Origin of the sequence: Streptomyces ruber, from assembly GCF_014648075.1 — a bacterium.
In the GTDB taxonomy this organism is placed as follows: Bacteria; Actinomycetota; Actinomycetes; order Streptomycetales; family Streptomycetaceae; genus Streptomyces; species Streptomyces ruber.
The window spans coordinates 395,054-452,724 of record NZ_BMQK01000003.1; the positions used below are offsets into that span (position 1 = coordinate 395,054).

Sequence of the window (57,671 nt, forward strand, 5' to 3'; positions counted from 1 at the left end):
GATCTACGTGGCGCTGGGACAGAAGCTCAAGTTCAAGGCGGTCACGGACGGCAACGGCAACGCGGCCCTGCAGTACCCGGCGGGCTGGGTGACGTCCGACCCCAACTACGGGGTGCTCCACGACTGCGCCGAGTTCACCTACAACTCGGCCGGCATGTTCTGCAACACGACCATGGTCGACATGTTCAGCGTGCCGCTCGCCATCCGGCTGACCGGCTCCCGGGACCAGACGACGGGCACCCTGCGCGACGGCGGACGCGCGGCCGCCTTCGAGGCCGTACGGCGGGCCGAGGGCTTCGCGGACCTGGTGGTGGACGACACCCGCATCATCGCCCCCGGTCACGGACTCGACGCCGGCATCTTCGCCAAGGACTACCTCGCCCCGTACATCGACGAGGTGTGGAGCACCTACACGGGCAAGGACCTCACCGTCACCACCAACGCGGGCACCTTCACCGGCCGGGTGCGCGGGGACCGGTTCACCTTCGACGGGCCCGCCGCGGTCTCGTTCGCCAAGCCGTCCACCCGGGACGTCCTGTTCTGCGACGGCAATCTCGCCGCCCCCAACGACGGCACCACCGGCCCCGTGGCCGCGGTCCTCGGCGCCGGGTTCAACCGCTCGACCCTGATCAGCCACCCGGCCCAGCCCACGACCGACGCCTCGGCCTTCTACCGGACGGCCCTGACCAACCACTACTCGAAGGCGATCCACGAGGCCACCGAGGACGGCCGGGCGTACGGCTTCGCCTTCGACGACGTGGCCGACTTCGCCTCGTACATCCAGGACACGGCGCCCACCGGCGTCCGGCTGACGCTCACGGCGTTCTGACCGCGGGACATGACGGAGGGGCCCGGCCGGTGCACCGGCCGGGCCCCTCCGTCATGTGCCTACTTCAGCGCGTCGGCGAACAGCGGCACGACCTTGTCGAGCGCGTAGCCGATGGACAGCACCGAGTTGGTGGCGAACGCCTGGCTGATGTCGGAGTCGTCCAGGACGACGTCGCGCCCGTCCTTCACCGCCGGCAGCGCCTTGTACAGCGGGTCGTCCGAGATCTTCGAGGCGTCGATGCCGATCGGCGCCATCACCATCAGGTCCGCGTCGAGCTTCTGCAGGTTCTCCTCCGAGACCGTCACGGAGAAGCCCTCGCCGGCCTCGGCCTCGATCTCGGGGTTGTTCTCGAACCCGAGCTGCTCGACGAAGTCGACCCGGTCCGTGCCGTGGACGTAGGCGCCCCAGCCGGCCGAGGTGCGCGACCCCACGGTGATGGTCCTGCCCTTGAACTCCGGGTGCTCCTCGGCCGCGGCCGTGAACTTCTTCTCGGTGTCGGCGACGAGCTTCTCGCCCTCGTCGGCGACGCCGAGCGCCTGGGCGACCATGGTGGTCTGCTGCTTCCAGCCGGTCTTGTACTGGTCGCCGCCCTCGGGGACGCCGATGGTCGGCGCGATCTTGCTCAGTGTGTCGTACCGCGTCCGGTCGCCGCTGGACTTGGTGTCGAGGATCAGGTCGGGCTTGAGCGCCGCGATCTTCTCGTACTCGGGCTCCAGGGTGCCGATCGTCTCGGGGCTCTTGTCGTAGAGGTCCTTCGCCCACGGGCCGACACCGTCGCCGCCGAAGGCCAGCCAGTCGCTCTGGCCGACCGGCTGCACGCCGAGGGCCAGGGCGGTCTCGGCGTCGCCCCAGCCGAGCGCGACGACCCGCTTGGGCTCGGACTCGACGGTGACGGTGCCGAACTTCGTCTCGACCTTCGCGGGGAAGGCGCCGGAGGAGTCCGAGGAGCCGGCCGGGGCCGAGGAGCCGGCGGCGTCGGCCGAGTCGTCGGAGGAGCCGCAGGCCGCGAGCGCGCCGAGGAGGGCGACGGCCGTGGTGCCGGTGGCCAGGCGCCGCAGACCACGGCCGCCGGGGAGGGAGAGATGCGCGAACATGCTCGTTCTTTCTGTCCGTGTCACTGAGAGATCACTGAGAATCACTGAGAGATCGCTGTGAGCTCACTGGGAGAGCTCACCGGGAGAGCTCACCGGGAGAGCTCACCGGGGAGCGAAGGGCCGGCGTGGTGCCGGCCGAGGGGAACGACCATCGGTGTGCCGGACGCCGGGTCCGGGATCACCGTGGAGCGCAGTCCGAACACCTCGCGCACCAGCGACTCGGTGACGACGTCGGAGGGCGCGCCCTCGGCGACGACGCGTCCCGCCTTCATGGCGATCAGGTGGTCGGCGTAGCGGCAGGCCATGTTCAGGTCGTGCAGCACGACGGCGAGGGTGACGCCGCGGTCCCGGTTGAGGTCGGTCAGCAGGTCCAGCACGTCGAGCTGGTGGCTGATGTCCAGGTAGGTGGTGGGTTCGTCGAGGAGGAGGATGTCCGTCTCCTGGGCGAGGGCCATCGCGATCCACACGCGCTGGCGCTGGCCGCCGGACAGCTCGTCCACGGACCGGTCGGCGAGGTCCAGCACGTCGGTGGCGAGCATGGCCGCGGCGACGGCCTCGCTGTCGGCCGCCGTCCAGCGGCGGAACCAGCCCTGGTGCGGGTAACGGCCGCGGCCGACGAGGTCGGAGACGGTGATGGCGTCGGGCGCCAGCGGCGTCTGCGGCAGCACACCGAGGGCGGAGGCCACCTGTCTGGTGGGCGTCGCGTGGATGTCCCTGCCGTCCAGGAGGACCTGGCCCGCCGTCGGGGCCAGCAGCCGTGCCATGGCCCGCAGCAGCGTGGACTTGCCGCAGGCGTTCGGGCCGACGACGACGGTGAAGCGCCCGGGCGGCAGGTCCACGTCGAGACCGGAGATGATCTCGCGCTCTCCGTAGCCGAGACCGAGGTCGCGGGTCTGGAGGGTGTGCTGGGACGTCACCGTCGTCTCCTTGTCGGGCTCGGGCACGGGCCCGTCTCTTCTCGTGGCCGGGGAGGGCAGGGATGTGGTGGATGCGGTGGGTGTACCGGCTGCGGTGGATGCGCTCACGGTCAGCCGCCCCTGCCCACGCGGTTGGCCCGGGAGAGCAGCCACAGCAGGTACGGCGCCCCGATGATGCTCGTGACGACGCCCACGGGGAGCTGGGTGGACGGCAGCATGTGCTGGGCGGCGAAGTCGGCGAGGCAGACCAGCGCCGCGCCGGTCAGGGCGGAGGGCACCAGGGCCGCCCCGTGACCGGGCAGCAGCCGGCGCGCGATCGGCGGGCTGACGAAGGCCACGAAGCCGATGGGGCCCGCCGCCGCCGTCCCGACGCCGACGAGGGCGGTGGCGCACGCCAGCAGGGCGAGGCGGCTGCGCTCGACCCGGGCGCCGAGGCCGCCGGCCGCGTCGTCGCCGAGCTGGAGCGGCCCGAGGCCACGGGAGGCGATCAGGGTCAGCGGCACCAGGACGGCCGCGCAGCCGAGCAGGGGCCAGAGGTGGACCCAGGAGCGGCCGTTCAGACTGCCGGTCAGCCACAGGAACGCGTTCTGCGCCTCGGTGACCTCCGCCCGGGTCATCAGGTACGAGCGCAGGCTGATCAGTCCGGTGCCCACACCGATGCCGATGAGCACGAACCGGCCGCCGCTGACCCCGCCCCGCCAGGCCAGCACGTAGATGAGGGTGCCGGCCAGCAACGCGCCCGCCAGGGCCCCGCCGGACAGGGCCAGACCGCTGAGGCCGAACGCCATCGAGGACAGGACGGCGGCGGCGCTGGCCCCGGAGGTGACGCCGATGACGTCGGGGGAGGCCAGGGGATTGCGCAGCAGCGCCTGGAAGACGGCTCCGGACAGGCCGAAGCAGCAGCCGATGACGAGGGCGAGCAGGGCCCTGGGCAGCCGCAGCTCGTGGATGACGAACCGGCTTCCCGGGTCGCCGCCCCCGGTGAGGACGGCGAGCACGTCCGCCAGGGGGACGTCGATGTCGCCGATCGTGAGGGACAGCAGCAGGGCGGCCAGCGCGACGACGGCCAGGACCAGGCAGACGACGGTGAAGCGGACCCGGCGGCCGCGGTGCAGCCGGCCGACGCGAGCGACGGCGTCCGCGGCGGCGGTACGGGTGACGGCGGCCGCCGCCCGCTCGGCTGCGCCGGTGGTTCCGGTGGTTCCGGTGGTTCCGGTGGCCTCGGTGCTCTCGTCGGCCATGATGCTTCTGGAGCTCTCGGTGGTCTTGGTGCTCTCGGTGTTTTCGGTGTTCTCGGTGCTGTCGGTGCGGGTCACAGTCCCACCTGCCCACGCCGACGGACCAGCCAGATGAAGGGCACACAACCCACGGCGGCGGTGACGACACCCACCTGGACCTCGCCCGGCGGGGCGATGACCCGGCCGACGACGTCCGCGACCAGCAGCAGGACGGGGGCGAGCAGCGCGCTGTAGGGGAGCAGCCAGCGGTGGTCGGGCCCGGTGAACAGCCGGACCGCGTGCGGCACCGCGAGGCCGACGAAGCCGATGGGCCCGGCGACCGCGGTGGCCGCGCCGCACAGCAGGACCGTGCTCACGGCGCCCAGCAGCCGGGCCACGCCGACCCGCTGGCCGAGACCGCGGGCGACGTCGTCGCCGAGGGCGAGGCCGTTGAGCCGGGGTCCGAGGAACAGCGCCAGCACGCCGCCGGCCACGACGAAGGGCAGCGCCTGGAGGAGGACGTCGAGATCACGGCCGTCCAGGGCGCCGACCTGCCAGAACCGGAACTGGTCGTACGTGAGGCTGTCGGTCAGCAGGATGGTGTCGGTGAGGGAGACGAGCAGCCCGGTGGCGGCGGCCCCGGCGAGCGCGAGCTTGACCGGTGTGGCGCCCTCGCGGCCGAAGCTGGCCACTCCGTAGACGAGCCCGGCCGCCACACAGGCGCCGAGGAATCCGAACCAGATGTACTGCGCGGGCTCGGTCAGCGACAGCACGCTCATGGCGAAGACGACGGCGACGGCCGCGCCCGAGTTGATGCCGAGCAGGGTCGGGTCCGCGAGCGGGTTGCGCGTGACACCCTGCATCACGGCGCCCGCCAGGCCGAGCGCCACCCCGGCCAGCAGGCCGGCGAGGGTGCGCGGCACCCGGACCTCCTGGACGACGAGCTGACCCCGTACGGAGAGGTCGGGGTGGAGCACGCCGGCCCAGACGTCGTGCAGGGACACGTCGCCGGACCCGACGACGAGGCTGAGGACGGTCGCTCCCAGCAGGATCGCGGCGAGGACCACGAGCCCGGCCGTGAGCGCCGTGCCGTTGTGCCGCCGCCGGGGTGCGGTGTCCTTCTCGGCGGGCGCGGGCGGGGTGCCCGGGGCGGCCGTCGTCGCGGTCATGAGGCACCGGCCCCGCTCGGTGTGCCGAGCGGGGAGAGCGGGGGGCCAAAACGCATGTCTTCGTTCCTCATCGCTCCGAGAACGTGCAGGACAACGACCTGGAGCGACCACTTCCGAGCTATTAGGTAAGGCGAACCTAACACCAGATAATGTGTAAAGCGCAACAGCGGGGGCGGCCGGGGCCGTGACACCGCGATCGGAAGCGAGGTCGCACGGGACGCGTCCCGCGGCACGGACCCAGGGAGTTGGCTTGCCTAGCACGATGGATGCGACTGCGAACCGGAGCGGTGGTGCCCTCACGGAGGGCTTCGTGGAGCTGCGCTCGGCCGACGAGCTGCGCGAACTCCTCGGGGAGCCGCACCCCATCGTGATCGACAAGGTCCACCCCGAGCTCACCGACGACGACCGGGACATGCTGGCCCGCTCGCCGTTCTGCCTGCTGGCGACGTCGGACCGGTACGGCAACTGCGACGTGTCACCGCGCGGCGACGCCCCGGGTTTCACCCACGTCCTCGACGCCGGCACGCTCGCCCTGCCGGACCGTCCGGGCAACCGGCGCGGCGACAGCTTCCACAACATCCTCGACAACCCGCACGCCGGACTGCTCTACCTGATTCCCGGCGGCAAAGAGGTGCTGCGCATCAACGGCCGTGCCCGCATCCTGACCGACGCGCCGTTCTTCGACGACATGACGGTGGCGGGCCGCCGCCCACTGCTCGCGCTGCTCCTGGAGATCGACGAGATCTACCTCCACTGCCCGCAGTCCCTGCGGCGCTCGGGCGTGTGGAACCCGGAGACCTGGCTGAAGGACTGACGTCGGCCCCGGACCGGAACCGCGTGGTGGACGGGGAGCCCCACGGCCGCGGGGCCCCGCCGCCGGTGCGGCGGTTGTCCGCGGCCGTGGCCTCGATCGCGGCGGCGGGTGTGGCCCTGCCGCACGCTCAGAGTGCCGGTCGGCGGGGCCGGGACCGACGTCGGTCCCAGGTCGGGACCTAGCGATGAACCAGGGCCCCACGGCCGCGGGTGCCGCGCTGCCGCGCGCTCAGGCGTGCCGGTCGGCGGTGTCGTCCAGGGCGTCGCGCATGCGGTGCATGCGTCGGATCTGGACGCCGCCGTACCAGGACAGCCAGCCGATGAAGACCACGCTCAGCAGCGCGAGGCCGACCGTCTCGCGCGGGCCGAACGTGACCGCGGTCATCGCCGTCGTGGCACCGAAGAGCACGACGAGCGTCACCAGGGCGGGGACGCGGTGCCGCATCCGGTGCAGCCGCTGCCCGATCAGATCGCGCATGGCCTCCCGCTCCGCCGGTTCCGCGGGCACCTCGCCCTTGCGCAGCTTGGCGTCGAGGGAGACCAGCCGGTTCGTCGTCCCGCCGGCCGCCCGCTTCTCCTTGCGCCGGAAGAAGACCAGGACGCCCACCCCGCCCACGGAGGCGGAAGCGGTCCGGAAGAGGGCGGACGACGCCGACTCGCCCGGGAAAATGATCAGCACCAGGGCGCTCGCGGCCAGGACCGACAGGGCGACCTGCAGCCAGGGGCGCTCGGCCAGGAAGGTGTTGACTCTCTCCATCGTGCCGCCTACCGCCCCGGCGCCGTGCGTCGCGTGGCGGTGACGCGCAGGGCCGTGATCAGGACCAGCAGCACCCAGGCCACGGCCGCGTAGGCCCACGCGGTGGTGCCTCGCACCACCCCGACCGCGCTCCAGACCGACCAGATCGCCAGGACCATGAGCAGCGCGGTCCAGGCGATGTCCCCGATCCGGGCGCGCAGCTGTGCCCGCTGCCGGGTCCCGGGTTCGAGTTCCCCCAGCTCGGACGCCTGTGCAGTCTCCTGATGCACCACGGATCTCCTCCCCTTCCCTTGCGTGTGCGGAGACTCCTCGTGTATCCCGTGCGGCACCCGGCATGCGGGTCAAGTGCCGGGGCAGATGCGGAAGTTGGTGTTCCGGTGAGGGCGGGCCACCGCACGCGCCTCACCGTGCCGCCCCCGCCGAGATGCGGTGACCGCGCCCGCGTCCGACGCTGGAAGTCGGGGACCCACGGCGACCCACGGCGAAAGGGACCACGATGACCTCGGACAAGAAGCTCGGCAAGGGCGACAAGGTCTCCTGGAGCAGTCACGGAGAGGATGTCGGCGGCACGGTCGAGAGGAAGATCACTAAGCGCACGAAGGCGTCGGGGCGGACGGTGGACGCGTCGTCCGAGGACCCGCAGTACGAGGTGCGCAGCGACCGGTCCGGGAAGACCGCCGTCCACAAGCCCGGGGCCCTGAGGAAGAGGGGCAAGTCGTCGTGACCAAGGACAAGGACAAGGGCAAGGGCAACGACAAGGACGACGGCCGAGACAGGACGATCAGCCAGTTCAACGACGCCGTCAACATGTCGCCGAGCGAGCTGGAGAAGTGGCTGGAGACGGACCAGTCGAAGAGCGTGGGGTGGAGCAAGGACGGCGGGGAGAGCGTCGGTCACGCCGAGGGACGGTGCATCATCGAACTGAAGCACAAGAAGAAGGGCGACCTCGACGACGACGACGTCGCCCACATGCGCAAGGTCGTCGGCTATGTCCACCGCCACATGGCGCAGCGGCCCGGCGGGGACGTCAAGGAGACGCCATGGCGCTACAGCCTGATGAACTGGGGACACGACCCGGTCAAGGCGAAGTAGACCTCACCGCGCCGGGCCGCCGCCACCGCGCCGGGCCGCCGCCACCGTGACGCCCGTCCGCCCCGGCGCCCGTACGCCACGGCCGTGGCGAGTCAGCCGGTGCCCGTGCCCGTGCCCGCGCCGGTGCCCGTGGGGTCGCCCTCCGCCGTGGCCGTGGCGGTGAAGTGGTCCAGGGTCCCGGTGAGGTCGAGCATGCGGTCGAGGAAGCCGGGCCGGTTGTCCAGTTCCAGGGTGAGGCCGGCGGCGCTGGTGTGGCGGTGCACCATCAGCAGCGTCGACAGGCCCAGGGAGTCGATCCACGTCAGCCGCCGGAAGTCCAGCCGGAGACGCCGGAGGGCCGTGTCCGGGGCGAGGTGGTCCACGACGGTGTCGAGGAGCTCGTCGCTGGTCTCGTAGTCGAGGTCACCGACGACCTCGATGACCAGCACGTCCGATGCGTGGGTGATGTCGAGGCCGAACTCGGGCGAAGGCGTGGTCATGCGCTGGTCTCTGGGTCGGGAACGGGACGGTCGGAGCGGGTGGCGACGGCGGCGCCGCCCTCGCGGAGCAGCGCGCCGGCGCGCGGGAAGTCGTGCAGCTGCTCGCCGAGCACGTCGAGCCCGAGGAGCAGGGACCGGGCGGGTACCCGCCGTGCCTCCAGTATGTCGGCGGTCCAGGTGACGAAGTCGGTGAACAGGCGCGCGTCGTCGACGTAGAGGGCGGTGGCGAGGAAGTCGACGGTGTGGGCGAGGTCCTCGGCGGTGCGCTCGCGCTGCGCGTCGGTGTACCCGCGCAGGGGCGGGAAGCGCTCCTCCAGGTCCACCAGGGTCTGCTTGACCAACTGCGGACGGGACTGCACGACCATCGTGTACTCCTGGTCGGCCAGGTGCGGGAGGTCGTCCACGGCCTGCCGGGCGGCCGTCGGGTCCGGGGCGGGCAGACCGGCCTCCAGGGCGGCCGCGGCGGCCCGGGCGTCGGGCGCCCACCGCTCGGCGCCGAACGCGCGTCCGTACCGGCCGTCCGGACCGAAGGCCCGGCCGCCGACCATGACGGGCACGCCCACGGCCTGGCAGGCGGTGATGGCCGCGTGGGCGGCCGGCAGCCTGGTCGGGATCGAGGAGGACAGCAGGACCGCGTCCGGGTCGGTCCGGTGCAGGTGGGCGATCAGGTGCGGTCCGGGCGTCTGGGCGCCGAGGTAGTCCACCTGCCAGCCGCGCAGCTGGAGGACCTCCGAGACCAGACGGGCGGGCAGGGCGTGCCACTCGCCGTCCACGCAGGCCACGGTCACCCGGCCGCGCCGCACGTCCTTCCTGTCGGGTCTGCGCGGGGTCAGCGCGGCGATGACCCGCTCGTTGACCGCGGTGGCCGCGTGTTCCTGGGCGACCGTGATGCGGGCGGCCGCCCACTCGGCGCCGACCTTCGCCTGGACCCCGCCGATGACCTCCAGCAGGAGCGTCTCCCGGTCCAGGCCGGCGTCGAGGCCGTCGTGCAGGACGTCGGTGGCGGTGTACGCGTCGCCGCCGAGGACGGCCTTCCACAGCCGGTCGCGGAACTCGGTGGTGGCGTCGCCGGGCTCGGTCACGCGGTCCTCCCGTTCCTCTCGCGGGTACCGGCGGGACCGCCGGGCGGCTCCGGGTCCCCGGGCCCCTCGTCGTGCGCGTGCCCGTCGAGCCCGGTCGGCGGACCGGTCCTCGGCGCGCTGACGGCGACCACCGCCATGTCGTCGTGGCGGCCCTGGCCCAGCCACTGCGCGGCCAGCATCTGCACGTGCTCCACGACCGCCTCCGCCGGCATGCCGACGCACTCCGCCAGGGCCCGCTTCAGCCGCTCCACGCCGTACAGCTCGCCGCCCAGCGGTCCGCCGCGGGCCTCGGTGATGCCGTCGGTGTAGAGCAGGCAGGTCTCGCCCGGGGCGAGGTCGGTCTCCACGCTCTGCACCGACACGGCCGGCATCGCGCCCACCAGGGTGCCCCGTGTCCCGCACTCCTCCACCCGGCCGTCGGCCCGGACGATCAGCGGCGCGGGATGGCCGGCGCTGGTGAGACGCAGCCGCACCCGGCCGGCACGGCGCCGCGCGGAGGCCAGGACCAGTGTCGCGAACCGGGTGTGCCGCGACGTCAGCAACGCGGCGTTCAGCAGGTTCAGCACCTGCTGGTGATCGCCGGCGAGGGGCAGCAGGGCGTGCAGGGTGTTGCGGATCTTGCCGGTCAGCACGGCTGCGTCCAGGCCCTTGCCCGCCACGTCACCGAGCACGACGAGGGACTCCTGGGAAGGGTCGGCGCCGGCGTGCACGTCGTAGAAGTCGCCGCCGATCCGCTCGTGGTCCTGGGCGGGCCGGTAGCTGCCCGCGTACTCGACGCCGTGCAGGCTGCCGAGCTGCGGGGGCAGCAGTTCCTGCATCAGCGTCGCGGTGATGGTGGCCTGCTCGGTGTACAGGCGGGCCGCGGACAGGGCGGCCCCCGCGCGGGCGGCGAACATCCGGGCGAAGACGTCCTCGCTCTCGGTGAACGCCCGCTCGGTGCTGGACCGCAGCAGGATCAGCGCCCCGGCGGGGACGCCGTGGCCGGGCAGCGGCGTGACGATGACGGAGCCGACCGGGCCCTCGAAGCCCTCGGGGATCGCCCACGAGGGGATGTCGTCGGGGTTGATCCACCGTGTCGGCACGGGCGGGAAGCCCTGCAGCGCCTCGGCGAGACCGGGCAGCGTGTTCGGGTCGATCGCCCGCGTGACCTGGGTGACGGGGCCGCCGACGTGCGCGTAGGTGAGCGGGAAGCGGCGCCCCTGGCCGGGGGCGACCAGGAGGGCGGCGTCCGCCAGGTGCCGGGTCGCCATGCGGACGGTCGCCTCCATGTTGCGCGGCACATTGAGCGACGACAGCAGGGTGCTGGAGACCTCGGTGAGGATCGCGGCGCGCTCCTGCTCGCTGCGCAGGGTCTCCTCGGCCAGCCGGCGGTCGGTCGCGTCGATCAGCCACCACGCCACGTCCCCGTCCGCGCTCAGCCGGGCGTGGGCCTCGTAGTGACGGCCGCCGATGGCGCCGGACAGCGGCTCGGTCCGGCCCTCGCCGGGGCCGTCGGCCAGGTACCGGTGCGCCTCCGTCAGCCAGTCCGGCAGGCTCACGTGAGGGTCTTCGCCGTCCGGCACTTCGGGCAGCACGTTCCGGGCGGCGTCGTTGACCACCAGGACGCCGCCGTCCCGGTCCAGGACGAGGACCGGACAGGGAGCATCACTCCACGTCGAGCCGACGGCGGTACCGGCACCGCGTGGGGCTGCGGGTGAACCTTGGGGAGAAACCACAAGCGGGGGCACACGTGGCGCGTACCCCACCACCTCTCTCTACGTGGAAGGTTGTCTGTCGGCAACCGTCTCGCAGGTTGCCGACGGATGCAACCCGCCTCCGGACCTGCCCGGAAGGCGCCGGCCGCCGTACCGGACCGGTCCGGCAGCCGTCCCAACCGTCCCTTCCGTCCCCGTATTCCTGTTCTGCCTGCTCCCGCACCCGCTCCTGCCCCCGCTCCCGCCCCAGCGCCCGGGGTCAGCCGGGAAAGCGTCCCGTCGAGCGCAGCCGGCGGCGTCGCTCGGCGTAGGCGAGGTCGTCCCGCCACAGGCGGCCCGCGGCGGCGCGCACGAAGGGGCGGAGCACCGGAGCCATCCGGCGGGCCGCGCGGAAACCGGGCCGGTCGGAGGCGGCCACCACGGCTTCCACCACCGCGGTGCGGGGCCGGCCCCGGTCGTCCAGGCCGAGCGGCGTGGCGTGCGTCTCGACGACCGAGCCCACCCCCTCGCCCTCGGTGATGCGCATGACGACCGTACGGGGCTCCGGCGCGGTGAACACGGCCCGCACCGGTACGACCAGCCGCCCGGCGACCTTGAACGAGACGTCCACGGTGAAGCCGTCGTCCTCCTCCGCCCCGTCCGCCCCGGCACCGGCGGGGGAGTCGACCACGGTGAGGTCGACGAAGGAGTACGGGTGGAACCAGGCGCCGTGCCAGGGGTCGAGCCGGTTGGCCACCACGTCCTCGGGCTCGCAGACGCCGAAACCGGTGTAGACGGCCGTCAGCGCGTCCGCCGGATCGGGCCGGACCGGGACGACGGGCGCCGGCGTCGGCGGCTCGCCCCCGGCCTCGTCCAGCCGCACCCACACCAGCACGCCGTCGTCGTGGACGGGCAGCGGCTGCCAGCCGGCGAAGGGCCCGCCGTCCAGGGAGAGCCCGTGCCAGTGGCAGACCAGCGTGCCGCAGCGCACGGGGCTGTCCCGCAGCGGTGCGCCGAGGTGCGGGCAGGCGCCCGGCCCGGCGACCGGCCGCCCCTCGGCGTCGCGCCAGAGCACCAGCTCACGGCCGGCCACCGTGCGGCCCAGCGGCCGGTCGCCGCGCAGGTCACGGGAGGCGCCGACGACGTACCAGTTGCCCGACGGCCGGGCCTGCGCCCGCTTCAGCGTCTCCGCGATCAGCGAGGGCCGCGCGTCCCGCCAGGTCGGCCGCTGCCGCTCCCAGCGCACGGCCCCGCGGCGCAGGGTGAGCGGATAGCGGCGGCGCGGGGACCGGCCGACGGGCGGGCGGGGACGTCGCTCCGGACCGACGGGACTCACGCGACCTCCGTTCCGGCGGGACGGGCACCGGCGGGACGGGCCTCGGCCGGACGGGCACCGGCGCGACGGCCATCGGCGGGCCGGATGCCGGCGGGCCGGGGAGGAGCCGTGGAGTGGGCCGGCGCGAGGGGGAACCGGGCCCGGACGGCCGGGGCGCGGCGGCCGGTGCCGGCGCGGGCCGCCAGGCGCGCGGCCGTCAGCCGGCACAGTCCGTCCACGGCGACCGTCGCCCGGCGCCGGCGCGGCACGACGGCGCGGCGGTGCACCACGGAGTACCCGTCCTCGGCGATGGCGTCGAGGATGCCGGAGTACAGCACGAACGCGGTGCGGATGCACGGCCGGGCCACCGGGTCGAGCATGGCGAGACCGGGGACGGCCTCGCGGTAGACGCCGCGGGTGAGCTCCTCGGCGGCCCGCAGGGCCCGGGTGATCCGCGGGTCGCGGCGGCCGGTGTGCCTGCTCCACGTCAGCAGCTCACGGTCCGCGCCGTGCGCGGCCAGCAGGTCCGCGGGCAGGTACACCCGGCCGCGGTCCAGGTCCTCGCCGACGTCCCGCAGGAAGTTGGTGAGCTGGAAGGCCACCCCCAGCGCCGCCGCGTGCGGGGCCGCCTCCTCGCGCGGGACCACCGTGCCGAGCACCGGGAGCATCTGCAGCCCGATCACGGCGGCCGAACCGTGCATGTACGCGCGCAGGTGCTCGTACGTCGGGTAGTCGGTGACCTCCAGGTCGCTGTGCATGGACGTCATGAAGTCGCCGAAGTGCCGGTGGTCGATCCCGTACCGGCGGGCGGTGTCGGCGAGCGCGAGCACCACCGGCTCGGTGCTCCGCCCGGTGCGCAGCCCGGTCTCCAGATCGCCGCCGAGGCGTTCCAGCGCCGTGGCGCGCTGCCGGGCGGTCGCGCTGGTGAGGGAGTCGACGATGTCGTCGGCCCAGCGCGCGAACCCGTACAGGGCGTGCACGGCCGGGCGGCGCTCCACCGGCAGCAGCCGCGTCGCGAGGAAGTACGTCCTGCCGTGCCGGGCGTTGAGCGTGCGGCAGTGCGTGTAGGCCGCGCGGAGCGACGGCTCGGTGATGCCCGCCGCGTCGAGTTCGCGGACGGTCATGAGCGGCTTCCTTCCGCCGGTTCCGGCAGTTCCCCCATCGGTTCTCCTTCCCTCGTGGCGGACGGGACACGGTTGCGGGAGCGGGCGGCGGGCCCGCCGGTGACGCGGGCCGCGGCCAGCTTGCCGGACAGCAGCACCGTGGGGACGCCGACCCCGGGCGTGGTGCCGCAGCCGGCGAGGACGGCGTTCACGGTGCCGCGCACCAGGTTGCGCGGGCGGAACGGGCCGGTCTGGGCGAAGGTGTGGGCCGCCGAGAACGGGGTGCCCGCCGCATGCCCCTGCGCCCGCCAGTCGGCCGGGGTGACCAGGCACTGGGTCTCGATCGCCGCGGCCATGCCGGTGAGGCCGCGGCGCTCCAGCTCGGTCAGGAGCTCGTCGCGGTAGCGCGGCGCCAGGTCGCCCCACTCGGCGGCACCCGGGCCGATGTCGGTGTTGGGGCACGGCGCGAGGACGTAGTGCAGATGGCGGCCCGGCGGCGCGAGGTCCGGGTCGGTGGCGGTGGGGCGGGTGATGAGCAGGGACGGGTCGCTCATCAGGCTGCCGGTGCGGGTCAGCTCGTCGAAGGTACGGTGCCAGGACGCGCCGAACGACAGCGTGTGGTGGGCCAGCTCGGGCCAGGTCCGGTCGGTGCCGGCGTGCAGCACCACCGCCGAGGGCGAGAACCTCAGACGCGCGGCCCGGCGCGGCGCCCGGCCCAGCAGCCGGTAGACGACGGGCAGGTCGGGGGTGAGGACGACGGCGTCGCAGGGGATCCGCTCGTCCTCGGTGACCACCGCCGTGACCCGGTCGCCGGACCGCTCCAGCCGGCTGACCTCCTGTCCGAACCGCAGGTCGGCGCCCGCGTCGGCGGCGGCGTCCGCCATGGCCCGGGGCAGGGCGTGCATGCCGCCGCGCGGGAAGTACACGCCGGCGACGGTGTCCATGTAGGCGATGATCGCGTAGGCGGCCAGGGCACGCGCCGGGGGCACGCCCGCGTACAGCGCCTGGAAGGAGAAGATCCGCCGCAGCCGCTCGTCCCGCAGGAAGCGCCCGATCGCCGCGTCCAGCCGGCCGAAGCCGCCGAGCGCCGCGAGCCGCGCGAGGTCGGGGTGGGCCAGGTCCAGCGGGGAGTCGAAGTTGCTGTCGATGAAGCGGCGCATCTGGACCTTGTGCAACCGCTCCAGCCAGTGCCGCAGCCGCCGGTACCCGGCGGCCTCCCCGGGCCCCGCGAACCGCTCGATCTCCGCCTCCATCGCCGCGCCGTCCGTGTGCACGTCCAGCGCGCTGCCGTCGGCGAACCGCGCCCGGTAGGCGGGGTCGAGTGCGATCAGCTCGACCCGGTCGTACAGGCTGTCGCCCACCGCGGCGAAGGCCTCGTCCGCGAGGTGGGGCATGGTCAGCACGGTGGGTCCGGTGTCGATGCGGTACCCGTCGCGCTCCAGCAGCCCGGCCCGGCCGCCGGGCAGCGGGTCCCGCTCGACGACGGTGACCCGGCGGCCCGCGCCGAGCAGGTGCAGCGCGGCCGACAGGCCGGACAGGCCGGCGCCGACCACCACGACGTGGTCGGTGCGTCCGCGTACGGTGCGGGTCATCGGCTCCACCCCTCGGCCCCGGCGGCGGTCAGGAGGACGGAGCGGCCGGGCGGCCCGGTGCCGGCGGGCGGCGCCGGCAGGCCGCCGCGCCCGTCGGGCACGCCGGCCACGGAGCACAGCAGCCCGCGCAGCCGCCGGCGCGGGCCGGGATCCAGGTCCGCGGCGGCCAGGTGGCGCAGGGCTCGGGCGGCCAGACGGTCGATCCGCGCCTCCACGATGCGGCGGGCCCCCGTCGTCACCAGCACCTCCCGCACCCGCGCGAGCTGAGCCTCCGACAGGTCCGGGCGGCCGAGCGAGCGCCGCAGGACGACGAGGGAACGCCGGTCGCCCGCGGCCTCGGCCCGGGCCCGCGCCAGGGCCACGAGGTAGGTGGGCTTGCCGCTGCGGATGTCGCCGCCCGACGGTTTGCCCGTCCGGCGGGGCTCCGCGAACACGTCGAGGAGGTCGTCGCGGAGCTGGAAGGCCAGCCCGGCGCACCGCCCGGCCGACGCGAGGGCCCGCGTCGTGGCGGCGTCGGCCCCGGCGAGCGCCGCGCCGAGCCCGAGCGGCCGCTCCACGGAGTACAGGGCGCTCTTGAGACAGGCGGCCCGCAGCGCACGGGCCGTACGGTGCGCGGAGGTCGCCTCGCCCTGCACGTCCAGGTACTGCCCGGCCACCATCTCCGTGCGCATGGCGCGCCACACGCCGCGCACCCGGCGCGCGGTGCCCGGGGCGAGCACGGTGTCGGTGACCAGGTCGTCCGCCCAGGCGAGCGCGAGGTCCCCGGCGAGTATCGCGGCGGCCTCGCCGAGCCGTACGCCGCCCGCCCCCGGGACGCTCCCGGCGTACTGGGCGGTGATGTCGGTGTGCAGGGCGGGCCGGCCGCGGCGCAGCCGGGCGCCGTCCATCACGTCGTCGTGCACCAGGGCGCACGTCTGGATCAGTTCGAGCGCCGCGCCGATCCGCAGGGCGGCCTCGGCGGACGCGGCGTCCGTGCCCCCGCAGGCCCGCATCCCCCACCACACGAAACGGGACCGGACGCGCTTGCCGCCGTCCAGCGTGAACCGCGCGACCCGCTCGGCGATGTCCCGCGCGAACACCTCGTCCGTCGCCCGGGCCCGGCCCACCCGGTCACCGAGCACCTGCGCGAGGACCCGGCCCACGGCGCCCGGCACGTCGGCGTCCACGGCCGGCAGGTCGTGCACGTCCACGGGGAAGGGGAGGTCCGCGTCCGGGAAGGACGGCTCGCCCGCGCCGGGCCCCGGCAGGGCGCCCACCTCCGGGACGTCGTCCTCGACGGGGTACCGGTCCGCCTCCGCCTGGCCGCGTGCCGGTCCGGCCGTGCGATGTCCGGTGGCCTCGGTGGAGCGCATCCCGGTTCCTCTCGTCGTCCGTCGGGCGGCCGACCTCCTCCCGGTGCACGACGCGGACGCGGATCGCGTGCGCCCGGGCGCAGGGGGTGAGGTCCCGCCTCTGGGTAGCCTCGTGGCACCCGGAGTAAACGTGCGTGCTCGGACGGTACGTGTGACATGCGCCGCACGCGGGCGTGACCCGCGGGCAGGGCGACATGCACCCGTCCGGGTTTGCCCGCGGCCGACCGGGAGACCGGGAACGCGAAGGCCACCGACGGGCCGAACGGCCCCGCCCCGGAACCCCGCCGCGCGTGTCCGCGTCCCGGCGGGTGCGGCAGCCTGGATGCTTGCGACGGGGCACCCATCGTGGACGCGTGCTCGAGGAGGGACCCATCGTGCTGCAGGCGGACGTCGCCATCGTGGGCGCCGGAGCCGCGGGTCTGTCCCTCGCGCACCGGCTCGCCCGCCCCGCCACCGGGGCCCCGCGGCTGTCGGTGGTCCTGCTGGAGGCACCCCCGGGCCCGTTGCGGGCCCCCAGACGGACCTGGTGCTTCTGGGAGCCGGCGGCCGGCCCGTACGACGCCGCCGTCACCGCCTCCTGGCGCACGCTCCGCGTCCGCTGCCCGCGGGGGCGCGTCATCGAGGGCGACATCACGCCGCTGCGCTACAAGATGATCCGGTCGGACGACTTCGAGGAGCTCGTCGCGCGCGACCTCGCGTGCTCCGCCGTGGTCCGGCGGGTCGAGGCGGCCGTCGACACGGTCCAGGGGATCGCCGGGGGCGCGGAGGTCCAGGCGTACGAGGGGGACGGGCGCCCGCTCACGGTGCGCGCCCGCTGGGTCTTCGACTCCCGCCCCCTCGGCAGCCTCCCCGCCGCCCGCACCACGCTGCTGCAGCACTTCCGGGGCTGGTTCGTCCGGGCCGGCCGGCCGGTCTTCGACCCGGGCGCGGTGGAGCTGATGGACTTCCGCACGCCCCAGCCGGAGCACGGGCTGTCGTTCGGGTACGTGCTGCCGGTCAGCAGCCGGCAGGCGCTGGTGGAGTACACGGAGTTCTCCCGCGAGGTCCTGGCGCCCGACGGGTACGACGCGGCGCTGCGCCACTACACGGAGGAGATCCTGGGGCTGCGCGACCTCGAGGTGACCTCGTCGGAGAGCGGAGTGATCCCGATGACGGACGCGCCGTTCGCCCGGGAGAGCGGGCCGTCCGTGTTCCGGATCGGCGCCGCCTCGGGCGCGACCCGCCCCTCGACCGGGTACACCTTCGCGGCCGTCCAGCGGCAGACACGGGCCGTCGCCGCCGCCCTGCGCGCGGGGCGGCGCCCGCTGCCGCCGTCCGGGCACGCGGTGCGCTCGCGCGCCATGGACGCCGTCCTGCTGCGCGCCCTGGACAGCGGCCGGATCGACGGGGCGGCGTTCTTCGCCCGGCTCTTCGAGCACGTGCCCGCCGGGCGTCTGCTGCGGTTCCTCGACGGCCGCACCCGGCTGCACGAGGACATCGCGATCGGTCTGCGCACCCCCGTCCGGCCGATGCTCCGCACCGCAGCCGAACTGCCCTTCCTGCCCCGCCGCCCCTTCACCGACCCCTGATCCGGGAGACTCCATGACCCTGCTGCGCGACGCCGACCTGGCGGAAGCGTTCGACCACGCCTCCGGCAGCTACGACCTGCTCGTGGCCGCCAACCCCGGCTACCACGCCCACCTGCGGCGCTCCGTGCGCCGCCTCGGCCTGTCGCACGGCGGGGACGGGCTCCGCGTCCTGGACCTCGGCTGCGGGACCGGCGCCTCGACGGCCGCCCTGGCCGCCGTCCTGCCCGGTGCGGAGATCACGGCGGTGGACGCGTCCGCGGGGATGCTGGACCGGGCCGCCGCCAAGCCCTGGCCGGGGCACGTGACCTTCGTGCACGCCCCCGCGGAGGGCCTGGCGGAGGCAGGGGTGCGGGGCCCGTTCGACGCCGTCTTCGCCGGGTACCTCCTCCGCAACGCCGCCGACCCCGACGCCGTGCTGCGGGCGGTGCGCGAGGTGCTGGCGCCGCACGGGCGGCTCGCGGTGCACGAGTACACCCTCAGCGGCCGGGCCCGGCACCGCGCGGTGTGGACGGCGGTCTGCGGCGGCGTCGTCCTGCCCGTGGCGTCCGCCCTCGGCGACGGGCGGCTGTACCGGCACCTGTGGCGCAGCGTCGTGGAGTTCGACACGGCGGGCCACTTCGCCGACCGCGTCCGCGCCGCGGGCTTCGACCGCGTACGGGTCCTGCCGCTGCCGGGCTGGCAGACCGGCATCACCCACACGGTCGTGGGCCGACGGCCCGGGACGGGGCAGACGGACGCGGGGGCCGCGTCCGGAGGCGGCCGGAGCGCGGTACCGGCGGGTGCCGGGAAGCCCCCGGCGGCCGACCGGGGAGCTCCGGAGGGCGGCGGAACCCCGCCGGGGGACGGCTCACCCGCGCAGGCGGGTGGCCGGGCCGCGACGAGCGGCACCCCGGGAGATGCGGGAACGGACCGGGTCGGTCCGGAGGGCGGCCGGGTCGTGATGCGTGACGCTCGGGGGACTCCGGGGGCGAACGGGGCTGCGACGAGTGGCGCCCGGGAGGTTCCGGGGGCAGCCGGGGCCGCGACGAGCGGTACCCGGGGCGCTCCGGGAACGAACCGGCTCGGTGCGGCGGCCGGCCGGGCCGTCGACGGCGGCGTCCGGGTCGCACCGGCGGACAAGGGGTACGCGCGGGTGGGTGAACGGGCCCTGCCGGACCGGGGCGGCGCGGCGCGCGACCGGACCGGACCGGAGACCGGTCCGGCCGCCCCGGCGGGTGACCGATGAGCGCCCCCCGTGACCCGCGGGCCGCGGCGCGGCGCGGCCGGGACCGGCGGGCCGAGGTGCTGCGGGCCCGCCCCGGGGCGCCCCGGATCACCGGCACCCCGCCCAGCACCGCCGTCGTCGGCGGCGGCATCGCGGGACTGGCCGCCGCGACGGCCCTCGCCGAGCGCGGCGTGCGCGTGACCCTGTACGAGCGCGAACCGGTGCTCGGCGGACGTCTCGCCGGCCGCCCCACCACCCTCGCCGACGGCAGCACGGTCACCATGAGCCGCGGCTTCCACGCGTTCTTCCGGCAGTACTACAACCTCCGTGGTCTGCTGCGCCGCACGGACCCGGGCCTGGACCGTCTCACCGGCCTCCCCGACTACCCGTTGCACCACGCGAACGGCCTCCGCGACGGCTTCCGCCACGTGCCCCGCACCCCGCCGTGGAGCGCCCTCGGCTTCGTCGCGACGAGCCCCGCCTTCGGCGCCCGCGACCTGCTGCGCATGAACCCGGTCGCCGCGCTGCCGCTGCTCGACGTCCGGGTGCCGGAGGTGTACGAGCGCCTGGACGCCGTCAGCGCCCAGGACTTCCTGGACGCCATCCGCTTCCCCGAGGCCGCCCGGCACCTGGCGTTCGAGGTGTTCTCCCGCAGCTTCTTCGCCGACCCGGGGGAGCTGTCCGCCGCCGAGATGGTGCTGATGTTCCACATCTACTTCCTCGGCTCGGCCGAGGGGCTGCTCTTCGACGTGCCGGACGAACCGTTCCCCGCGGCCCTCTGGGACCCCCTCGCCGGGTACCTGCGCGGCCACGGCGCCGGCCTCCGCACCGGCGAGTCCGTCGAGACCGTGTCCCCGCGCGCGGACGGCGGCTTCGACGTCGTCACCCCGCGCGGGCAACGCACGTACGACACCGTGGTCCTGGCCCTCGACGCCGCCGGGCTCCGCGCGCTCGTCGCACGCTCCCCGGACCTCGCCGACGCCCCCTGGCGCGCCCGCGTCGCCCGGCTGCGCAACGCCCCGCCGTTCCTCGTCTCCCGGCTCTGGCTGGACCGCCCGGTCGACCGCCACCGGCCCGGCTTCCTCGGCACCGCCGGCTACGGCACCCTGGACAACGTCAGCGTCCTGGACCGCTGGGAGGGCGAGGCGGCCCGCTGGTCGGCCCGCACCGGCGGCTCGGTGGTCGAACTGCACGCGTACGCCCTCTCCGGGGACGCCCCGCGCGACGTCGAGCAGAAGCGCCTGCTGGAGCAGCTGCACCGCGTGTACCCCGAGACCCGCGACGCCGGAATCGTCGACGAACGGCACGAGTGGCGCGCCGACTGCCCGCTGTTCCCCGTGGGCGGCCACGCCGACCGGCCCACCGTGCGGACCCCGGACCCCGGGCTGACGGTGGCGGGCGATCTCGTCCGGACGGACCTGCCGGTCGCCCTGATGGAGCGCGCGGCGACCACCGGATTCCTCGCGGCCAACGCCCTGCTGGAGCGCTGGGGCGTCCGCGGACAGACGCTGTGGACGGTCCCGAACCGGGGGCGGGGCGCCGTCCTGCGGGGCCTGGCGCGGTGGGGGAACGGATGACCCGCCGGGCGCCGCGCGCCGCTCAGCAGGGGTCCCGCCACACGTCCAGCTCGAGCTTCTTCCGCATGGACGACAGGCGCAGCCCGCGCGCCTGCGCGCAGAACTCCTCGGTCCGCTCCCGGTACTCGACGTGGAACACCGCCTTCCCCGCCTCGATGAACGGCCTCAGCGCCGCGCACTCGCCGAACTCCGCGCACTCCTCGTTGACCGCGAACTCGAAGTCGCCGACGAGCTCGGGGATCTGCGCCAGGTCGTTCTTCAGACCGACGGCCAGCCCCCGTTCGTGGGCGATGTCCGCGATCATGCGGTTGTACGCGAGCTGGTCCTCGGCGGTGAGCGGGAAACCGGTGTCGTTCGCGTACCCCTCCATCAGGTCGGGCTCCACCGCGTCGAAGCCCTTGTCCCGGCACATGTCGAAGCGGCGCTCCATGAGCGGGCGCAGTACGGACAGCTCGCGGATGTCCAGCCAGCGCTCGCCCTCCCAGTCGTTCGGGCGGCCCAGCACCGACCGGGGGAAGTCGTCCGCGTCGGGCCGGAAGTCCTCGTACGCGCCCACGTTGACGTAACAGATCACCTTGCGGCCGTCGGCGTGGAGGCGGGCCACGTCGGCGGCCGTGTTCTCGAAGCCGTCGATGTCGTACACGGGGACGTCCACGGACGGGTCGACCCGCCCGTCCAGCTGCCACTGCCAGTCGACCCCCGGCCGCGGCTGCCAGACGGCGCCGCGGTCACCGCCGCCGCCGTCCGCGGCGCACCCGGTGGCCACGGCCGCCGTCAGCACGGCCGCCGCCAGGGCCGCGTACGCCCGTGCCGCCCGTCCCGTCGTCCCGCCGCTCATCAGTCCCCCGCCTGTGCCAGCGCGGGCGTCAGCTCCGCCCACGGATTGGGCAGTTCACCGGTCACCGGGCCGCACACCGCCGCGCCCCGCTCCCCGGCGGTGCGCACGGCGAGCGGGACCAGTGCCTCCGGTACGCCGTAGATCAGGTGGCAGAACCGCTCGGCGGCGTGCCGCTCGGTCCACCGCGGCCGGTGGTACGCCGACACGTACGTCGACCAGTGCCCCTCGAAGGTGACGACCAGGTCGGCCACGCGCGCGTACCCGGGCGCCGGATGGACCCCGGGGTTCAGCACGACGGGCCGGGCGCCGAGCCGTCGCACCCGCCTCACCAGTCTCCGGCAGGCGGTCAGCCGGTCCGCGCCGGAGGGCGCCCGGTCGAGGAAGCAGCCGTCGGCCGCGTACCAGTCGCGGTGCCGTACGACGTCGGCCGCGACCGCGTCGGCGGGGCGCTCCCCGTAACCGGCGTCCACGTAGCCGAGCAGCCGGACACCGGCCGAGCGCAGCGCGCGGGCGGCGGTGACGAAGGCGGGATCGGGCTGTCCGCCCGGGCCGCTCGCCGGGTTCAGCACCACGCCGTAGACCCGGTCCGCCATCGGTACCAGCCGCTGCCAGGCCACCGGGTCCACGGCGGGGTGGACGTACAGCGGTACCAGAATGCTCAACGGTCCCCGTCGCCCTCCGCCGCGCCCGCCGCCGACCACAGCGCGGCCAGCGACGCCCGGAGCGTGTACGACGGCCGCCACAGCAGCGCCTGACGGGCCGCGCCGATGTCCGAGCACTGCCAGGACACCCCGCCCGAGCGCGCGGAGGCGGCGCCGCCGTCCTCCTCGATCCGCCCCCGGAACCCGGCGATCCCGGCCAGCGTGTGCACCAGGTCGCGGACCCGGACGGCCCGCCCGCCGCCGATGTTCAGCACCCGTGGCAGCGGTCCGGACGCGGTCGCCGCGAGGACCACCGCGCGGGCCACGTCGCGGGCGTCCACGAAGTCCCGGTAGGCGGACAGGTCGCCGAGCCGGAGGACCGCCTCCCGGTCCCCGGCCGCCTCGCGCAGCAGCCCCGCGACCCGGCCCGGCAGTCCGCCCGGCGGCGCGCCCGGCCCGACGGGGTTGCCCACCCGCAGCACCACGGCGTCCAGGCCGGACGTGGTCACCGCGACGGTGCCGGCCAGCTTGGTCGCGCCGTACGGGGACAGGGGACGGGTCGGCGCGGACTCCGTCACCCGGCTCCCCGCGCCGCCCGGCCCGTACTCGGCGGCCGAACCCAGGTGCACGAGCCGTGCCTTGGGCGCGGCCTGCCGCAGCGCCTCGCACAGCACCGCGGTGCCCCGGGCGTTGACCTCGGCGAGGGTGACGGGGTCGCCGCCGACGGCGCCGGCGCAGTTGACCACCGCGTCCGGTGCCGCCGTCGCCAGGGTCCCGGCCAGTTCCTCGGCGCCGGTGGTGGCCAGGTCGACGCCGTAGCACGCCCCGGGCGACCGTCCGGCGCGCAGGACGGCTATCTCCGGCAGCAGGCGCAGGTGCTCGACGACATGACCGCCGAGATAGCCGGTGTGGCCCAGGACGAGTACGCGCATGACGGTGCTCAGGCTCCCTTGAGCAGCAGGGACTTGCGGCTGGTGAACTCGGCGTTCGCCCGGTCATAGTCGTCCGGGCGGCCGATGTCCAGCCAGTATCCGCCGAACTCGTAGGCGTGGGGCGGGTTCTGGGCATCGAGCAGGTCGAGGACCAGCTCGTCGAAGCCCAGGGGCAGCCCGGCCGTGTAGCTGTCGAGCGTGGCGCGGCTGAGCCCGTACACGCCCATGGAGACGCGGTAGTCCAGGTTCGGCTTCTCGGTGAAGCCGACGACCTTGCTGTCGTCGGTGGTCAGCACCCCGAAGTCGATCTTCACCGTGCGGGCGTAGGTGGCGATGGTCAGCGGCGCGCCCGACTCGCGGTGCCGCCGCAGCACGTCGGCGTAGTCGAGGTCGGTGAGGATGTCGCCGTTCATCACCAGGAACTCCTCCGGCAGCCGGTCCCGCATGGTGAGCAGCGGGCCCATGGTGCCGAGGGGACTGTCCTCGGTGGCGTAGTCGATGGTCATGCCCCACTGGGACCCGTCGCCCACGTAGGCGCGGATGATCTCCCCCAGGTGCCCGATCGCGAGGGTGCAGCTGGTGAAGCCGGCCGCCGCGAGCTGGCGCAGCACGATCTCCAGGATGGCGTGCTGGTCGCCGATGGGCACCAGCGGCTTGGGCAGCGCGGTCGTGTAGGGCCGCAGCCGGACGCCCTTGCCTCCCGCCAGGATCACTGCGTGCATGGGCTCTCCTTCATGGACGTGTGGACGTGCCTTGACGTGACGTGCCGTGGTGCCGGTCCGGGACGCGCGACGGACCGTCAGATGTTGTAGATGTCGGTCTTGTAGCGGGCGAGGTTGGCCGGATCGCGGAAGAACCCGGCGGTCTGCGCGAGGCCCTGCTCCAGGCTGTGCGCGGGCTCCCAGCCGGTGACGGAACGGAGCCGGGTCGCGTCCGCGACGAGCCGCATCACCTCGGAGCCCGCGGGCCGCACCCGCTGCTCGTCCTCGCGGACGTCGACCTCGGTGTCCATCACCTTGCCGATCAGCGCGACCAGGTCGCCGACCGAGATCTCACCGCCGGTGCCCGCGTTGAACGTGCGGCCCACCACCTTCTCCGCCTCGGCCGTGCCCACCGCGAGGAACGCCTGCGCGGTGTCCTTGACGAAGGTGAAGTCGCGGGTGGGGCGCAGGTCCCCGAGGGTGATGGTGCGCGTCCCGGCCGCGAGCTGCCCGATGACGGTGGGGATGACGGCCCGCATGGACTGCCGGGGGCCGAAGGTGTTGAACGGCCGCAGCGTGACGACCGGGGTGCCGAAGCTCGCGTAGTAGCTGTCGGCCAGCCGGTCCCCGCCCGCCTTCGACGCGGCGTACGGCGACTGGGTGTTGATGGGGTGGTCCTCGGTGATCGGCACGGTCTGCGCGGTGCCGTACGTCTCGCTCGTCGAGGTGTGCACGAGCCGGGGCGTGCCGAGGGCGCGGACGGCCTCCAGGACGTTGAGCGTGCCGGTGACGTTGGTGTCCACGTAACTGTGCGGCGCCCGGTACGAGTACGGGATCGCGATCAGGGCCGCCAGGTGGTAGACGCAGTCGGCGCCCTCGGCGAGGCCGCGGACCGAGCCGGGGTCGCGGACGTCGCCGAGCACGATCTCGACCTGGTCGAGGACGTCCTTCGGCAGGGTCTCCAGCCAGCCGTAGGAGGAGAAGGAGTTGTACTGGGCCATCGCTCTCACCCGGTGCCCGGAGGCGACCAGCGCCTCGGTGAGGTGGGAGCCGATGAAGCCCTCGGCTCCGGTGACGGCGGCGAGCGGTGCGGAACTCAACTCGGGGTTCCTTCCGGTAGGGGGTGGGTGGCGGATCAGGCGTGTGCGGAGGGCCGGCCCAGGGTGTGCAGGGCCCATCCGGTGAGGAGCACCGCGGCAGACCCGCAGCACAGCGACAGCAGGGCGGGGTCGGGCGGCGGACGGAACAGGGCGAGCGCGCCCGCGGCGGCCGCCGCGGCGACGCACACCGCGGCGGGCACCCAGGCCGTGCCGAACGCCTGCAGCAGCAGCGCGGTCCACAGCGCGGCCGCGAGCAGCAGCAGGGGCAGCGGTTCGGCGCCGGTCAGCAGCGCGGCGGGCAGCAGGGGAGCCAGGTAGGCGAGCAGGCAGAGCGCGAGGATGCCGGCGGAACGGAGCCGGAACCCGCGCAGGGTGGAGGTCGCCCGGAGGGCCGCCACGGACAGCCCGCGGTACCGGTACAGGAGCCACTCGGCCGGTCCCATGCTCACCGTCAGCACGATCACGGCGTACGGCTCCCAGCGGCCCTGCACCAGCACCAGCACGCCCGCGGCCAGCCCGAACAGGCCGTACGGCAGGGAGAGCACCGGGCGCGGCCGGACCGCGTTCGGGGCGGGGGCCGCCGCGAGCGTGCCGCGCAGCACCCAGCCAGCCGCGACGAGCACGGCGAGGAGCGACAGCAGGGGCAGCCCCGCCCGCAGCACGGGGCCGGGTTCCCACCAGGGCAGCGTGACCGCGCCCGCGACGAGCGGGGCGAGCGCCGCGAGGAGCAGCCGCTCCCGGGCGAGCACCAGCAGCACTCCGGCGCAGGCCAGGTACACGGACTGCCCGGCCGTGAACAGCGCCGCGCCCGGGCCGGGAACGCCGGTCAGCGCACCGGCCGCCGTCGCCAGGACGGCACCCACGGGTGCCCCCGCGAGCAGCGTGCGCCCCGCCTCCCGGCGCCCCGAGGCCAGCCGCAGGTACGCCCGGTGGCCCAGCGCCTGGCCCCACGCCCACGACACGAGACCGGCCACGACCAGGGCGGTCAGCCCGCCGCCCGACTGCCACAGCCGCGCGGTGAGCAGATGGGCGAGCCCCGGCAGCGCGAACAGCAGCCCGCGCAGCAGGCACCGCACGTGGTCGGGCCGCCACGGGTCGGGCGGTGACGCCGGCTCGGGGAAGCTGCGCGGCACCCGGTCGTACACGGCCGCGGCGAGCGAGAACAGGTTCTTGTGGCCGTACTGCTCCCGGACCGCCTCCCCGGTCAGGCCCTCCGACTCCAGCAGCGCGGCGATCTCGTACGGGTGCACGGCCGCCCCGGCCCGGTCCGCCAGGTCGGCGGCGAGCCGGTCCACCGCCTCCCGCTGTCCGTGCCGGGGCAGCCACAGGGCGAGGGTGTGCTCGTTCGACGTCCGCGGGGACTTCGCGGGGTCGTCGGCCCTCCGCAGGGCGACGGTGAGGGCGTCCGCACGCCGCTCGTCCCGTGCCCACGAGGGCACCCTGCGGCTGTTCACCGTGCGCAGGGCGAGGGTGCGATCGTCCGTGGCACGAGGGGCGGACGCACCGCCGTTCCGCGCGTGGCCGCCGTCCGGTGCCGGCGAGGACCTCGCGGGTCCGCCCGCCGTCCGCAGGGCCAGGGTGTGGTCGTCCCCGTCGCGGCGCGCGGGCGCGCGGTCGTCCTCCGCGGGGTGATCCTTCCGTGTCCCTGAGGACGCCGCTTCGTCAGGGACCGTCCGGAGGGCCACCGTCCGCTCCTCCGCCAGCCGCAGCGACAGCGCGTCGTCCCCCGCGTCGTCCGGCTCCAGCGCCAGCGGCCCGCTCATCCGGCCACGCTCCTCAGGCCGGTGGCGGCGACGTCGTCCGAGGCCCGCGTCTCGTCCGGCGCAACCCCGCCGCGCTCCGCCAGCTCCAGGTAGATGGACCGGAAGGCGTCGACGGTCTGCCGCAGCGTGAACTGCTCGATCACCCGCAGCCGTGCCGCCTCGCCCATCCGCCCGCGGCGTTCCGCGTCGCCGAGCAGCTCCAGCGCCGCGGCGGCCATCGTGGCCGGGTCGCGCGGCGGGACGACGAGACCGGTGTCGCCGACGGCCTCGCGCACCCCGCCCACGTCCGTGGAGACGGTGGCCCGCCCGCAGGACATGGCCTCGATCAGGGTGAAGGGGAAGCCCTCGCTGATGCTGGAGAGCATCACGACGTTCCCGGCCGCGTACGCGTCCTTGATGTCGTCGACCCGGCCCTCGAACGTGACCGCGTCGCCGTGCCCGAGCTCCGCGGCCAGCGCCTCGCACCGCTCCCGGTACGCCTCGCCGCCGCGCGGGGTGCCGCCGAACAGCCGCAGCCGCGCCTCGGGCAGCTTCTCCCGTACGAGGGCGAAGGCGCGGATCAGCGTCTCCAGGTCCTTGATCGGGTCGACGCGGCCCGCCCAGCTCAGGGTGGGCGCCGTGGGCTCGGGCCCGGCCGGCGGGAACGCCGCGGGGTCGACGCCGTTGTAGACGGTGCGGATCAGCCGGGGATCGGCCCCGCCCTCCTCCTCCCACAGCCGGTTGTACCGGTTGCCCGGCGTGACCAGGGCGGCCCGCCGGTACGTCTCCTCCGCCAGCAGCCGGAAGAAACCGAGGACGACCGCCTTGACCGGCCAGCGGTAGGGCGCTGTGCGGTACCCGAGGTAGCGCTCGCGCAGGTAGACGCCGTGCTCCGTCAGCAGCAGCGGGACGCCGTGCCGCCGCAGACCGGTCAGCCCCGGCAGGACGGCGACACCGCCGCTGACCGCGTGCGCGACCCCCTCCTCGGGCGGGGGAGCGGCCAGCGGGCGCAGGGCGTGCTCCAGCAGCATGGTGGCGGTGACGGCGTCGTGCAGGGTGGGCCGCGCCTCGCGCGCCGCCACCCCCGGACGGTTCCACACGGAGGCGAGGACGCCGAGCGCCCGGTCGCCGCGCAGGAAGGGGCTCAGCTCCCCGGCGGCGGCCGCGTCCGCGAGCCCGTACAGGGCGGGCCCGAACCCGTCCTCGGCGGACGGGTCGAGCAGGGCGGTGACGAACCGCTCGTGGATGTCGGCGAGGTGCCGCTCGCGGCGTCCGCGCGGTGGCCGTCCGTCGGGGGCCGGTCCCCACATGGGGACCGAGGTGACACGTGCGACGTGGGCGGGGACGTCCCAGACGACCGGTTCCCGGCCGGTGCCGGTCACCGCGATGACGTCGAAGTCGATGTCGGGCATGCCGGTGACGAGCTGGTCGCACCAGACGCTCACACCGCCATGACTGTGGGGATACGTTCCTTCGGTGAGCAGGGTGACGCGCGTCGCGCCGGAGCGGCGCGCGCCGTGGAGAACGTGCATGGTTGTGCTCCGCCGTTGTGGGCCGGTGTGGGGTGGTGCGGGTTGCGGCCGGGACCGGGCGACCTGGTGGGTCACCCGGGCCGCACGAGCCGTTCGGGACGGACGTCCTCCCGCCCCGGGCGGCCGATCTGGCCGCCCGGCGCGCTGGAGCCGTCCGTGCGCCTTGCGGGACCGGAACCCGTGCTCGGGTGCGGAGCGGTCAGCTCTGCGGTGCGTACGGCACCGGCTCGGTCACCCCGGCGGGCACACGCGTGTCCGGCGCCGGGGACGAGGGCCCGGTGCCGTCGGCGGACGGCGCGGCCGACGGCGCGGCCGGGACCGAAGCCGGCGGCAGGGCGAGGGCGAGCGGCTGCGCGGCCGCGGGCGTCCACGCGGAGACCAGACCGGCGTACGCGTCGCCGTACGCGGCACCGCCCGCGGTGGTGCCCGCGGTCATGGTGGCGGGCACGGCCACTCCCTCGGGCGCCTCGACGGTCACCGTGCCGCCGATGCGGTATGCGGTGACCCGGCCGGCGTCGACGGCGGCCTGCCAGGCCGCCCGCCGCTCCAGCTCGGCGCCGATGTCCCGCTGCCGCAGGTTCACCACGGGGGTGTCGTCGGCGAAGAGGGCGGAGTACTGCTCCAGGACACCGTCGAGCACCGGGTAGGCGATGCGCTCCTCGGCCAGGTTTGACTGGTGGATGAAGTGCGGCCTGGGGTCGTTGCCGAGGACGTGGCCGAGCGCGATGCGCGTCTCCAGCGGGACGATGTGGTCGGCGTACCCCGTGGCCGTGTCCAGCGGCTCCGGCAGGCAGGTGGTGGTCGCGGGGTTGTCCTCGCAGATGCCGCTGCCGCCCTGGGCGCGGCTGGTGTAGATCCAGTTGTACTCGTCGACCTGTTCGGCGGCGCGCCCGGCGTTGTAGAAGACGTTCATGGGGTAGCGCGGGACGGTCAGGGCGGGACCGACCCGACGCTGGCCCGGGTCACGGGAGTTGTCCGAGGCGAGCCAGGTGACGCCGTTGTCGGCGAGGGCCGGGCCGAGGTGGGGGTTGTCCTCGGGCTGCTGCGGGGTCACCTTGAGACCGGAGTGCTCGCCGGTCACGAGTTCGCCGTTCTCCAGGGGCAGCCCGTTGGTCTCGCCCCACACCCGGTTCAGCGCGATCTCGTCGGATATCTCGGTGCGGCTCGTCCAGTCGACGGCGCCGCCGGCGGTGGTGGCGCAGCGCCACGGCACCACGCTGGTGTCCTGCCTGCAGCCCAGGAAGGCGTGCGTGTACGTGTGGTTGATCCAGCGGAACTCGTCGCGGACGGCGAGGAACCGGTCGGTGAGCTCGTCGGCGCCGCCGTTCTCCTCGCGGTGGTCGACGCTGCCGGCGGCGTTGTAGGCCAGGTCGAGCGTGAAGCCGCGGGAGTCCTGCCAGGCGGTGGCGTGGTCGACGTCCGCCGCCGTCATCCGGATCGGGTCGGGCTCCACGTCCGGGTCCGTGCAGTCGACGTCGCCGGGCGTGCAATTGAGCTCGCTGTTCCAGCGGTCGTCCGCGGCGAGCACGTCGTCCACGTGCACGGCGAAGTAGTTGTGGGAGGCGCCGAGGTGGACGCCGCCGGTCATCCACGCGACGATGCCCCGGGCCAGCAGCCGGAACTGCTGCTGGTGCTGGTTGTAGACGAAGGTGACGACGAGTTCGCGCCGCCCGTCGTGCCGGTACTCGCCGACGAGCGACCCCTTGGCGGACCGCCCCGGGATCTGCGCCTGGACGTACGGCGTGAAGTCGGCCCCGGCGACGGGGGTGGACAGGTAGGCGTAACTCTCGCTGATCGCCGGGTCGTTGTCCTCGAACGGCACGGCCCCGTCGAGGTAGCCGAAAGGACCGGACCGGCCGGCCGCCGTGACCTCGGCGGTCGTACCGTCCAGGCTGCCCGCGTAGCCGCTGCCGACGCCGTACTGGAGGCCCACCTCGGGACGGGCGTACGTGTAGGCGTCGACCTGGGGGATCGCATACGTCCGCTCGTACTCCACCAGGGCCGCCATCTCGGCGGATCCCGCGGGGAAGGGGTTGTCGTCGGGCAGCACGACGGCCTGGTACCTGGCGCGCGGCCGGCCGTCCACCGTGTCCGCGAGGAAACCCGCGTCGATCACCGGCCGCCCGGACTGCTCCAGGTCGACCTCGGTGTACGGCGTGCCGGCCTTCTCCAGCTCGGCGGCGATCGCGCCGGTGGCCGGTCCGCCGTCGCTCACCACCAGGACCCGGAGGTCGATCCGGGGTGTGGTGCCGTCGGCGTGGGCCGTCCCCACGGGCCAGCCGAGCGTGGCGATCAGTGCTCCCACGGTGCACAAGGCCGTGCGCATGCTCCGCTTCATGCGGTCGAGTCCCCTCCCCAGGGACGGGGTGAGCACAGCCCCCTGCGGACCGAGACGCACCCCCGTGCGAACGCCGTCGCCCCCCTCAGGCTTTCGGTCGGTCCGCATCCGTCCCGCTCACATAGTGGGGCCCATGTGGAACTCATGTGCGCCTGCTGCGAAACATGACGGAAAAACGCAGGTGTTCAATCGGGCTGAAGGGACAGGAGAAGGGGTTGGTCCGACGTCTTCCAGCCGCCCGCCCACAGATTCGACATCTCCGCACTCGCGCAGGTCCGGCCCGGATCGGAGACGCCGGGAGCGAGGTGCCGGCACGTCGCGCGGCGCCACTGGTACATACCTCGCGGCTATTTCCCCACCTGATCGATTTCAGGTCACGTGTCAGCGGTGCGGAGACGGCCGCCCCCCACGGGAAAGGGGCGGCCGTCGTCGGGAGGTGCCGGTGCGGCGGATGTGGAGGCGGGCTCACGGGGAGGGGGGCGAGCCGCCGTCACACGCGCAGCGGGGGAACCACCCGGAGCGCGGGACGCACGTGGCTCACGGGAAGGGAACGGAGCCGTGGACGCCCGCGCGGCATCCGGCGCCCGGTTCAGCTCCGGGCGGGCGGTGCGGGGGTCAGGCGCACAGCACCCGGACCTCGGGCGTGTAGGCCGGGCCGCCGCTGATGCTCGTGCTGTCGCTGAACTCGGCGTAGTAGTACGAGTAGAAGCCGATGTTGCCGTTGCAGCCGGAGTCCTCGGCGATCTGCAGCGTGAGCGTGACGGTACGGCTCTGCCCCGGCGGGACGGTCGTGCCGTAGTTGCCGCCGAGGTCGGCCGGCCCGGTGCCGGAACAGGGGACCGCTCCGTCGGCCGTGGCGAGGCTGCACGCGGTGAAGCTGTACTTCAGGTCGGGGCGCTGCGTGGTGAGCCAGGTCGGGTCGATGGTCTGGTACACGAACCAGACGTCGTAGGTGTGGTTGTTGGTGAGCGTCATCGACAGGTCGACCGTGCCGCCCGGCTGGACGGTCGCGCTGCCGGCGCTGAAGGTCAGGTCCGCGGTGTCCGCCGGCGCCGCGCTCGCGGCGGGGGCCATGCCGAACAGGGCGAGGAGGAGCGTGAGGAAGGAGGCGAGCCCGAAGCGTCTCATCTGTGTGCGTCGCATGGCCCGGGAGGCTACGAGAGGCACGGGCGAACCGTCCTCCCCGTGCGGCGCAGCGGTCACTCCGGCGGCCGGAAGTGTGCGCTCTGTGAAGGTCCTGTGACGGACTGTTCGTGTGGTGTCGTGGGAGACGTCCGTGCACGTGGCGACGGAAGCGACTTCCGGAAGCCGTGGGTCCGGTGGGACAGGGGGATCCGGCGGGCGCTTTTCGATCATTGGCGCATATCGGATGGGGGCGGGCGCGGGGCGAGCACACGGGAACGCGGGCCTCCGGCCCGTGCGCGTCCCTCGCTATGCTGCCGAAGGACCGTTCGGACGAACATTCCGTGCGTCCGTGCGGGGCGCGGTGAGGGAAGGGAAGGACCGGCCGGTATGCGGGAACCTGCCGAAGCGCGACGCCGGCGGATCCTCGCGGTGGTCCAGTCCCGCGGCTCGGCCCGGGTGCGCGACCTCGCGGCCGAGCTGGAGGTCTCGGTCGTCACGGTCCGCCGGGACGTCGAGGAACTGGCGCGCCGCGGAGCGCTGAGGCGCGGGCACGGGGTGGTGCGCCCCGTCGTGCCGGTGGAGCGGACCGCCCGCCCCGCCGCCCCGTACGGCCGTGGCGACGCCGTCGCCGTGGTGGTCCCCGAACGTCACGCCTACCTCCAGGAGACCCTGCACGGCGCGCGCGGCGTGCTGGAAGAGGCCGGGATCCGGATCGCGCTGCACATCGCGCCCCAGGCCGCGGGCGCCGAACGGCCCATCGTGGAGAGCGCGCTGGCGGGCGGCGCGCGCGGGCTGCTCATCGCGCCCCGCTGGCGCGGCGCCGACGAGGAGGACGCGGACGCGCGCTGGCTGGCCGAGACGGGGGTGCCGACCGTTCTCATGGAGCGCCGTCCGGACCGGGGCGGCCCGCTGCACGCCGTGGACTCGGTCTGCTCCGACCACCGGTACGGGGTGCACCTCGCGGTGGACCACCTGGTGGCGCTCGGGCACCGGCGCATCCTGCTCGCCGCCCGCGACGACAGCCCCACCGCCCGCGCGGTGCGGTCGGCCTTCGCCCGGATCGCCGCGGACCGGCCGGAGATCGAGGACTGGTGCGTGGTGCTGAGCGCCCCGGCCACCGCGCCCGGCCGCGGGGCGGCGCGGCCCGCCCCGCTGGACCTGGCCGCGCTGCTCCGTGAGCGCCGCGCGACCGGCGCCCTGCTGCACGGGGACGTGGACGCGCTGATGCTGGTGCAGCAACTCGCCGACGCGGGGGTTCGGGTGCCGCGGGACTGCTCGGTGGTGGCGTACGACGACGTGGTGGCCGCCCTGGGCAGCGTGCCGTTGACGGCCGTGGCACCGCCCAAGGCGGAGGTGGGCCGGGCCGCGGCCGAACTCCTCCTGCGCCGCCTGGCGTTCGAACACGGCACCGCCACCGTGCCGGAGGCGGTGCGGCGCATCGAGCTGCTCCCGGAACTGAAGGTCCGCGGCTCGGCGCAGGCTCCGCCGGCCGGGGGCCCGCTCACGGACTCCCGGTCCGCGTCCGCTTAGCCCCGGGCTCCGCGGCGACCCCCGCGCCGGGGTCCCGCGCCTGCGCCACCCGTGCCCCGCGGGCGCCGGGGCGGGCCGGGTTCCCGGCGGCGGGCCGGGGCGGCCGTGTCGCCGCGCGGTGCCGTGTGCGAGTGGGTGGTGTCCACGCCCGTGGGTGTGGCCGTGCTCCGTGGGGGCCGGGGCGGGCCGGGTTCCCGGCGGCGGGCCGGGGCGGCCGTGTCGCCGCGCGGTGCCGTGTGCGAGTGGGTGGTGTCCACGCCCGTGGGTGTGGCCGTGCTCCGTGGGGGCCGGGGCGGGCCGGGTCCCCGGCAGCGCTCGGCCCGGCCGTCCCCGGCCCGCCCCGCCGTCGGACGTCCGGCCGCCGCACGCCCGGCCCGTCGGCGTCCGCAGTGCCGACCCCTTCCGGGCCGCCCGGCTGATCGTTTGACCGTTTGCGCTTGTTGTGATCGAACGATTGACCCGCTGTCACGGGCCGATCAACGATTCCCGTGTCCGAACAGGAGCCGCGGGAGGTACCCATGCCAGGACTGCCCGGCCGCCGCTCCGTGCTCGGCGCGATCACCGCGCTCCCGCTGGCCGGCGCCCTCGGCGCCTGCAGCGGGAGCGACGGCAACGGCGGGAGCCGGCGGTCGCGCGGCACGGGGAGAGCCACCCATGTCACCTTCTGGTCCGCCCTGCGCGGCAGCCAGGAGGTGGTCGACGAGTTCAACCGCACCCACGACCGCATCCAGGTCGACTTCCAGCAGATCCCCGCCGGCAACCAGGGCGGCTACGCCAAGCTCAGCAACGCCGCCCGCGCGGGCAACGCCCCGGACGTCGCCACCCTCGAATACCCGCAGGTGCCCGGCTTCGCCATCGACGGTGTCGCCCGCGACCTCACCGACCTCGTCGACAGCGCGGGCGGGGCGGGCGCCGGCCTGCGCGAGAAGCTGCTGCCGCAGGCCCTCGCCCTGACCACCTTCGAGAACCGGGTGTTCAGCATCCCCCTCGACATCGAGCCCATGGTCCTGCACTACCGCGCCGACTACTTCGCGGAGTACGGCCTCGACGTCCCCCGCACCTGGGCCCAGTACGAGGAGACCGCCCGCGTCATCCGCCGCAGGGCGCCGGAACGGCGGATCGCCATCTTCCCCACCGACGGCGGCACCCAGTTCGCCGCGTACGCCTGGCAGGCCGGTGCCCGGTGGTTCGACACCTCCCGCGGCGCCTGGAACGTCTCCCTCGCCGACGCCCCCACCCGCAAGGTCGCCGCGTACTGGCAGCGCCTCGCCGACGAGGACCTCGTGTTCATGAACGCCTCCGAGGGCCGGCAGCACGACGCCCAGATCGGTCAGGGCCAGGTCCTGACCCGGCTCAGCGGGGCGTGGGACGCGGGCGCCCAGATGAACGCCCGCCCCGGCCAGAAGGGACAGTGGCGGATCGCCCCGCTGCCGCAGTGGGACGAGGACGCGTCCCGCCCCGCGGTCGGCACCCACGGCGGGTCCACCTTCGCCGTCACCCGGGACAGCCGGAACCCCGAGGCCGCCCTGGAGTTCATCGCCTGGCAGGTCTCCCACCCCGACGCCCTGCGCGCCCGGCTGTCCAGCGGGGCCAGCAGCCAGTACCCCGTCGCCCCCGCGCTCGTCGCCGTCGGCAGCGAGGCCTTCGACCGCTCGTACTACGGCGGCCAGGACATCTACCGGCTCTTCGCGCAGGAGGCCGAGAAGGTCCGCGACGGCTGGACCTGGGGCCCGCGCATGACCGCCACCCAGCGGCTCATGCAGGACGGCTTCGCCCGCGCGAGCGGCGGCCAGGGCTCGATCCTCGACGCCGTGCGCGCCGCCGAGGACGGCACCATGCCCGACCTCAGGGCCCTCGGTCTCGCCACCACCCGGCACAGCACCTGACCTTCGACCTGCTCGTCCGGCCCTGCAGAGAGGCAGGTGACCCGCACCCATGACCACCACCACACCCCCGGTCACCCCGACCGGCGCCCCCCGCGCACCAGGCGACGGAGCCCGGCCCGCACACCGCGTCCGCAAGGTCGCGCGCCGCCGCGAACTCGGCGCGTGCGCCGCCCTGATGACCCCCTTCCTCCTCCTTCTCACCCTCGTCTTCCTGATCCCCGTCGGCACCGCCGTGTGGCTCAGCTTCTTCCAGGAGGACCAGCCCGGCCTCGGCTTCGGCCCCGAACGGACGATCTTCGTCGGACTGCGCAGCTACGCCGCCGTCCTCACCGACCCGACCTTCCTCGCCGGTCTCGGCACCGTCGCCCTGTACTGCCTGGTCTACATCCCGCTCATGGTCGTGGGAGCACTCGCCCTGGCGCTCCTCCTCGACGCCGGCGTGGTCCGGCTGCGCTCCTGGGCCCAGCTCGGGCTCTTCCTGCCGCACGCGGTGCCCGGCATCATCGCCGCGCTGATCTGGCTGTACCTGTACACGCCCGGCCTCAGTCCGGTGATCGAGCTGCTCGGCAGGGCGGACATCACCGTGGACCTCCTCGGCGTCCACACCGTCCTGCCGTCGATCGTCAACATCGCCCTGTGGAGCAACCTCGGCTACAACATGGTGGTCTTCTACGCCGCCCTGCAGGCCGTGCCGCGCGAGGTGATCGAGGCGTCCACCGTCGACGGCGCGGGCCCGGTGCGCACCGCGCTCCAGGTCAAGACGCCGCTGGTGCGCGCGTCCATCGTGATGGTCGCGATGTTCACGCTGATCTGGGCGCTGCAGCTGTTCACCGAGCCGATGCTGCTCAGCCAGTCCACCCCGATGATCAACTCCCGTTTCTCGCCCAGCATGTACATCTACGACGCCGCCTTCACCCGCAACAACTACGGTCTCGCCGCGGCCGCCTCGGTGATCCTGCTGCTCTTCACCATCGCCCTGTCGTACGGCGTCACCCGCTGGACCGGCCGCGCCGGAGCGAACGAGGAGGCGGCCCGATGAGCGACGCCACCGCCGCGGGACCCACCGCCGCGCGCCCGGGCCTGCTCGGCCGCGCCGTCGTCCGGCTGGTCGTCGGCGTCTCCGTCCTCTACACCCTGCTGCCCGTGCTGTGGCTGGTGCTGGCCGCCTCCAAGGACCGCGACGCGCTCTTCGGCAGCGACCTGCTCGCCCTGCGCGACTTCTCCTTCGTCCAGAACGTCCGCGACCTGTTCGCGATGGACGGCGGGCTGTACGGCCGCTGGTACGTCAACAGCCTGGTGTACGCGGTGCTCGGCGCCGCGCTCGGCGCGCTGATCAGCGTCGCCTGCGGATACGCCTTCGACAAGTACCGCTTCCGGCACAAGGAGAAGCTGTTCGGGCTCGTCCTGGCCGCCGTGATGGTGCCGCAGACCGTGCTCGCCCTGCCGCTGTACCTGATGGCCTCCGAGACGGGCGTGGTGAACACCTTCTGGGCGGTGTTCGTCCCGGTGCTGTTCAACCCCTTCGGCGTCTACCTGGGACGCATCTTCAGCCAGGGCTACGTGCCCGGCGAGGTGCTGGAGGCCGCGCGGATGGACGGCGCGGGGGAGCTGGCCACGTACTTCCGGGTCGCCCTGCGCATGCTGGCACCCGGTGTCGTCACCGTCTTCCTGTTCCAGCTCACCGCCATCTGGAACAACTTCTTCCTGCCCATGGTGATGCTGTCCGAACAGGACCTGTACCCCGTCAGCCTCGGCCTGTACGCCTGGAACAGCGCCGCCACCACGTCCCCCGAGTACTACCCCGTCGTCATCATGGGCTCGTTGCTCGCCGTCGTGCCGCTGATCGTCGCCTTCCTCCTGCTGCAGCGTTTCTGGCGGTCGGGGCTCACGGCGGGATCCGTCAAGTGACCGGGTACCTCGAGCGACCGGACACCCCAAGTGACCGGACACCCCAAGTGACCGGACACCCCAAGTGACTGGAGGAAGATGCCCCCGCTCCACCGGCCCCGAGCGGCCCTCGCCCTGTCCCGCGAGGCCGCCGAGGCCGTCCTCGAACCCCCGGCGCTCGCCGCCCTCGCCGAGGTCTGCGACCTCGCGCCGCTCCCCGTCCTCGACGACCTCACCACCGACCGGGCCCGCGAGGTCCTCACCGGCACCGAACTCCTCGTGACCGGCTGGGGCTGCCCGCCCCTCACCGCCGAGGTGCTGGACGGCGCCCCGAAGCTGCGCGCGGTCGTGCACACCGCGGGCTCCGTCCGGGCCCACGTCACCGACGCCTGCTGGGACCGCGGCATCGAGGTGTCCTCGGCCGCCGCGGCCAACGCGCTGCCCGTCGCCGAGTACACGGTCGCGATGATCCTGCTCACCGGCAAACGCGTCCTGGAGAGCGCCCGCGACTACCGCGCCGCCCGCGCGCGCGGCGACTTCCTGCGCACCCCCCGCGACACCGGGAACTACCGCCGCACGGTGGGCATCCTGTCCGCCTCCCTGATCGGCCGCCGCGTCGTCGAACTGCTGCGGCCGTACGACTTCCGGGTGCTGCTGCACGACCCCTACGTCAGCGAGGAGGAGGCCGCCGCGCTCGGCGTCGAGCCCGTCTCCCTGCCGGACCTGTTCGCGCACAGCGACGTCGTCAGCGTCCACACCCCGCTGCTGCCCGCCACCCAGGGGCTGGTCTCCCGTGCACTCATCGCCGCGATGCGCCCCGGCGCCGTGCTCCTCAACACCGCGCGCGGGGCGGTCGTCGACCAGGACGCCCTGACCGACGCGGCCACCGAGGGCCGCATCCGCGCCGTCCTCGACGTCACCGACCCCGAAGTGCTGCCGCCGGACCACCCCTTGTGGGACTGCGACAACGTCCTCATCACCCCGCACCTCGCCGGCTCCCAGGGCAACGAATGGCGCCGCCTCGCCGAGCTCGCCGTCGACGAGGTGCGCCGCTGGGCCGCGGGTGACGGCTTCGCCCACCCCGTACGACACGAAAGGCTGGCGTTCCTCGCATGACGACCGTGCCCCCGGCGCGTCCCCTGGCCCTGCCCGCCGACGACCGCGCCCTCAGCCCGTACACCGGATACACCCGCGCCCACTGGGAGGCCGCCGCCGACGGACTCCTCGCCGCGGCCTGGCGCTACGCCACCCCGGGCGGCGCCCTGCTCGACCTGCCCGGGAAGCCGTCCGTCTCCGGAACACGCTCCGACGGCCTGGAGGGCTACGCCCGCACCTTCCTCGCCGCGGCCTTCCGTGTCGCCGGGGCCCACGGCGAGGACCCGCACGGCCGGCTCGACCGTTACGCGGCGGGCCTCGCCGCCGGCACCCGCACGCCCGGCCGCGACGACATGGAGTCCTGGCCGCTGATCCTGGACCACACCGTGCAGGGCCAGCCCATGGTCGAGTCCGCGTCCGTCGCGCTCGGCCTGCGCCTGACCCGCCCCTGGCTGTGGGACCGGCTGGACCCCGCCGTCCAGGACCGCGCGGAGGAGTGGCTGCGCGGCGCCCTGCGCCATGTACCGGCACCCAACAACTGGTACCTGTTCCCCTACACCGTGGCCGCCTTCCTGGAATCGGCCGGCCGCGCTGACGAGGAGACGCGGCGGGCCCGGGAGCGGGCCCTGGACCTGCTGGAGGGCTGGTACCGGGGCGACGGCTGGTACGCCGACGGCGACGGCCGCGCCTTCGACCACTACAACGGCTGGGCCCTGCACCTGTACCCGGTCCTGGAGGCCCACCTCGCCGGTGACACCGCGCTCGCCGGCCACTACGGCCCCCGGCTGCGCGAGCACCTGGAGGGCTTCTCCCACCTGTTCGGCGGGGACGGGGCACCGATCCACTTCGGCCGCTCCCTGACGTACCGTTTCGCCGCGACGGCCGCGGTGGGTCTGGGCGCCGTCACCGGCCACACCCCGCTCGCCCCCGGTGTCTCGCGCCGTCTGGCGAGCGGGGCGCTGCGGTACTTCCTCGACCGGGGCGCGGTCGGCGACGACGGGCTGCTGAGCCTCGGCTGGCACGGCCCGCACGAGGCGAGCCTCCAGCGCTACTCGGGCCCGGCCTCCCCGTACTGGGCGTCCAAGGCGTTCGTCTGCCTGCTCGCCCCGGAGGACCACCCGCTGTGGACGGTCCCCGAGGAGGCGGCGCCCGTCGAGGAGGCCGACCGGGTGCTGGCCCTCCCCGCGCCCGGCCTGCTGGTGCAGTCCACGCGCGCGGACGGGATCGTACGGCTGCACAACCACGGCAGCGACACCGTGCGCCCGCACGGGGGGGAGTCGGCCGCGCAGGACTCCCCGCACTACGGCCGGCAGGCGTACTCGACGGTCACCGGACCGACCGCGCCGGGGAACGTCCCCGACAACCACTTCGCCGTCGAGGTGGCGGGAGTGCCCAGTGTGCGCCGCCGCGTTCACCCGCTGGGCGCCGGTGACGGCTGGGCGGCGTCCTGGCACCGGCCGGTGTTCGCCTCCGGCCCGCCGATGGTGCCGGGGCTGCGCGTCACGAGCGTGGTCGTGGCCCGGGGCCGGTACGAACTGAGGGTGCACCGTGTGGTGGGCGCGCCGCCCGGGGCCCGTGCCGTCCAGACGGGCTGGGCGACCGGCCCCGAGGAGCGGGTGCGGAGCCTGCTGCGCGGACTGCACGGCTGGGCCGGGCAGGACGAGCTCCGCGCACCGCAGGGCACCGCGTACACCCCCTGGGCCCGCGTCCCGCGCCTGACCGCACCGGTCGAGGGCACCGCCGTGTACGCCTGCCTGGCCGTGCTGACGGCGGAGGAGGACGACGCACCGCTCGCGCGCGCGGCGGAGGTGGAGACGGCGGACGCGCACGGAGTCACGGTGCGCTGGGCGGACGGCACCGTCACCCGGGTCGGCTTCGCCCCGGCCGCCGCGGCCGTCTCCGTGACCGTGACCGAGGAGTGAACGTGCTCCCGGCCGGCTGATCCGCGTCTCCGGTCCGACGCGCCGCCCGGCGGACCAATCCGCCGGTTACCGTCACCGGCTCCGTTACCTATGGGGCGGCGGCGCACAGCTCCCGTCGCCGCCCCCCTCACCGCCTGCAGCAAGGAGTCTTCCGTGGGACACGGCGGAGACGTCATTCACGAACTGACCACCGACCACCGCGAGGTCGAGGAGATGTTCCAGCAGATCGAGGCCCTGCCGTCCGGCCACAGCCGGCGCAAGGAACTCGCCGACCAGGCCACCATCGAGCTGGTGCGCCATGCCGTCGCCGAGGAGATGTACCTGTACCCGGCGGTGCGCAAGACCCTTGCCGACGGGAACGGCATCGCCGACAAGGAGATCGACGACCACTCCGCGGCCGAGCTCACCATGAAGGAGCTGGAGCGCTGCCGGGCCGACGACCCGCAGTTCGACCGGCTGATGCTCCAGCTGATGAGCGAGATCCGCGACCACGTGGCGGACGAGGAGGGCAACCTCTTCCGGATGATGCGGCAGTCCTGCGCCGCCGACGAGCTGAACCGGCTCGGGGACAAGGTGCGCATGGCGAAGAAGACGGCGCCGACCCGGCCGCACCCTTCCGCCCCGGACACCCCGCCCGGCAACAAGCTCCTCGACCCGGGCGCCGGGATGATCGACCGGCTGCGTGACGCGCTGACCGGACGCGGCAAGTCCGGCTGAGGCCACCGGGCCGCCGCGACCGGCCGGCTATCCGTCGTTGTCGCGCCACCGGCCCCCGGTGGGCCGGGTGTCGAAGCGGGTGGCCGACACGGCGTTGCCGGCGAGGTCGTTGTCGGAGGCCTGGCCGCCCGTCCAGCTGCCGTCCGGCGTGATCCAGATGCCGTGGCTCTGGGTCCCGGACCGCCGGCCGTCCCTGATCAGGTTGGCGTGCAGCTGAGGCCTCGTCATCGCGGCCGCGACGGTCAGCCCGGCCCGCCGCCCGCCGCCGTCGGGGAGCTCGTACGCGGTGCCCGGCGCGGGCACACCGTCCTCCCAGGCGGTGCCCGCGCCGGGCCGTACCGGCGCCAGGACCAGCTCGGTCGCGGTGTTGGACAGCACCACCGCGCTCCGCCCGCCCACCGTCACCCGCTTGCCCCGGTGCCCGTCCGGGGGCCAGCCGGCGCGTCCGTCGACGACGGACAGCTCGCCGTACCGCACCCCCGGCCCGCCGCCCGTGACCGCGGGCGCGGCCCGCCGGCCGTTGCCACGGATGCGGTTGCCCACGAGCGCCGGGTCCCGCAGCGGCGCGTCGACGCGGACGCCGTCGAGCGCGTTGTCCCGGATGTCGTTGGACTCCAGCACGATGTCCGCGGCGGGCTCCCGGCCGCCGCCCGCCGGGGCGTACTGCCAGTAGCCGTACCGCCCGTTGTTGCTGATGCGGTTGGAGCGCAGGGCGTACGGGCCCGGGGTGCCGCCGATCGCGACGCCGTCGCGCACGTTGCCGTCGACGACGCAGCCCGTGACGATGCCGCCCCGGCCGCCGGCGCCCGAGGCGCCCCGCGACGACACGTCGAGGCCGGCCTCGTGGTTGCCGAGCATCACCGACGAGGTGACCAGCAGCCCGTCGGCCCCCCGGTCGGAGATGCCGAACCGGTTGTCCTCGGTGTGACAGGCGGTGATCCGGATGCCGCGCGGCGGCGGCCACATGCCTTCCCGCAGCTCCACCGAGATGCCGTCGGCGTCGTTGCCGGTCGCCGTGCAGGCGGTCACCGTCAGCCGCTCCACCGCGCCCCAGCCGCCGACGCCGATGCCGATCCCGGCGCCGCCCGTCCGCGCGCCGGGGTCCTGCCGCCCGCACCGCTCCGCCAGCACCGCCTCGACGATCGTGTCCTGGAGGAAGTCGCAGCCGAACCCGGTCGCCGCGGTGTCGTGCACGTACAGGTCGCCGAACCGGCCCCGCTTCACGTACTGCAGGCAGAGGCCCCCCGCCAGCGGGTCGTACGACTCCGTGCGCACCCCCGAGCCGTCGATCTCGAAGTGCGCGAAGGTGACGTCCGCCAGGTGGTCGTCCGGGCCGGCGCCGTGCCGCGCGGCGGTGAACCAGGCCAGCGGCACGGGCCGGTCCGGGGCACCCGGGTTGCGGAGGACGAAGCACGTGGCGCCCCGCCCGGCACCGATCAGGGACACTCCGCTGCGCCAGACGACGGCCTCGTCCCGGACCAGGTAGCGGCCGGCGGGGACACGGACGGTCCGCGGGCGGCCGTCCGCGGCACAGGCCGCGCCCAGCGTGTCCACCAGCGCCGCGAGCGCCGGCCGGTCGTCGGCGGCGCCGTCACCGACCAGACCGTGCTCCCGGGCGTCGACGGTCAGTGGCACGGACATGGTGCCCCCCCTTCCGGACTGCCGCGAGGGCCGGGTACCAGCCATTCGCGTCGGCTAACCCGGCCGGTCCGCCGCCCCCGGAGCCGCACACGCAACCCGCCGCGGGGCCCCTGGACACCGGGCCGCGTCCGTCACTCGGCCAGCACGGACGTCCGGCGGCCCCGCGCGTACGGACCTCCCGGCGCCGGAGCCCCGCCTGCCCGTGACGCCCCGCCCGCCACCGGGTGCCCTCGGGTCCCCGGTCCTCCCGCTCGTGGTGTCCCGTCCCTCGCGGAGCGGCGCCGCGGGCTCCCGGCGTGCGGTCGGCGGCGTGCCGGGAGACCGTACAAGGGCACGGGAACCAGCCGCGTCGGCGGCCGGGCGGGTGGGTGGCCCCGTTGTGGGAACTTGGCGTGGCGAGGTGATCCCCCGAGAGACGGGAGAGTCATGGCTCAGCAGGAATCGTCGTCCTCCCTTCCGAAACCGTTGCGGCCCGCGGCCGCGGCACTGCGGAAGGTGCCCGGTGCCGGACTGGTGGGCAGGGCGGCCGAAGGCACGCTGGACAGGATCGGGGCGGTGTCGCCGCGCGGCCGGCGGATGGTGGTGTACGCGGGGGCCGGTGTGCTCGGCGTCGTCGGCGTGGTGGAGTGGCCCGTCGCGCTGACCGGTGCCGCCGTGGTCTGGCTGACCCAGCCGCGGCCCGGCGACCAAGACGGGGAGGACGAGGGGGCGCGCTCCGCGGACACCGCGGAGAAGGAACCGGCCGCCGAGCTGGAGGCACCGGACAAGGACAAGGCGTCCGGCGGGCACAAGGCGTCGGGCAAGGCGAAGAAGTCGTCCGGCGGGGGGAAGCCGGCCGGCAAGGCGAAGTCGTCGGGCGGCGGCAAGGCGCCCGCCGGCCGGGCCTCGTCCGGCGGCAAGAAGGCGAAGACCAAGGCGGCGTCCACGAACCGTCCCGGCGTGACGGCACGGCTCCGCCCCGAGGGCTGAGGGAACGAGATGGTGCTCGCTTCGCTGACACGTCCGGTGGCCGTCGTCGCCGGTCTCGTACCGGCCGGTCCCCGGCTCGTCGCACGTGCGGCCGTGCCCGTCGCGGGCGCGGCCGCCGGCGCGGTCGCGCACGGCCTGCGGGCCGGCGTACGGACCGCGGACACGGCGGCCCGCATCGGACGCGTGGCCGGCGGCGCGCTGCGCCCGGGCGGACCGCGCCCCTGGCGCTCCGGCCGGCGCGCGCACCTCGCGCTGCGGCCCGCCGGCCACGGGCGGCCGAAGCGGCCGGGCGGCGTCGAGCACGCGGCGCGGAAGGTGGCCGCCGAGCTGGCGGCCCACCCCGACGTGGCGCTCGCGTACTGGGACGGCGGCCTCGCCCGCCTGGTGGTCACCGCGGCCGAGGACACGGCGGCCGACCGGGTGGTGAGTTACGCGACGAAGCTCGCCGAACAGCACGGCCTGGTCCAGAGCGACGAGGCGGTGGAGGAGTTCCCGCACCCCGGCGACCCGGCCGGGATACGGGCCGCCGCCGCGGCGCTGGGCGCCGACGCGGCGGGCATCGCGCTGGCCCTGGCCGGGGACGCGCTGCGGCTGCCCGTCTCGCCCCGCTGGATCACCGCGGTGGTGACCCTGCTCCGGGAGAACCCGCGCGTACGCGGCCTGCTCCGGGCCCGGCTCGGCCGCTCCCGCACGGACCTGCTCCTCGCCACGGCGAACGCCGCCGTGCACGGCGTGGGACGGACCCCCGTCTCCCTGGTCCTCGACGGCGGCCTGCGCCTGTGCCAGCTCGCCGAGACGGTCGTCCGCACCGCCGCCTTCGACGTCGTGCACGACGAGGTGTGCGGGCCCGACCGGTCCGGCGTGCCCGCGGACCGGGTGCCGCGCCCGCCGCTGCGGCAGTCACCGGCGCAGACGTACGCCGATCACGCCTCCGCCGGGAGCCTGGCCGGTGCCGCGGTGACGATGCTGGTCAAGCACAGCGGGGCGGAGGCGGCGGAGGCCGTCCTCGCGGGCTCCCCGAAGGCCGCGCGCTACGGTCCCGCCGCCTTCAACGCGATCCTGAGCACCGCGCTGTCGTGGACGGGCGTACTGGTGCGCGACACGGAGCGGCTGCGCCAGCTGGAGACGGCCGGCACGGTCGTGCTGCACCCGAGCGCGCTGCGCCTGCCCGGCGACGGCGCCGACGCCTGGGCCGAGACGGTGCTGGACGCGGCACGCGGCGCCGGACTGCGGGTGGTCGTCGTGGACGACCCCGCCCTCGCCGACTTCACGACGCTCGCCGACCGCGTGGCCCCCGCGAGCCGGCCCTTCGGCGAACTGGTCCGCTCCCTGCGCGAGCGCGGCGACGTGGTCGTCACGGTCGCCCGGCCGACGTCGGCCGACGACAGCGACGTACTGGCCGGGCTGCTCGGCGGCGACGTGGCCCTCGCGCTCGCCGACCACGACGGTGCGATCGTGTGGGGCGCGGACGTCGTGGCCCTGCACGGGCTGGCCGACGTGTGGCGGCTGCTGACGGCCGTTCCGGCCGCCCGCGCGATCGGCCGCCGCTCGCAGATCCTGGCCCGGTCCGGCGCCGCGCTGTCCGGGCTGCTGGTGGCGGTCGGCGAACAGCGCTCCAAGCGCCGCACCACCCCGTCGCTGCTGCCCGGCCTGCGGCACGCGCCGGTCGACGCCGCCGCGGCCGCCGCCCTGCTGTCCGGGGTGTGGGCCGGGCGCGGCGTGGCGGCGGCCCCCTCCCCGCGCCCCCGGCCCCGCGTGCCCTGGCACGCGATGTCACCGGACGACGTGCTGTCCCGGCTGGAGGCCGACGAGCCCGGTGCCGCCGGGGACACCGAGGAGGCCGCGGCGCGGTCCGCCGGCCGGCTGCGCCGGACCGCCGCCGCCCTCGGCCGGACCCGGGCGCTGGCCCCCCTACGCTGGTCGTTCGAGCTCGCCCGGGCCATGCGCGACGAGCTCGACGACCCCCTCACCCCGGTCCTCGCGGTCGGCTCGGCCGCGGAGGCCATCCTCGGGTCCGCCGTGGACGCCCTGCTGGTCGTCGGCGCGCTCGACCTGAACGCGCTGGTCGGCGGCGTGCAGCGGCTGCGGGCCGAGAAGGCGCTGTCCGGTCTGCTGGCCGAGCAGAAACCCAAGGCGCGCGTCACGGGCCACATCAGGGACACGCACACCCGCCTCACCGACGCCGGCCGGCTCGCGCCGGGCGACGTCATCGACCTCAAGGGGGACGACGTGGTCCCCGCCGACGCCCGTCTGCTGTGGGAGGAGGGCCTGGAGGTCGACGAGTCCGCGCTCACCGGCGAGTCCCTGCCCGTGGACAAGCAGACGGAGCCGACCCCGCGTGCCGCGGTGCCCGACCGCAGGTCCATGGTCTTCGAGGGCACGACGGTGGTCGCCGGACGCGCCCGGGCCGTCGTCGTGGACGTCGGCGACCGCACCGAGGCGGCGCGCGCCGTGGCCCTCGCCGCCCGCACGAAGCCGTCCGCCGGAGTGCAGGCCCGGCTCCAGGAACTCACCGCCAAGGCCCTGCCGTTGACACTGGCGGGCGGGGCCGCCGTGACGGGCCTGTCGCTGCTGCGCGGCACGCCGGTACGCCGGGCGGTGAGCGGCGGTGTGGCCGTGGCCGTGGCCGCCGTGCCCGAGGGCCTGCCGCTGGTGGCGACGGTGGCGCAGCTCGCGGCCGCCCGCCGCCTCGGCCGGCGCGGCCTGCTGGTGCGCACCCCGCGCACCCTGGAGGCGCTGGGCCGCATGGACACCGTCTGCTTCGACAAGACCGGCACCCTCACCGAGAACAAGCTGCGCCTGGTACGGGTGACCGGCCCCGACGGCACGCCCCGCGCGACCGGCGACCCGGCGGCCGGACCCACGCTGCGCACCGCGGCCCGCGCCTGCCCGCGCATCAACGGCGACGGCGGATCGCGTCCGGTGCACGCCACCGACGAGGCCGTCCTGGACGCGGCGGGCCCCGGCCCGGACTGGACCCAGGAGGAGGGCCGCCCGTTCGAGGCCGCCCGCGGTTACGCCGCCGCCGTCGGCCGGGCCGGCGACGGCGCGCGCGTCCTGGTCGTCAAGGGCGCCCCGGAGACCGTGCTGCCCGGGTGCGGCGGCGGCGACTCCGTCGCGTCCGACGCGGCCCATGCGCTGGCCGCCGCCGGACTGCGGGTCCTGGCGGTCGCCGAGCGCAAGCTGAGCGAGGACGAGAAACCGGCCGAGGTGCTGGAGGAGCCGCTGCGGGAGCTGCGGTTCACCGGACTGCTCGGTCTCGCGGACGTGGCCCGGGAGACGTCCACGGAGCTGATCGGGGAGCTGCGGAAGGCGGGCGTACGGCCCGTCATGCTGACCGGCGACCACCCGCAGACCGCCCGCGCCATCGCGGTGGACCTGGGCTGGCCCGAGGACACCTCCGTGGTCACCGGGGACGAACTCGCCGCGGCGGACCGGTCCGAGCGGGCCCGCATGCTGCGGGACGCCGATGTGGTGGCCCGCGTCGCGCCGGAGCAGAAGCTCCAGGTCGTCGAGGCGCTGCGGGACGCGGGCCGGGTGGTGGGCATGGTGGGCGACGGCGCCAACGACGCCGCCGCCATCCGCGCCGCCGACATCGGCGTCGGCATCCAGGCCCGCGGCTCCGCGGCCGCCCGCAACGCCGCGGACGTCGTCGTCACCGGTGACGACCTGTCGGTGCTGATCGTGGCGGTCGCCGAGGGCCGCGCCCTGTGGCGCAGCGTCGCCGACGCCATCGCGATCCTCATCGGCGGCAACGCCGGCGAGGTCGGCTTCGGCATCCTCGGCACCCTCCTGTCGGGCGCCGCACCGCTGTCGACCCGTCAGATGCTGCTGGTGAACCTGTTCACGGACCTGTTCCCGGCGATCGCCGTGGCGGTGACCCCGAAGGAGGACCCGTCGCGGCGCCCGGAGCACGCGAACGGGGCGTCCGGCTCGGAGTCCGCCCCCGATCCGGGCGACGCGCCCCTCGGTACGGAACTGCTCGGCGCGCCCCTCATCGGCCAGATCCGCCACCGTGCGCTGACCACCACGCTGGGCGCCGTGGCGGCCTGGCTGGCCGGGCGTGTCACGCCGGGCACCACGGTCCGCGCGACGACGATGGCGCTGTGCGCGGTCGTCGGCACCCAGCTCGCCCAGACCCTGGGCGACCGGCGGCACAGCCGGCTGGTGCAGGGGACGTCGCTCGGCTCCGCCGCGGCACTGGTCGCGCTGGTCCAGACGCCCGGCCTGAGCCAGCTCTTCGGCTGCACCCCGCTCGGTCCGGTCGCCTGGGCCGGTGTGGGCGCGGCGATCGTGCTCGCGGTGACCGGCCAGCGGTTCCTGCCCGGGGTGGAGGAGTTCGTGGCGAGGCACCTGCCGGAGACGGCGTGAGCGGGACGAGCGCGTACGGGCGGGAGACACCCGGTCCACCCGGTGGGTAGTCTCCCGTCCATGCGCATCTCCGTCTCCTCCGACATGGACGAACCCGTGGCCCGCTTCCTGGTGGAACGGCTGCGCGGCCGGGGCCACGAGGTCGTGACGTACGGGGCGCTGCGTCCCGGGGACGACAGCCGGTGGGCGCCGTGCTCGGAGGCCGCGGCGCGCGACGTCGCCTCCGGGGCCTCGGACCAGGCGGTCGTGTGCTGCTGGACCGGCACGGGCGCGTCGATCGCCGCGAACAAGGTGCCGGGCGTCCGGGCGGCGCTGTGCACCGACGCGTACACGGCGGACGGCGCGCGCCGCTGGAACGACGCCAACGTGCTCGCGATCGGCCTGCGGCTGACGTCACAGCCGCTGCTGGAGGAGATCCTCGACGCCTGGTTCGCCGCGGGGGCCAGTGAGGACGCCGAGGACCGGGAGAACCTGGCCCACGTCGGACGGCTGGACGCCGGCCGCCTGGCGTGACCGGTCGCTAGTCATCGTGGTGGGTCCCCGGCCTGACGATCTCGTCCAGGACCTTCCGGACCGCCTCGTACGCGAAGGAGAGCGCCTCCGCGCCGGGGGCCGGGCCGTCCGCGCCGCCGTCGTCGTGCACCGGGGTGCCGGGCCGTGCCTTCCAGCGCCGCTCCTCCCGCTCGGCCCAGTCACGGGCCCGCTGGATGCGACGCAGCAGTTCGTCGGAGTCCACGACATCGCTCATGGACCACGTCTACCCCCAGGACGGCGCGGCAGCCCTGATACGGCTCAGGCGACGGGCTTCCCGTCCTGGAAACCGCCCCTGCAGCTCCTGAAGAGCTCCGCTTCGTCGCTGTCGCCCTGCACGGACACGATGACGAGACCGCCGCTCATGGTGCACTGCCGCCACGAGACGTCGCCCGAGACGGACGTGACGGACTGCCGCGGGGTGCCGTCGGGCGGTCCGGACGCGGCGTGCGCGGGCAGGGCGGACAGCAGGGGCGCGGTCAGGGCCGCGATCAGGACACAGGCCGGTCTGTACATGGGGCTCCTTAGCTCCGTTTCGTACCAGCGTCGTCGCCGCGCGCCCCGGCCGCCATCGGGCGCGGGCACACGGGGTACGGGAGCGGGCGGAGTTCGCGGGCTGCCTCAGGGCAGGGACAGGAGACGAGGCAGCCCGCGAGCACCAGGTGCCCCGTGAGGCGACGCGCACACCTTCTCGCGCCGATCGGTTGGCGATCACGCCGGGTGACAGGGCAAGATCGTCCTCGCGGACTCCGGCCGTGGGGACGGTGTGCCGCGCAACCGACGGAACAAGCAACGCGTTCTTCTCCGGGGGAGGACCACCGTGACCACTCAGGCCGAGACGTTCGAGTTCCAGGCGGAGTCCCGCCAGCTGCTCCAGCTGGTGGTGCACTCCATCTACTCCAACAAGGACATCTTCCTGCGGGAGCTCATCTCCAACGCCTCCGACGCCCTGGACAAGCTCCGCCTCGAGTCGCTGCGCGACAGCGACCTGGGAGCGGACACCTCCGACCTCCACATCGCGCTGGAGACCGATCCGGAAGCGCGCACCCTGACCGTGCGTGACAACGGCATCGGCATGTCCCGCGACGACGTCGTCCGGCTGATCGGCACCATCGCCAAGTCCGGCACCGCCGAGTTCGCGCGCAAGCTGAAGGAAGCCAAGCAGGCGCAGGAGGGAGAGGGGTCGGCCGCGCTGATCGGCAACTTCGGCGTCGGCTTCTACTCCAGCTTCATGGTGGCCGACAAGGTGACGCTGGTGTCCCGCAAGGCGGGGGAGACCGGGGGCACCCGCTGGGAGTCCGACGGCAAGGGCACGTACACGCTGCAGGAGGTCGCCGACGTGCCGCAGGGCACCTCCGTGACCCTGCACCTGAAGCCCGTGGACACCGAGGACCGGCTCTGGGACTACACGGACGAGCAGCGCATCCGTGACATCGTCCGCGAGCACTCCGACTTCATCCCGTGGCCCGTCCGCCTCGTCAAGGAGGGCACCGGGGACGAGGGCGCCGAGACGATCAACTCGATGAAGGCGCTGTGGGCCCGCCCGCAGAGCGAGATCACCGAGGACGAGTACAAGGAGTTCTACAAGCACGTCAGCCACGACTGGAACGACCCCCTGGAGACCATCCACACCAGGGCGGAGGGCTCCTTCGAGTACCAGGCGCTGCTGTTCATCCCGTCCCGGGCGCCGTTCGACCTGTACCAGCAGGGCGCCCGCCGCGGGGTCAACCTGTACGTCAAGCGCGTCTTCATCATGGACGAGTGCGAGTCGCTGCTGCCCGACTACCTGCGCTTCGTCAAGGGCGTGGTCGACGCGCAGGACCTGTCGCTGAACGTCTCCCGCGAGACGCTCCAGCAGGACCGGCAGATCCAGCTGATGCACCGGCGCCTGGTGAAGAAGATCCTCTCCACGGTGAAGGCGATGCGGACCAAGGACGCCGAGCGGTACGACACCTTCTGGGAGCAGTTCGGCCGCGCGGTGAAGGAGGGTCTGCTCAGCGACTTCGAGAACCGCGAGACGATCCTCGACATCTGCTCCTTCCCCTCCACCCACGACCCGGAGCGGCAGACGGGCCTGCGGGACTACAAGTCCCGCATGAAGGAGGGCCAGGAGCACATCTACTACCTCACCGGCGAGTCCCGCGCCCGGCTGGAGAACTCCCCGCACATGGAGGCCTTCCGCGCCAAGGGCCTGGAGGTGCTGCTGCTCACCGACCCGGTCGACGAGGTGTGGGTGGAGTCCGTACGCGAGTTCGACGGTACGCCGCTGCAGTCCATCGCCAAGGGCCAGGTCGACCTGGACGGCGAGGGCGACGACAAGGCGGACGACGCGGAACGCGACCAGCAGGAGAAGGACTTCGCGCCCCTGCTGACCTGGCTGGCCTCCACCCTCTCGGAGGACGTCAAGGAGGTACGCCTGTCCTCCCGGCTGACCACCTCCCCGGCGTGCATCGTGGGCGACGAGCACGACGTGACGCCGACGCTGGAGAAGATGTACCGGGCGATGGGCCAGGAGATCCCGCGCATCAAGCGCATCCTGGAGCTCAACCCCACCCACCCGCTGGTCACGGCGCTGCGCGAGGCCCACGGCCGGGACGCGTCCGACGCGGCCGTTGCCGAGACCGCGGAACTCCTGCACGGCATGGCGCTGCTCGCCGAGGGCGGCGAACTGACCGACCCGGCCCGCTTCACCCGCCTGCTGTCGGGCCGACTGGCCGCCGGACTGTAACGAAACGGCCGCCCGCCCCACCGGCAGGGCCCCGCACGCCTCGGCGAGAGCCGGGACGCGGCGGGGCCCGGACCGGTGGGCGGTCGCACGCCGTGGGGGCGCCGGGCCCGGGTGATCCGCGTCCGTTCGTCGGGCGGGTGCCGGTCGCGCTGTCCGTCGCCGGCCGGCCTGGGCGGGGTGGCGGCGTGGAAGCGGGAGCGGCGCGGAGCCGTGTCGGTCCGCAGGTGATGCGGCGGGGCGTACGGGCGTCCGCTACGTCGGCGCGACCGCCCGGACCGGACGATGGGCGGCGGGCCGGTACGCCGTCGGTGGGGCGCCCGCCTCCGTCGGTCGTCCGTGGGTGCGCACGCCGGACGGTGATCCCCCGGGCGGTCCGCCCGTATACCAACCGTGGTGTCCGCCCGTTCCGCCCGCGCCCGGCCCCGTACACCCCGTCCGGCCGCCGCGCGCCGACGGCCGGTCCGGGGCCCGGGCGGGCACGGAGATCACCCGGCCCGCGGTCCGCGCGGAGGGAGCGCCGTACGTACGGCGATCGCGTCGAAGCAAGGAGTGGGACGGGGCGTACGGACGTGCGGAAAGGGGTCGTCGTCCAGGGGTGCGCCGGTGTCCGCCCCCGCTGGCATACTGAGCTCCGTAGCGCTGCCCTTGGCCTTTCGGACGGTGGTGAGCGCGATGGCCGACCAGCAGCCGTTCGGCCCCGAGGCGTCGATCCCCAGCGCCGACCCCCGGGGAGACCCGTTCCTCAGCACCCGCTTCTCGCTGCCCGCACGCCCCGACACGTTTCTGCGCCGTCAACGCCTCGTCACACATCTCGACCGCGCCCTCTCGGTGCCCCTGACCCTGATCAACGGGCCGGCCGGCGCGGGCAAGACCCTGCTGGCCGCCGACTGGGCCGCGACCCTCGGCCGGCCGGTGGCCTGGCTCACCGCGGACGGCACCGACCACGCGCCCGGCGTCTTCTGGGCGTACGTGCTGGAGGCCCTGCGGACCGCCGGGGCGCCCGTGTCGGAGGAGGTCGGCCGGCCCGCGCACCCGGGCAGCGTGGACCACGCCCTGCTGGCCCGGCTCGCCGCCGACCTCGGCCGGCGCGCCCGCCCCGCCGTCCTCGTCCTCGACGAGTTCGAGTGCGTACCGTCCCCGGAGATCGCGGAGCAACTGCAGTTCGTACTGCACCACGCCGCCCGGGGCATGCGCCTGGTGCTCGTCACCCGCACCGAACCGCTGCTCCCGCTGCACCGCCACCGGGCGGCCGGCAGCATCGTCGAGATCCGCGGCGCGGAGCTGGCCTTCACCGCGGAGGAGGCCGCGACACTGCTCGCGTCCCACGGCCTGTCCCTCACCGGCGACGCCGCGCGCGCCCTCGTCGACCGCACCCGGGGCTGGGCGGCCGGCCTCCGGCTGTGCGCCCTGGCCGCACAGCAGAGCAGCGACCCGGAGACGTACCTGAAGGAGTTCGAGGCCGGGCAGAGCACCGTCGCCGACTTCCTGCTGGCCGAGGTGCTGAAGCGGCAGCCGCCCGAGGCCCAGGACCTGCTGCTGCGCGTCAGCGTCGTGGAACGGTTCCGCCCCGGCCTCGCGGACGCGCTCACCGGCCGGAGCGACGCCGAGGCGATCATCTCCCGGCTGCACCGGGAGAACGCCTTCGTGGAGCACCTGGGACGCTCCTGGTACCGGCTGCACCCCCTGTTCGCGGAGATCCTCCGCACCCATCTGCGGGAACGCCGCCCCGGTCTGGAGAGCGAACTGCACCGCCGGGCGGCGCGCTGGCTCAGCCGGTCCGGCTCGCTCCGCGAGACGCTCGCGCACGGCGCGGCCGCGGGGGACTGGGAGTTCACCGCCCGGGCCCTCGTCGACGACCTGGCGATCGGGCAGCTCCTCACCGGGCTGCGCTCCGACGCGCTGGGCCGGCCGTTCGCCCGGTCGGCCCCCGGGACCGCCGGTCCCGCCATGAGCCTCGTCCTCGCCGCCCGCGACCTGTTCCGGCGCGACGTGCACCGCGGACTGACGCACCTGCTCCACGCCCAGCAGCAACTGGACACCGACAGCATCGACAGCACCGACAGCATCGACACCCGGACCCCCGGTGACGCGGGCGACATCGGCGACACCGCCGATCCCGACCTCGCTGCCGCACACCTGAGCTGTGCCCTGCTGGAGGTCCTCGCGGCCCGACTGACCGGGTCCCCGCTCCGGGCCGAGCAGGCCGCCAAGACCGCCGGGCAGCTCCGGCAGGCGGTCGCCGCGGAACGGCTCGAGCGGCACCCCGAACTCACCGCCCTCCTGCTCACCCACCTCGGTTCGACACTGCTGTGGGCGGGACGCCTCGACGAGGCGCGCTCCGCGCTGGCCCAGGCGGTCAGGTGCGCCACGGACCCCTCGACGCTGCTGCCCCGGCACGACTCCCTCGGTCACCTGGCACTGATCGACTGGCTGAACGGCTGGCCCGGCCAGGCGGAGAAGAAGGTGCTGACGGCGACGAGCGAGGCGCAGCGCATCGGCCTGCCCCCGACGCTGCGCGCCGGGATCGGCCGGCTGGTGCTGGCCGCCGTGGCCGTCGACCGCAACGAACTCGACGAGGCCGAGACCCTGCTGGAGCGGTCCGCCGTACCCGGCAGGCCCCCCGACCCGGTCGAGGCGGCGGGCCGGATCATCGCCTCGTCCCGGCTGCTGCTCGCCCGCGGGCAGGTGCGGGAGGCGCTGCGGACCGTACAGACGCACATCCCCGCGGAGTCGGTCTCACCGTGGGTCGAGGAGCACGCGGCCCTGGTTGCCTCCGCCGCGCACCTCGCGGCGGGCCGCTTCGAGGCGGCCGTCGAGGTCCTGGGGCCCACGTCGGCCCGCAGGCCGGCGCACGCCGTGGCCGCCGCGCACGCCCGGCTCGCGGCGGGGGCCACGGGCGAGGCGCTCGACATCCTGGACGCGCTGCCCGGCGGCGAGCGGGGCGGACCCGCGCTGACCGTGCGCGCCACACTGGTGCGCGCGCAGGCCGCCGACCGGGCGGGCGACCACGGCACCGCCCGGCGGCTGGTCACCCAGGCACTGCTCGACGCCCGGCGCGACCGGCTGCGGCGGCCGTTCCTGGAGGCCGGACCGTGGCTCCGCCGGATCCTGGGCACCGGCTCGAACCCCTACCTGGCGTGGGACCTGCTGTCGCTCCGCCCGCCCGGGCGGCACGGCCCGGGGCACCGGGCGGAGCCCCGCAGTCCGGCCCTCGTCGTCGAGCGCCTGAGCGAACGGGAGCGCGACGTCCTGGAGCGCCTGGCGCAGATGATGTCGACGGAGGAGATCGCCGCGGACCTGTACGTGTCGGTGAACACGGTGAAGACCCACCTGAAGAGCGTGTTCCGCAAACTCGGGGTGAACCGGCGCAGCGACGCGGTACGGCAGGCGCGCGAACTCCGGCTGCTGTGACCACGGAACCCGGACCGCCGCCCCGGACCGGCTCGGCTGGCCCGGCTGGTCCGAGTGGCTCGGCTGCCCCGAGTGGCCTGGCTGGTCCGGCTGGCCTGGCTGGTCCGAGTGGCCCGGCTGACCCGGCTGGCTTGACGGGCTCGGCTGCCCGGAGCGGCTCGGCTGGCTCGGCTGGCCCAGGTGATCCGAGCGGCCCGATCGATCTGGGCTGCCCCGAGCGGCCTGGCTGCCCCGAGTGGCCCGGCTGACCCGGCTGACCCGGCTGGCTTGACGGGCTCGGCTGCCTGGAGCGGCTCGGCTGGCCCAGGTGATCCGAGCGGCCCGATCGATCTGGGCTGCCCCGAGCGGCCCGGCTGGCTCGGCTGGCCCAGGTGATCCGAGCGGCCCGACCGATCCGGGCTGCCCCGACCGATCCGGGCTGCCCCGAGCGGCCTGGCTGCCCCGAGTGGCCTGGCTGGTCCGAGTGGCCCGGCTGACCCGGCTGACCCGGCTGGCTTGACGGGCTCGGCTGCCTGGAGCGGCTCGGCTGGCCCAGGTGATCCGAGCGGCCCGATCGATCCGGGCTGCCCCGAGCGGCCCGGCTGGCTTGACGGGCTCGGCTGCCCGGAGCGGCTCGGCTGGCTCGGCTGCCCGGAGTGGCCCGGCTGGCTTGACCGGCCCGGCTGCCCGAGCAGCCCGGCTGCCCGAGCGGCCCGGCTGGCCCGGGTGATCCGAGCGGTCCGACCGACCCGTCCGGACTGTCCCGGACCGGCGGTGAGCACGCCGACTGCTCGGGCGGTGTGCACGGCTCCCTGCCGGCCGCCTCGGTGGTGGCCGGCGCGGGCGGCCTCGGCTCCTTCCCCCGGGCCGAACTGGCCGTCCTGCTGGTCGCCACCGGCCTGGTGTTCTGGCTCGCCCACGTGCACGCCCAGCTGTTCGGTGCCCGGCTGGCACAACGGCCCCTGGACCGTACGGCGGTGCCGCGCGCGTGCCGTACGGAGTGGCCGATCGCCGAGGCCGCCCTGCCGCCCGCAGCGGCCGTGGCCCTCGGCCCCCTCCTCGGCCCGGCGGACCTGCGGGCCACCGGCTGGCTGGCGCTCGGCGTCGCGGTGACCGGGCAGGTGGGCTGGTCGACGGCCGCGGCCCTGCGCTCCCGGGCCCCCGGCGCATGGTCGTCCTCACCGGCGCGGTCAACCTGGCGCCCGGGCTGCTGATCATCGTCCTCAAAACGCTGCTCAAGCACTGACGCGGCACGGCTCACCTCGGCCGGGTGAGGCCGCGGAGCCGGGCGCGGCGGACCATCGGAGGACGGCACGAACGTCGCGCACAGGCCATCCGCGGGGAGCAGTACATGCGCTACGAGATCCGCATCGACGGGCACCTGTCCGAGAGGCTGGCCAAGGCATTCCCGGAGCTGGACCACGTGGTCATGTCGGATCAGACCCTCCTGTTCGGGCAGATCATCGACGAGGCGCACCTGTACGGGCTGCTGGCCCGCTTCCAGTCACTGGGCCTGCTGGTCGTGGAGATGCGCCGGCTGCCGGAGTGACCGCTCACGGCGACTGCGCGGTGAGCCGGCCCGACCGCACGGCCGCCGCCAGGGCCGTGTGGTCCCGCTCGTTCTGGTCGGCGTACCCTCGCGCGAACTCCGCGAGCGCACGGTCGAAGTGGTCGCCGCCGCCGAGATACGCGGCGATGGCCACGGGATCGCCGGAGCGCGCGTGGGCCCGGGCCAGCGAGGCCCCGCACAGCCGGGCGAACACGGCCAGCAACCGCGGGCCCATGGTGTCCGGGCGCGCGATGCCCTTCCAGTCGCGCAGCTGGCGGACGTAGAAGTCCCGGCCGTGCCCGTCCAGCCCCACCACGCGCGTCCAGCCGAGGAAGATGTCGCCGGACGTCTGCATGAGGCGCTGCCCGCAGACGACCCGGCGCCCCTGGTTGTCGAACTCCTCGCCGCCGCCGGTGTACGGCTCCAGGACCGACGGCTGCGCCTCCTTGGCCTGCAGCAGCAGCGGGTCCTCGTCGTCCCGGCCGAGCAGGAGCAGGATCCAGCAGCGGGTGCCGACGCTGCCGACGCCGACCACCTTGCGGGCCATGTCCACCAGCCGGTAGCGGCGCAGCAGATGGCGGCGCTCGGAGGAGAGACTGCGCGCGTAGGCGTCCACCAGGGTGTGCAGCTGCCGCTCCTGCCGCGGTCCGGACTCGTCGCCCGCCAGCAGGTCGCGCAACGGGACGATCAGCGGCGGGTCCGGGGTGATCCGCCGGCCCTCGGCCGTGAGCCGGGTGAGCTTCTCGAAGGCCTGGAGATGCGTACGGGTGCGGGCCCTCGCCGTCGCCGGCCCGGCGCGCCTCCTGGCCTCCTTGTCCAGGGCGGGGTCGGTCAGCGCGGGGGCGAGCAGCGCCCGTACGCCGTCGGCGTCGTCCTGCGCGTACCAGACGTCCAGCGTGCGCATGCCGGCCAGGTCCCGCATCCGGTGCCGGTAGGCCTTCACGCACGCGCGTACCGCGGTGTTCTGCTCCTTGGCCGTGAAGCCGTTCTCCCGGGCGGCGACGGCGACACTGGCCGCGAGCCGCTTCACGTCCCACTCGAACGGTCCGGGCTGTGTCTCGTCGAAGTCGTTGACGTCGAAGACCAGATGCCGTTCCGGCGAGGCCAGCAGCCGGAAGTTCAGCAGGTGGGCGTCGCCGCACAGCTGGACCGTCAGCCCCGTGTGCGGCAGGCCCCCGAGATCCGTCGCCATGACCGCGGCGGCACCGCGGTAGAAACGGAACGGCGACTCGAGCATGCGCCCGTAGCGGATCGGCACCAGCTCCGGCACCCGGCTCGCCGACTGGTCCTCGATCACGTCGACGGGGTCGGGCCGCCCCGTGGCGGGCTCGAACCAGCCGTGGCACGAGCGCGACGCCCGGGTCCGCGCACGCCTGCCGTACGCCGCGCGCTCCGCCAGGGACAGGGGGACGGGGGAGGAGCCGACGGTGGTCATGACCGAACCTCCCGGGGCATCGGGCCCCTGACGCGGCGGTGGCGGACGGCCGCCGTCCGGGCGGCGCGGCACCGGGTCGGCCGGAACGTGCGGGAGCCGCAGGAGGGAGGCACCGCCCGGGCCGTCCACCGGGCGCCGCCCGTCCACGCCGGCACGGGCGCGCCGCCCGTCCGGGCCGGTCCCCGGGCCTCGATCGTCCGAGTCGTTCGCCACGCGCCGCTCCCTCCCTCGGGCCGGA

45 protein-coding genes and 2 pseudogenes (1 of these 47 cut by a window edge) are annotated in these 57,671 nt (G+C 74.9%); 21 read left to right on the top strand and 26 right to left on the bottom strand.

What is annotated here, in order from left to right:
* On the top strand, positions 1-829 hold the 3' portion of the coding sequence (locus tag IEZ04_RS10010; protein WP_189216376.1) for a glycoside hydrolase family 64 protein. 380 nt of this gene lie to the left of the window's left edge; the window shows 829 of its 1,209 coding nt (coding positions 381-1,209); its start codon lies off the left edge, out of view; it ends in the stop codon at positions 827-829.
* Between the two features lie 59 nt (positions 830-888).
* On the opposite strand, the gene IEZ04_RS10015 is transcribed toward IEZ04_RS10010, so the two are convergent.
* The 4 genes from IEZ04_RS10015 to IEZ04_RS10030 form a co-directional block, all read right to left on the bottom strand.
* Positions 889-1,923, bottom strand: a complete 1,035-nt coding sequence (locus IEZ04_RS10015) for an iron-siderophore ABC transporter substrate-binding protein (protein ID WP_189216377.1) — start codon at positions 1,921-1,923, stop codon at positions 889-891.
* An 89-nt stretch (positions 1,924-2,012) separates the two neighbouring features.
* Entirely contained in the window at positions 2,013-2,840 is an 828-nt protein-coding gene (locus IEZ04_RS10020; protein ID WP_189216644.1) for an ABC transporter ATP-binding protein, read from the bottom strand.
* A 110-nt stretch (positions 2,841-2,950) separates the two neighbouring features.
* Positions 2,951-4,081 carry a FecCD family ABC transporter permease gene (locus IEZ04_RS10025; RefSeq protein ID WP_189216645.1) on the bottom strand — a complete coding sequence of 377 codons (1,131 nt, stop codon included), beginning with the start codon at positions 4,079-4,081 and terminating at the stop codon, positions 2,951-2,953.
* Positions 4,082-4,152: 71 nt separating this feature from the next.
* Entirely contained in the window at positions 4,153-5,226 is a 1,074-nt protein-coding gene (locus IEZ04_RS10030; RefSeq protein WP_189216378.1) for a FecCD family ABC transporter permease, read from the bottom strand.
* Positions 5,227-5,488: 262 nt separating this feature from the next.
* Between IEZ04_RS10030 and IEZ04_RS10035 the strand changes: the two genes are divergently transcribed.
* A complete protein-coding gene (locus IEZ04_RS10035) occupies positions 5,489-6,040 on the top strand; it encodes an MSMEG_1061 family FMN-dependent PPOX-type flavoprotein (RefSeq protein ID WP_189216379.1) in 552 nt (183 codons plus the stop codon).
* A gap of 228 nt (positions 6,041-6,268) precedes the next feature.
* Here IEZ04_RS10035 and IEZ04_RS10040 read toward each other — a convergent pair whose 3' ends face one another.
* Together IEZ04_RS10040 and IEZ04_RS10045 are read right to left on the bottom strand one after the other, a co-directional pair.
* Complete coding sequence (locus IEZ04_RS10040; protein WP_189216380.1) at positions 6,269-6,796, bottom strand: hypothetical protein; 528 nt, start codon at positions 6,794-6,796, stop codon at positions 6,269-6,271.
* Positions 6,797-6,804: 8 nt separating this feature from the next.
* Positions 6,805-7,065 (bottom strand): hypothetical protein, encoded by a 261-nt coding sequence (locus IEZ04_RS10045; RefSeq protein ID WP_189216381.1) that lies wholly within the window; start codon positions 7,063-7,065, stop codon positions 6,805-6,807.
* A 227-nt stretch (positions 7,066-7,292) separates the two neighbouring features.
* Between IEZ04_RS10045 and IEZ04_RS10050 the strand changes: the two genes are divergently transcribed.
* Together IEZ04_RS10050 and IEZ04_RS10055 are read left to right on the top strand one after the other, a co-directional pair.
* A complete protein-coding gene (locus IEZ04_RS10050) occupies positions 7,293-7,520 on the top strand; it encodes a hypervirulence associated TUDOR domain-containing protein (RefSeq protein WP_189216382.1) in 228 nt (75 codons plus the stop codon).
* Positions 7,517-7,888, top strand: a complete 372-nt coding sequence (locus IEZ04_RS10055; RefSeq protein ID WP_373296283.1) for a DUF3140 domain-containing protein — start codon at positions 7,517-7,519, stop codon at positions 7,886-7,888. Before IEZ04_RS10050 ends, IEZ04_RS10055 begins: the two co-directional genes overlap by 4 nt.
* Positions 7,889-7,980: 92 nt before the next feature.
* Here IEZ04_RS10055 and IEZ04_RS10060 read toward each other — a convergent pair whose 3' ends face one another.
* The 7 genes from IEZ04_RS10060 to IEZ04_RS10090 form a co-directional block, all read right to left on the bottom strand.
* Complete coding sequence (locus tag IEZ04_RS10060) at positions 7,981-8,367, bottom strand: STAS domain-containing protein (protein WP_189216383.1); 387 nt, start codon at positions 8,365-8,367, stop codon at positions 7,981-7,983.
* Complete coding sequence (locus IEZ04_RS10065) at positions 8,364-9,449, bottom strand: cobalamin B12-binding domain-containing protein (RefSeq protein ID WP_189216384.1); 1,086 nt, start codon at positions 9,447-9,449, stop codon at positions 8,364-8,366. The genes IEZ04_RS10060 and IEZ04_RS10065 overlap by 4 nt, the downstream gene beginning before the upstream one ends.
* Positions 9,446-11,164: a PP2C family protein-serine/threonine phosphatase gene (locus IEZ04_RS10070; RefSeq protein WP_229820923.1), complete on the bottom strand. Its 1,719-nt coding sequence runs from the start codon at positions 11,162-11,164 to the stop codon at positions 9,446-9,448. Before IEZ04_RS10070 ends, IEZ04_RS10065 begins: the two co-directional genes overlap by 4 nt.
* 238 nt (positions 11,165-11,402) lie before the next feature.
* Entirely contained in the window at positions 11,403-12,458 is a 1,056-nt protein-coding gene (locus IEZ04_RS10075; protein WP_189216386.1) for a DUF5914 domain-containing Rieske (2Fe-2S) protein, read from the bottom strand.
* On the bottom strand, positions 12,455-13,561 hold the full coding sequence (locus tag IEZ04_RS10080) for a phytoene/squalene synthase family protein (protein WP_189216387.1): 1,107 nt from the start codon (positions 13,559-13,561) through the stop codon (positions 12,455-12,457). Before IEZ04_RS10080 ends, IEZ04_RS10075 begins: the two co-directional genes overlap by 4 nt.
* Positions 13,558-15,132 (bottom strand): phytoene desaturase family protein, encoded by a 1,575-nt coding sequence (gene crtI, locus IEZ04_RS10085; RefSeq protein ID WP_189216388.1) that lies wholly within the window; start codon positions 15,130-15,132, stop codon positions 13,558-13,560. The genes IEZ04_RS10080 and crtI overlap by 4 nt, the downstream gene beginning before the upstream one ends.
* Positions 15,129-16,484 carry a polyprenyl synthetase family protein gene (locus tag IEZ04_RS10090; RefSeq protein ID WP_189216389.1) on the bottom strand — a complete coding sequence of 452 codons (1,356 nt, stop codon included), beginning with the start codon at positions 16,482-16,484 and terminating at the stop codon, positions 15,129-15,131. The genes crtI and IEZ04_RS10090 overlap by 4 nt, the downstream gene beginning before the upstream one ends.
* Before the next feature lie 374 nt (positions 16,485-16,858).
* On the opposite strand from IEZ04_RS10090, the gene IEZ04_RS10095 reads away from it, so the two are divergent.
* From IEZ04_RS10095 to IEZ04_RS10105, 3 genes and pseudogenes are all read left to right on the top strand, one after another.
* Positions 16,859-18,052, top strand: a complete 1,194-nt coding sequence (locus IEZ04_RS10095; protein WP_189216647.1) for a lycopene cyclase family protein — start codon at positions 16,859-16,861, stop codon at positions 18,050-18,052.
* A 13-nt stretch (positions 18,053-18,065) separates the two neighbouring features.
* Positions 18,066-18,782, top strand: a pseudogene (locus IEZ04_RS10100) (methyltransferase domain-containing protein); the annotation flags it as partial.
* Between the two features lie 491 nt (positions 18,783-19,273).
* Positions 19,274-20,833 carry an FAD-dependent oxidoreductase gene (locus IEZ04_RS10105; protein WP_189216390.1) on the top strand — a complete coding sequence of 520 codons (1,560 nt, stop codon included), beginning with the start codon at positions 19,274-19,276 and terminating at the stop codon, positions 20,831-20,833.
* 22 nt (positions 20,834-20,855) lie between these two features.
* Here the strand turns inward: IEZ04_RS10105 and IEZ04_RS10110 are convergent, their stop codons facing one another.
* The 9 genes from IEZ04_RS10110 to IEZ04_RS10150 form a co-directional block, all read right to left on the bottom strand.
* Entirely contained in the window at positions 20,856-21,671 is an 816-nt protein-coding gene (locus IEZ04_RS10110) for an endo alpha-1,4 polygalactosaminidase (protein WP_189216391.1), read from the bottom strand.
* Entirely contained in the window at positions 21,671-22,333 is a 663-nt protein-coding gene (locus IEZ04_RS10115; protein WP_189216392.1) for a spherulation-specific family 4 protein, read from the bottom strand. The genes IEZ04_RS10110 and IEZ04_RS10115 overlap by 1 nt, the downstream gene beginning before the upstream one ends.
* A complete protein-coding gene (locus IEZ04_RS10120) occupies positions 22,330-23,244 on the bottom strand; it encodes an NAD-dependent epimerase/dehydratase family protein (RefSeq protein WP_189216393.1) in 915 nt (304 codons plus the stop codon). The genes IEZ04_RS10115 and IEZ04_RS10120 overlap by 4 nt, the downstream gene beginning before the upstream one ends.
* 8 nt (positions 23,245-23,252) lie before the next feature.
* Positions 23,253-23,966: a nucleotidyltransferase family protein gene (locus IEZ04_RS10125; protein WP_189216394.1), complete on the bottom strand. Its 714-nt coding sequence runs from the start codon at positions 23,964-23,966 to the stop codon at positions 23,253-23,255.
* 77 nt (positions 23,967-24,043) lie between these two features.
* A complete protein-coding gene (locus IEZ04_RS10130) occupies positions 24,044-25,045 on the bottom strand; it encodes a GDP-mannose 4,6-dehydratase (protein ID WP_189216395.1) in 1,002 nt (333 codons plus the stop codon).
* 35 nt (positions 25,046-25,080) lie between these two features.
* Positions 25,081-26,808 carry a hypothetical protein gene (locus IEZ04_RS10135; protein WP_229820924.1) on the bottom strand — a complete coding sequence of 576 codons (1,728 nt, stop codon included), beginning with the start codon at positions 26,806-26,808 and terminating at the stop codon, positions 25,081-25,083.
* Positions 26,805-28,319 (bottom strand): GT4 family glycosyltransferase PelF, encoded by a 1,515-nt coding sequence (pelF, locus tag IEZ04_RS10140; protein WP_189216396.1) that lies wholly within the window; start codon positions 28,317-28,319, stop codon positions 26,805-26,807. Before pelF ends, IEZ04_RS10135 begins: the two co-directional genes overlap by 4 nt.
* Before the next feature lie 199 nt (positions 28,320-28,518).
* Positions 28,519-30,657 (bottom strand): hypothetical protein, encoded by a 2,139-nt coding sequence (locus tag IEZ04_RS10145; RefSeq protein ID WP_189216397.1) that lies wholly within the window; start codon positions 30,655-30,657, stop codon positions 28,519-28,521.
* A 615-nt stretch (positions 30,658-31,272) separates the two neighbouring features.
* Positions 31,273-31,800 (bottom strand): COG1361 family protein, encoded by a 528-nt coding sequence (locus IEZ04_RS10150; protein ID WP_229820925.1) that lies wholly within the window; start codon positions 31,798-31,800, stop codon positions 31,273-31,275.
* A gap of 369 nt (positions 31,801-32,169) precedes the next feature.
* On the opposite strand from IEZ04_RS10150, the gene IEZ04_RS10155 reads away from it, so the two are divergent.
* The 7 genes from IEZ04_RS10155 (at position 32,170) to IEZ04_RS10185 (ending at position 40,819) form a co-directional block, all read left to right on the top strand.
* Positions 32,170-33,312, top strand: a complete 1,143-nt coding sequence (locus IEZ04_RS10155) for a substrate-binding domain-containing protein (RefSeq protein WP_189216398.1) — start codon at positions 32,170-32,172, stop codon at positions 33,310-33,312.
* Positions 33,313-33,830: 518 nt separating this feature from the next.
* Positions 33,831-35,198, top strand: a complete 1,368-nt coding sequence (locus IEZ04_RS10160; RefSeq protein ID WP_189216399.1) for an ABC transporter substrate-binding protein — start codon at positions 33,831-33,833, stop codon at positions 35,196-35,198.
* A 49-nt stretch (positions 35,199-35,247) separates the two neighbouring features.
* Positions 35,248-36,237, top strand: a complete 990-nt coding sequence (locus IEZ04_RS10165) for a carbohydrate ABC transporter permease (protein ID WP_189216400.1) — start codon at positions 35,248-35,250, stop codon at positions 36,235-36,237.
* Positions 36,234-37,106 (top strand): carbohydrate ABC transporter permease, encoded by an 873-nt coding sequence (locus IEZ04_RS10170; protein ID WP_189216401.1) that lies wholly within the window; start codon positions 36,234-36,236, stop codon positions 37,104-37,106. Before IEZ04_RS10165 ends, IEZ04_RS10170 begins: the two co-directional genes overlap by 4 nt.
* Positions 37,107-37,184: 78 nt before the next feature.
* Positions 37,185-38,201, top strand: coding sequence for a hydroxyacid dehydrogenase (locus tag IEZ04_RS10175; protein ID WP_189216402.1), 1,017 nt, complete (start codon positions 37,185-37,187; stop codon positions 38,199-38,201).
* Positions 38,198-40,102: a DUF2264 domain-containing protein gene (locus IEZ04_RS10180; RefSeq protein ID WP_189216403.1), complete on the top strand. Its 1,905-nt coding sequence runs from the start codon at positions 38,198-38,200 to the stop codon at positions 40,100-40,102. Before IEZ04_RS10175 ends, IEZ04_RS10180 begins: the two co-directional genes overlap by 4 nt.
* Before the next feature lie 153 nt (positions 40,103-40,255).
* Positions 40,256-40,819 (top strand): hemerythrin domain-containing protein, encoded by a 564-nt coding sequence (locus IEZ04_RS10185; protein WP_189216404.1) that lies wholly within the window; start codon positions 40,256-40,258, stop codon positions 40,817-40,819.
* Positions 40,820-40,846: 27 nt separating this feature from the next.
* Here IEZ04_RS10185 and IEZ04_RS10190 read toward each other — a convergent pair whose 3' ends face one another.
* Positions 40,847-42,460, bottom strand: a complete 1,614-nt coding sequence (locus tag IEZ04_RS10190) for a right-handed parallel beta-helix repeat-containing protein (protein WP_189216405.1) — start codon at positions 42,458-42,460, stop codon at positions 40,847-40,849.
* 426 nt (positions 42,461-42,886) lie between these two features.
* Between IEZ04_RS10190 and IEZ04_RS34680 the strand changes: the two genes are divergently transcribed.
* From IEZ04_RS34680 to IEZ04_RS10205, 3 genes are read left to right on the top strand one after another with little or no spacing between them, the layout of a single operon-like run.
* Complete coding sequence (locus IEZ04_RS34680; protein WP_229820926.1) at positions 42,887-43,429, top strand: hypothetical protein; 543 nt, start codon at positions 42,887-42,889, stop codon at positions 43,427-43,429.
* Positions 43,430-43,438: 9 nt separating this feature from the next.
* Positions 43,439-47,800: a cation-translocating P-type ATPase gene (locus IEZ04_RS10200; protein ID WP_189216406.1), complete on the top strand. Its 4,362-nt coding sequence runs from the start codon at positions 43,439-43,441 to the stop codon at positions 47,798-47,800.
* Positions 47,801-47,860: 60 nt separating this feature from the next.
* Complete coding sequence (locus IEZ04_RS10205) at positions 47,861-48,313, top strand: RpiB/LacA/LacB family sugar-phosphate isomerase (RefSeq protein ID WP_189216407.1); 453 nt, start codon at positions 47,861-47,863, stop codon at positions 48,311-48,313.
* 7 nt (positions 48,314-48,320) lie between these two features.
* Here the strand turns inward: IEZ04_RS10205 and IEZ04_RS10210 are convergent, their stop codons facing one another.
* Positions 48,321-48,548, bottom strand: coding sequence for a hypothetical protein (locus IEZ04_RS10210; protein ID WP_189216408.1), 228 nt, complete (start codon positions 48,546-48,548; stop codon positions 48,321-48,323).
* A 44-nt stretch (positions 48,549-48,592) separates the two neighbouring features.
* A complete protein-coding gene (locus tag IEZ04_RS10215) occupies positions 48,593-48,847 on the bottom strand; it encodes a hypothetical protein (protein ID WP_189216409.1) in 255 nt (84 codons plus the stop codon).
* 304 nt (positions 48,848-49,151) lie between these two features.
* Between IEZ04_RS10215 and htpG the strand changes: the two genes are divergently transcribed.
* The 4 genes and pseudogenes from htpG to IEZ04_RS10235 all read left to right on the top strand — a co-directional run bounded on the left by htpG (position 49,152) and on the right by IEZ04_RS10235 (position 55,998).
* Positions 49,152-51,059 carry a molecular chaperone HtpG gene (gene htpG / locus IEZ04_RS10220; protein WP_189216410.1) on the top strand — a complete coding sequence of 636 codons (1,908 nt, stop codon included), beginning with the start codon at positions 49,152-49,154 and terminating at the stop codon, positions 51,057-51,059.
* 672 nt (positions 51,060-51,731) lie between these two features.
* On the top strand, positions 51,732-54,470 hold the full coding sequence (locus IEZ04_RS10225; RefSeq protein WP_189216411.1) for a winged helix-turn-helix domain-containing protein: 2,739 nt from the start codon (positions 51,732-51,734) through the stop codon (positions 54,468-54,470).
* Positions 54,471-55,207: 737 nt separating this feature from the next.
* Positions 55,208-55,695 (top strand): annotated as a pseudogene (locus tag IEZ04_RS10230) (hypothetical protein).
* A gap of 105 nt (positions 55,696-55,800) precedes the next feature.
* Positions 55,801-55,998 (top strand): DUF8691 family protein, encoded by a 198-nt coding sequence (locus IEZ04_RS10235; protein ID WP_189216412.1) that lies wholly within the window; start codon positions 55,801-55,803, stop codon positions 55,996-55,998.
* A 4-nt stretch (positions 55,999-56,002) separates the two neighbouring features.
* Here the strand turns inward: IEZ04_RS10235 and IEZ04_RS10240 are convergent, their stop codons facing one another.
* On the bottom strand, positions 56,003-57,433 hold the full coding sequence (locus IEZ04_RS10240; protein WP_189216413.1) for a DUF2252 domain-containing protein: 1,431 nt from the start codon (positions 57,431-57,433) through the stop codon (positions 56,003-56,005).
* Between the last annotated feature and the right edge of the window lie 238 nt (positions 57,434-57,671).

Bases quoted from the DNA above. Each gene is read 5' to 3' on its own strand.
- IEZ04_RS10160 (WP_189216399.1), top strand. From the start codon at position 33,831: ATGCCAGGACTGCCCGGCCGCCGCTCCGTGCTCGGCGCGATCACCGCG.
- IEZ04_RS10165 (WP_189216400.1), top strand. From the start codon at position 35,248: ATGACCACCACCACACCCCCGGTCACCCCGACCGGCGCCCCCCGCGCA.
- IEZ04_RS10025 (WP_189216645.1), bottom strand. From the start codon at position 4,081: ATGGCCGACGAGAGCACCGAGGCCACCGGAACCACCGGAACCACCGGA.
- IEZ04_RS10180 (WP_189216403.1), top strand. From the start codon at position 38,198: ATGACGACCGTGCCCCCGGCGCGTCCCCTGGCCCTGCCCGCCGACGAC.
- IEZ04_RS10120 (WP_189216393.1), bottom strand. From the start codon at position 23,244: ATGCGCGTACTCGTCCTGGGCCACACCGGCTATCTCGGCGGTCATGTC.
- IEZ04_RS10215 (WP_189216409.1), bottom strand. From the start codon at position 48,847: ATGTACAGACCGGCCTGTGTCCTGATCGCGGCCCTGACCGCGCCCCTG.
- IEZ04_RS10135 (WP_229820924.1), bottom strand. From the start codon at position 26,808: ATGAGCGGGCCGCTGGCGCTGGAGCCGGACGACGCGGGGGACGACGCG.
- crtI (WP_189216388.1), bottom strand. From the start codon at position 15,132: ATGACCCGCACCGTACGCGGACGCACCGACCACGTCGTGGTGGTCGGC.
- IEZ04_RS10190 (WP_189216405.1), bottom strand. From the start codon at position 42,460: ATGTCCGTGCCACTGACCGTCGACGCCCGGGAGCACGGTCTGGTCGGT.
- IEZ04_RS10205 (WP_189216407.1), top strand. From the start codon at position 47,861: ATGCGCATCTCCGTCTCCTCCGACATGGACGAACCCGTGGCCCGCTTC.
- IEZ04_RS10105 (WP_189216390.1), top strand. From the start codon at position 19,274: ATGAGCGCCCCCCGTGACCCGCGGGCCGCGGCGCGGCGCGGCCGGGAC.
- IEZ04_RS10035 (WP_189216379.1), top strand. From the start codon at position 5,489: ATGGATGCGACTGCGAACCGGAGCGGTGGTGCCCTCACGGAGGGCTTC.
- IEZ04_RS10155 (WP_189216398.1), top strand. From the start codon at position 32,170: ATGCGGGAACCTGCCGAAGCGCGACGCCGGCGGATCCTCGCGGTGGTC.
- IEZ04_RS10040 (WP_189216380.1), bottom strand. From the start codon at position 6,796: ATGGAGAGAGTCAACACCTTCCTGGCCGAGCGCCCCTGGCTGCAGGTC.
- IEZ04_RS10175 (WP_189216402.1), top strand. From the start codon at position 37,185: ATGCCCCCGCTCCACCGGCCCCGAGCGGCCCTCGCCCTGTCCCGCGAG.
- IEZ04_RS10200 (WP_189216406.1), top strand. From the start codon at position 43,439: ATGGTGCTCGCTTCGCTGACACGTCCGGTGGCCGTCGTCGCCGGTCTC.
- IEZ04_RS10225 (WP_189216411.1), top strand. From the start codon at position 51,732: ATGGCCGACCAGCAGCCGTTCGGCCCCGAGGCGTCGATCCCCAGCGCC.
- IEZ04_RS10030 (WP_189216378.1), bottom strand. From the start codon at position 5,226: ATGACCGCGACGACGGCCGCCCCGGGCACCCCGCCCGCGCCCGCCGAG.
- IEZ04_RS10150 (WP_229820925.1), bottom strand. From the start codon at position 31,800: ATGCGACGCACACAGATGAGACGCTTCGGGCTCGCCTCCTTCCTCACG.
- IEZ04_RS10015 (WP_189216377.1), bottom strand. From the start codon at position 1,923: ATGTTCGCGCATCTCTCCCTCCCCGGCGGCCGTGGTCTGCGGCGCCTG.
- IEZ04_RS10125 (WP_189216394.1), bottom strand. From the start codon at position 23,966: ATGCACGCAGTGATCCTGGCGGGAGGCAAGGGCGTCCGGCTGCGGCCC.
- IEZ04_RS10210 (WP_189216408.1), bottom strand. From the start codon at position 48,548: ATGAGCGATGTCGTGGACTCCGACGAACTGCTGCGTCGCATCCAGCGG.
- IEZ04_RS10060 (WP_189216383.1), bottom strand. From the start codon at position 8,367: ATGACCACGCCTTCGCCCGAGTTCGGCCTCGACATCACCCACGCATCG.
- IEZ04_RS10090 (WP_189216389.1), bottom strand. From the start codon at position 16,484: ATGCGCTCCACCGAGGCCACCGGACATCGCACGGCCGGACCGGCACGC.
- IEZ04_RS10235 (WP_189216412.1), top strand. From the start codon at position 55,801: ATGCGCTACGAGATCCGCATCGACGGGCACCTGTCCGAGAGGCTGGCC.
- IEZ04_RS10050 (WP_189216382.1), top strand. From the start codon at position 7,293: ATGACCTCGGACAAGAAGCTCGGCAAGGGCGACAAGGTCTCCTGGAGC.
- pelF (WP_189216396.1), bottom strand. From the start codon at position 28,319: ATGCACGTTCTCCACGGCGCGCGCCGCTCCGGCGCGACGCGCGTCACC.
- IEZ04_RS10080 (WP_189216387.1), bottom strand. From the start codon at position 13,561: ATGACCGTCCGCGAACTCGACGCGGCGGGCATCACCGAGCCGTCGCTC.
- IEZ04_RS10145 (WP_189216397.1), bottom strand. From the start codon at position 30,657: ATGAAGCGGAGCATGCGCACGGCCTTGTGCACCGTGGGAGCACTGATC.
- IEZ04_RS10170 (WP_189216401.1), top strand. From the start codon at position 36,234: ATGAGCGACGCCACCGCCGCGGGACCCACCGCCGCGCGCCCGGGCCTG.
- IEZ04_RS10240 (WP_189216413.1), bottom strand. From the start codon at position 57,433: ATGACCACCGTCGGCTCCTCCCCCGTCCCCCTGTCCCTGGCGGAGCGC.
- IEZ04_RS10110 (WP_189216391.1), bottom strand. From the start codon at position 21,671: ATGAGCGGCGGGACGACGGGACGGGCGGCACGGGCGTACGCGGCCCTG.
- IEZ04_RS34680 (WP_229820926.1), top strand. From the start codon at position 42,887: ATGGCTCAGCAGGAATCGTCGTCCTCCCTTCCGAAACCGTTGCGGCCC.